The sequence below is a fragment of the Streptomyces sp. RPT161 genome (assembly GCF_027533845.1).
GTDB classification, from domain to species: domain Bacteria; phylum Actinomycetota; class Actinomycetes; order Streptomycetales; family Streptomycetaceae; genus Streptantibioticus_A; species Streptantibioticus_A silvisoli_A.
On record NZ_JAPZVN010000004.1, the window covers coordinates 169,695 to 227,365 of the forward strand.

The 57,671-nt window shown below is 71.2% G+C and carries 47 protein-coding genes and 1 pseudogene (2 of these 48 cut by a window edge); 22 read left to right on the forward strand and 26 right to left on the reverse strand.

The genetic code is table 11. The features are described 5' to 3' along the window. Positions 1-522, forward strand: partial view of a DUF5926 family protein gene (locus O5O46_RS11810; RefSeq protein ID WP_269855303.1) — the 3' portion only. 459 nt of this gene lie to the left of the window's left edge; only the last 522 of its 981 coding nucleotides appear in the window; its start codon lies off the left edge, out of view; it ends in the stop codon at positions 520-522. A gap of 261 nt (positions 523-783) precedes the next feature. On the opposite strand, the gene O5O46_RS11815 is transcribed toward O5O46_RS11810, so the two are convergent. Further along, a complete protein-coding gene (locus O5O46_RS11815; protein WP_269855304.1) occupies positions 784-1,458 on the reverse strand; it encodes a hypothetical protein in 675 nt (224 codons plus the stop codon). A 145-nt stretch (positions 1,459-1,603) separates the two neighbouring features. Further along, positions 1,604-2,314, reverse strand: coding sequence for a bifunctional DNA primase/polymerase (locus O5O46_RS11820; protein WP_269855305.1), 711 nt, complete (start codon positions 2,312-2,314; stop codon positions 1,604-1,606). A 706-nt stretch (positions 2,315-3,020) separates the two neighbouring features. Between O5O46_RS11820 and O5O46_RS11825 the strand changes: the two genes are divergently transcribed. Further along, positions 3,021-4,565 (forward strand): PP2C family protein-serine/threonine phosphatase, encoded by a 1,545-nt coding sequence (locus O5O46_RS11825; protein WP_269855306.1) that lies wholly within the window; start codon positions 3,021-3,023, stop codon positions 4,563-4,565. Between the two features lie 149 nt (positions 4,566-4,714). Beyond that, positions 4,715-6,172, forward strand: a complete 1,458-nt coding sequence (locus O5O46_RS11830) for an aminopeptidase P family protein (RefSeq protein WP_269855307.1) — start codon at positions 4,715-4,717, stop codon at positions 6,170-6,172. 107 nt (positions 6,173-6,279) lie between these two features. Here the strand turns inward: O5O46_RS11830 and O5O46_RS11835 are convergent, their stop codons facing one another. After that, complete coding sequence (locus O5O46_RS11835) at positions 6,280-6,732, reverse strand: ATP-binding protein (protein WP_269855308.1); 453 nt, start codon at positions 6,730-6,732, stop codon at positions 6,280-6,282. 206 nt (positions 6,733-6,938) lie between these two features. On the opposite strand from O5O46_RS11835, the gene O5O46_RS11840 reads away from it, so the two are divergent. The 10 genes from O5O46_RS11840 (at position 6,939) to metG (ending at position 18,486) form a co-directional block, all read left to right on the forward strand. Continuing rightward, positions 6,939-7,724, forward strand: coding sequence for a hypothetical protein (locus tag O5O46_RS11840; RefSeq protein WP_269855309.1), 786 nt, complete (start codon positions 6,939-6,941; stop codon positions 7,722-7,724). Between the two features lie 121 nt (positions 7,725-7,845). Next, positions 7,846-8,559, forward strand: a complete 714-nt coding sequence (locus tag O5O46_RS11845; protein ID WP_269855310.1) for a YcnI family copper-binding membrane protein — start codon at positions 7,846-7,848, stop codon at positions 8,557-8,559. Between the two features lie 73 nt (positions 8,560-8,632). Further along, the gene (locus O5O46_RS11850; RefSeq protein WP_269855311.1) at positions 8,633-9,298 is read left to right on the forward strand and encodes an SCO family protein; all 666 of its coding nucleotides are present in this window, start codon (positions 8,633-8,635) and stop codon (positions 9,296-9,298) included. Beyond that, the gene (locus tag O5O46_RS11855) at positions 9,295-9,783 is read left to right on the forward strand and encodes a copper chaperone PCu(A)C (protein WP_269855312.1); all 489 of its coding nucleotides are present in this window, start codon (positions 9,295-9,297) and stop codon (positions 9,781-9,783) included. Before O5O46_RS11850 ends, O5O46_RS11855 begins: the two co-directional genes overlap by 4 nt. A 7-nt stretch (positions 9,784-9,790) precedes the next feature. Continuing rightward, complete coding sequence (locus tag O5O46_RS11860) at positions 9,791-11,683, forward strand: copper resistance CopC/CopD family protein (RefSeq protein WP_269855313.1); 1,893 nt, start codon at positions 9,791-9,793, stop codon at positions 11,681-11,683. Then, positions 11,683-12,954 (forward strand): iron uptake transporter deferrochelatase/peroxidase subunit, encoded by a 1,272-nt coding sequence (gene efeB / locus O5O46_RS11865; protein ID WP_269855314.1) that lies wholly within the window; start codon positions 11,683-11,685, stop codon positions 12,952-12,954. The genes O5O46_RS11860 and efeB (O5O46_RS11865) overlap by 1 nt, the downstream gene beginning before the upstream one ends. Positions 12,955-13,006: 52 nt before the next feature. Then, the gene (gene pheA / locus O5O46_RS11870) at positions 13,007-13,939 is read left to right on the forward strand and encodes a prephenate dehydratase (RefSeq protein ID WP_269855564.1); all 933 of its coding nucleotides are present in this window, start codon (positions 13,007-13,009) and stop codon (positions 13,937-13,939) included. A gap of 631 nt (positions 13,940-14,570) precedes the next feature. Beyond that, positions 14,571-15,860, forward strand: coding sequence for a serine--tRNA ligase (gene serS / locus O5O46_RS11875; protein ID WP_269855315.1), 1,290 nt, complete (start codon positions 14,571-14,573; stop codon positions 15,858-15,860). Beyond that, a complete protein-coding gene (locus O5O46_RS11880; protein ID WP_269855316.1) occupies positions 15,857-16,660 on the forward strand; it encodes an HAD family hydrolase in 804 nt (267 codons plus the stop codon). Before serS ends, O5O46_RS11880 begins: the two co-directional genes overlap by 4 nt. 92 nt (positions 16,661-16,752) lie before the next feature. Then, a complete protein-coding gene (metG, locus tag O5O46_RS11885; RefSeq protein WP_269855317.1) occupies positions 16,753-18,486 on the forward strand; it encodes a methionine--tRNA ligase in 1,734 nt (577 codons plus the stop codon). A 227-nt stretch (positions 18,487-18,713) separates the two neighbouring features. Here the strand turns inward: metG and efeB (O5O46_RS11890) are convergent, their stop codons facing one another. From efeB (O5O46_RS11890) to aspS, 3 genes are all read right to left on the reverse strand, one after another. Continuing rightward, a complete protein-coding gene (gene efeB / locus O5O46_RS11890) occupies positions 18,714-20,003 on the reverse strand; it encodes an iron uptake transporter deferrochelatase/peroxidase subunit (protein WP_269855318.1) in 1,290 nt (429 codons plus the stop codon). Positions 20,004-20,029: 26 nt separating this feature from the next. Continuing rightward, the gene (gene efeU / locus O5O46_RS11895) at positions 20,030-22,099 is read right to left on the reverse strand and encodes an iron uptake transporter permease EfeU (protein ID WP_269855319.1); all 2,070 of its coding nucleotides are present in this window, start codon (positions 22,097-22,099) and stop codon (positions 20,030-20,032) included. Positions 22,100-22,247: 148 nt separating this feature from the next. Then, the gene (gene aspS, locus O5O46_RS11900) at positions 22,248-24,026 is read right to left on the reverse strand and encodes an aspartate--tRNA ligase (RefSeq protein ID WP_269855320.1); all 1,779 of its coding nucleotides are present in this window, start codon (positions 24,024-24,026) and stop codon (positions 22,248-22,250) included. Between the two features lie 174 nt (positions 24,027-24,200). Here aspS and O5O46_RS11905 point away from each other — a divergent pair. Further along, positions 24,201-25,597, forward strand: a pseudogene (locus tag O5O46_RS11905) (SpoIIE family protein phosphatase); the annotation flags it as partial. On the opposite strand, the gene O5O46_RS11910 reads toward O5O46_RS11905, so the two are convergent. Together O5O46_RS11910 and O5O46_RS11915 are read right to left on the reverse strand one after the other, a co-directional pair. Beyond that, complete coding sequence (locus O5O46_RS11910) at positions 25,567-26,550, reverse strand: pirin family protein (RefSeq protein WP_269855321.1); 984 nt, start codon at positions 26,548-26,550, stop codon at positions 25,567-25,569. The pseudogene O5O46_RS11905 and the gene O5O46_RS11910 sit on opposite strands and share 31 nt — an antisense overlap. A 173-nt stretch (positions 26,551-26,723) precedes the next feature. Further along, positions 26,724-27,173, reverse strand: coding sequence for an SseB family protein (locus O5O46_RS11915; RefSeq protein ID WP_269855322.1), 450 nt, complete (start codon positions 27,171-27,173; stop codon positions 26,724-26,726). A 143-nt stretch (positions 27,174-27,316) separates the two neighbouring features. Here O5O46_RS11915 and O5O46_RS11920 point away from each other — a divergent pair, with 143 nt between their 5' ends. Together O5O46_RS11920 and O5O46_RS11925 are read left to right on the forward strand one after the other, a co-directional pair. After that, on the forward strand, positions 27,317-29,143 hold the full coding sequence (locus tag O5O46_RS11920) for an acyl-CoA dehydrogenase (RefSeq protein WP_269855323.1): 1,827 nt from the start codon (positions 27,317-27,319) through the stop codon (positions 29,141-29,143). A 74-nt stretch (positions 29,144-29,217) separates the two neighbouring features. Continuing rightward, complete coding sequence (locus O5O46_RS11925) at positions 29,218-30,498, forward strand: M18 family aminopeptidase (protein WP_269855324.1); 1,281 nt, start codon at positions 29,218-29,220, stop codon at positions 30,496-30,498. Positions 30,499-30,668: 170 nt separating this feature from the next. Here O5O46_RS11925 and O5O46_RS11930 read toward each other — a convergent pair whose 3' ends face one another. The 3 genes from O5O46_RS11930 to O5O46_RS11940 form a co-directional block, all read right to left on the reverse strand. Next, complete coding sequence (locus O5O46_RS11930; protein WP_269855325.1) at positions 30,669-32,516, reverse strand: NHL domain-containing thioredoxin family protein; 1,848 nt, start codon at positions 32,514-32,516, stop codon at positions 30,669-30,671. A 277-nt stretch (positions 32,517-32,793) separates the two neighbouring features. Next, positions 32,794-33,612 carry an SGNH/GDSL hydrolase family protein gene (locus tag O5O46_RS11935; protein ID WP_269855326.1) on the reverse strand — a complete coding sequence of 273 codons (819 nt, stop codon included), beginning with the start codon at positions 33,610-33,612 and terminating at the stop codon, positions 32,794-32,796. 165 nt (positions 33,613-33,777) lie between these two features. Next, positions 33,778-34,575, reverse strand: a complete 798-nt coding sequence (locus O5O46_RS11940) for a carbon-nitrogen family hydrolase (RefSeq protein ID WP_269855327.1) — start codon at positions 34,573-34,575, stop codon at positions 33,778-33,780. 176 nt (positions 34,576-34,751) lie between these two features. Here O5O46_RS11940 and O5O46_RS11945 point away from each other — a divergent pair, with 176 nt between their 5' ends. After that, on the forward strand, positions 34,752-35,576 hold the full coding sequence (locus tag O5O46_RS11945) for a maleylpyruvate isomerase family mycothiol-dependent enzyme (protein ID WP_269855328.1): 825 nt from the start codon (positions 34,752-34,754) through the stop codon (positions 35,574-35,576). 30 nt (positions 35,577-35,606) lie between these two features. Here the strand turns inward: O5O46_RS11945 and O5O46_RS11950 are convergent, their stop codons facing one another. The 5 genes from O5O46_RS11950 to pdhA (O5O46_RS11970) form a co-directional block, all read right to left on the reverse strand. Further along, positions 35,607-36,932 carry an MFS transporter gene (locus O5O46_RS11950; RefSeq protein WP_269855329.1) on the reverse strand — a complete coding sequence of 442 codons (1,326 nt, stop codon included), beginning with the start codon at positions 36,930-36,932 and terminating at the stop codon, positions 35,607-35,609. Continuing rightward, complete coding sequence (locus O5O46_RS11955; protein ID WP_269855330.1) at positions 36,929-37,582, reverse strand: GntR family transcriptional regulator; 654 nt, start codon at positions 37,580-37,582, stop codon at positions 36,929-36,931. Before O5O46_RS11955 ends, O5O46_RS11950 begins: the two co-directional genes overlap by 4 nt. Before the next feature lie 127 nt (positions 37,583-37,709). Next, complete coding sequence (locus tag O5O46_RS11960; RefSeq protein WP_269855565.1) at positions 37,710-39,068, reverse strand: dihydrolipoamide acetyltransferase family protein; 1,359 nt, start codon at positions 39,066-39,068, stop codon at positions 37,710-37,712. Positions 39,069-39,125: 57 nt separating this feature from the next. Continuing rightward, entirely contained in the window at positions 39,126-40,109 is a 984-nt protein-coding gene (locus O5O46_RS11965) for an alpha-ketoacid dehydrogenase subunit beta (protein ID WP_269855331.1), read from the reverse strand. After that, positions 40,106-41,254, reverse strand: coding sequence for a pyruvate dehydrogenase (acetyl-transferring) E1 component subunit alpha (gene pdhA, locus O5O46_RS11970; RefSeq protein WP_269855332.1), 1,149 nt, complete (start codon positions 41,252-41,254; stop codon positions 40,106-40,108). The genes O5O46_RS11965 and pdhA (O5O46_RS11970) overlap by 4 nt, the downstream gene beginning before the upstream one ends. 308 nt (positions 41,255-41,562) lie before the next feature. Between pdhA (O5O46_RS11970) and O5O46_RS11975 the strand changes: the two genes are divergently transcribed. Continuing rightward, positions 41,563-42,240, forward strand: coding sequence for a response regulator (locus O5O46_RS11975; RefSeq protein WP_269855333.1), 678 nt, complete (start codon positions 41,563-41,565; stop codon positions 42,238-42,240). Positions 42,241-42,405: 165 nt separating this feature from the next. Then, a complete protein-coding gene (locus O5O46_RS11980; RefSeq protein WP_269855334.1) occupies positions 42,406-43,470 on the forward strand; it encodes a phosphotransferase in 1,065 nt (354 codons plus the stop codon). Between the two features lie 20 nt (positions 43,471-43,490). Here the strand turns inward: O5O46_RS11980 and O5O46_RS11985 are convergent, their stop codons facing one another. Next, on the reverse strand, positions 43,491-45,161 hold the full coding sequence (locus O5O46_RS11985) for a protein kinase domain-containing protein (protein WP_269855335.1): 1,671 nt from the start codon (positions 45,159-45,161) through the stop codon (positions 43,491-43,493). A gap of 351 nt (positions 45,162-45,512) precedes the next feature. On the opposite strand from O5O46_RS11985, the gene O5O46_RS11990 reads away from it, so the two are divergent. Then, positions 45,513-47,168, forward strand: a complete 1,656-nt coding sequence (locus O5O46_RS11990; RefSeq protein WP_269855336.1) for a Stk1 family PASTA domain-containing Ser/Thr kinase — start codon at positions 45,513-45,515, stop codon at positions 47,166-47,168. Positions 47,169-47,265: 97 nt separating this feature from the next. Here O5O46_RS11990 and O5O46_RS11995 read toward each other — a convergent pair whose 3' ends face one another. From O5O46_RS11995 to O5O46_RS12005, 3 genes are all read right to left on the reverse strand, one after another. Then, positions 47,266-47,823, reverse strand: a complete 558-nt coding sequence (locus O5O46_RS11995) for a bacterial proteasome activator family protein (protein ID WP_269855337.1) — start codon at positions 47,821-47,823, stop codon at positions 47,266-47,268. Between the two features lie 103 nt (positions 47,824-47,926). Continuing rightward, positions 47,927-48,655, reverse strand: coding sequence for a hypothetical protein (locus tag O5O46_RS12000; RefSeq protein ID WP_269855338.1), 729 nt, complete (start codon positions 48,653-48,655; stop codon positions 47,927-47,929). 130 nt (positions 48,656-48,785) lie between these two features. Further along, entirely contained in the window at positions 48,786-49,763 is a 978-nt protein-coding gene (locus O5O46_RS12005) for an NAD(P)H-quinone oxidoreductase (RefSeq protein WP_269855339.1), read from the reverse strand. 120 nt (positions 49,764-49,883) lie between these two features. On the opposite strand from O5O46_RS12005, the gene O5O46_RS12010 reads away from it, so the two are divergent. Then, a complete protein-coding gene (locus O5O46_RS12010; RefSeq protein ID WP_269855340.1) occupies positions 49,884-50,990 on the forward strand; it encodes a potassium channel family protein in 1,107 nt (368 codons plus the stop codon). Positions 50,991-50,993: 3 nt separating this feature from the next. Here the strand turns inward: O5O46_RS12010 and O5O46_RS12015 are convergent, their stop codons facing one another. The 5 genes from O5O46_RS12015 to pdhA (O5O46_RS12035) form a co-directional block, all read right to left on the reverse strand. Further along, on the reverse strand, positions 50,994-52,283 hold the full coding sequence (locus O5O46_RS12015; RefSeq protein ID WP_269855341.1) for a molybdopterin molybdotransferase MoeA: 1,290 nt from the start codon (positions 52,281-52,283) through the stop codon (positions 50,994-50,996). After that, positions 52,220-53,104: an NTP transferase domain-containing protein gene (locus O5O46_RS12020; RefSeq protein ID WP_269855342.1), complete on the reverse strand. Its 885-nt coding sequence runs from the start codon at positions 53,102-53,104 to the stop codon at positions 52,220-52,222. The genes O5O46_RS12015 and O5O46_RS12020 overlap by 64 nt, the downstream gene beginning before the upstream one ends. A 137-nt stretch (positions 53,105-53,241) precedes the next feature. Then, entirely contained in the window at positions 53,242-54,552 is a 1,311-nt protein-coding gene (locus O5O46_RS12025) for a dihydrolipoamide acetyltransferase family protein (RefSeq protein WP_269855343.1), read from the reverse strand. Then, positions 54,552-55,577: an alpha-ketoacid dehydrogenase subunit beta gene (locus O5O46_RS12030; protein ID WP_269855344.1), complete on the reverse strand. Its 1,026-nt coding sequence runs from the start codon at positions 55,575-55,577 to the stop codon at positions 54,552-54,554. The genes O5O46_RS12025 and O5O46_RS12030 overlap by 1 nt, the downstream gene beginning before the upstream one ends. Further along, complete coding sequence (gene pdhA, locus O5O46_RS12035; RefSeq protein ID WP_269855345.1) at positions 55,574-56,764, reverse strand: pyruvate dehydrogenase (acetyl-transferring) E1 component subunit alpha; 1,191 nt, start codon at positions 56,762-56,764, stop codon at positions 55,574-55,576. Before pdhA (O5O46_RS12035) ends, O5O46_RS12030 begins: the two co-directional genes overlap by 4 nt. Before the next feature lie 196 nt (positions 56,765-56,960). On the opposite strand from pdhA (O5O46_RS12035), the gene O5O46_RS12040 reads away from it, so the two are divergent. Then, positions 56,961-57,452, forward strand: a complete 492-nt coding sequence (locus O5O46_RS12040; protein WP_269855346.1) for an Lrp/AsnC family transcriptional regulator — start codon at positions 56,961-56,963, stop codon at positions 57,450-57,452. Positions 57,453-57,498: 46 nt separating this feature from the next. On the opposite strand, the gene O5O46_RS12045 is transcribed toward O5O46_RS12040, so the two are convergent. Next, a protein-coding gene (locus tag O5O46_RS12045; protein WP_443072467.1) for a TetR/AcrR family transcriptional regulator crosses the window boundary here: on the reverse strand, positions 57,499-57,671 show its 3' end. 436 nt of this gene lie beyond the right edge of the window; 173 of the gene's 609 nt are visible here — the last part of the coding sequence; its start codon lies off the right edge, out of view; it ends in the stop codon at positions 57,499-57,501.

The following is a 57,671-nucleotide window of genomic DNA, read 5'->3' on the forward strand; positions in this document are numbered from 1 at the left end:
GACCCGTCCGCCCCCCGGTTGCAGGACCTGCTCGACCTGACCGAGCCGTTCACCCCGGTCGTGCACACCGGCTTCGAGTTCTGGCTGGGCGGCCCGGAGGAGGCGGCGAAGGCCACGGGTGAGGTCGCCGCGTCCCTGGAGCGGGCGAACGAGGCGGCGCTACCCACCGTACGGCTGACCGGAGTTGAGGCCGCGTACTGGTGCGAGACCCCGGAGAAGAACCATCTGCGCTGGGTGATGCCGCACCCGGAGGAGAAGCTGCTGGACGCGCTGGCCCGGCTGCACGCGGCGGACGCCTCGTCGTTGGGCGAGGGGACGCGGCTGGTGGGCTCGTTCCGCGCGCACGGCCTGGTCGTGCCGGTGTGGGACCTGCCGGTGTCGATGCGGGCGGAGGACGTCGAGCAGCCCGCCGCGGCGTTCGGCGAGCGGCTCGGTGAGGCGCTGGCCTCGGACGCGCCGCTGACCTCGCAGGAGCGCAAGGCGCGCAGCGGCCTGGCGAATCGGCAGATCACGCTGAGCTGAACGGCAGCTGACCGCCATCGGTTCAAACGTTCACCAGTGCGTGATCGGCACGTGATTCCCGCGTGATCCCCGTCACAACTCCCCATAGGGGCTGGTAAATAGGGGTTTTGATCTCGGCACACGAATTTGCGAACGGGCGATCTCTTGTTACCGTTAATTACAGCCCGGTCGCTGGTGCATCCCCCGTCGCCAGCGACCGGGCCTTTCCATGTCCGGATGCCGCCGACGGGTCAGTCGCGCCGATACCGACCGGACCAGCGTCTATTGATCCGGGTCGCCGCCCTCGTTGCTGCCCGCGTGCAGCAACACCCGGTCCCCGTCCGGCGCCGCGAACTCCGCCACCGCCTGGTACGACGGCGCGTCCTGGCCAGTGGTCACGGTGGGGTCGTGCGGCGTCTCGCACACCCGGGGATCGGCCGCGGCGGCAATCGGGCAGTGCACCACCACGGTTCGCTGGTCGGGTCGCATGAGGGTGAGTACCGCGTTGAGCGGGCCGCCGGTCATATTCCGGTAGTAGGTGCGGCCCCAGGTCTCACGGCCGTCGGTGAGAACACAGGTCTGGGCCTCGACGGCGTTCCGCGAAGTGAGTTGCGGGCCGCAGTCGGCAGATGCGGAAGATTGCCCTCCGGCATTGGATCGCATACCGGCGGACGCGCCCCCTGCGGGAATTGACGGAAGGCCCAGCCCTGAGTCGCCCAGCAGACCGGCGGCTTCCGACGGTGATTCCCCCGGCTTGCCGTCGGCGGTTCTCCCGGGCGCGCCACCGGCGGCGCCCCTGGAGGCGTTCCGGGACGCGTCGCCGACCAGCCCGGGCGTCTTCGCCGACGCCTTTCCGTGCTCCGCCGGGCCCGCCGTCGCGGCGGCGAGCGGCAGCGCCACGGCGAGGGCTGCGACGCTTGCCAGGGCGATCATGCGCAGATTCGACGCGCGCTCCATGGGGACCACCTGCGGTGCCGGGGACAGCTTGATGGAGCCGAACATATCGGGCGGAACAGGGCTGTTCCGGTGGCCGCGCGCGGTACAAGCCGCTATGGGCGGCCTCTCACACCCGAAAGAGTGAACAGCCGCGGATGTCAGGCCCTCAGTACGCGAGACGGCTGCCGTCGGGCGCGGACGATCCCGCCTCGACCAGGGTGTCGACGATGACCGAGATCTCCGGCAGCCACGGCGCCCCGCCCCCCGGCCCCGGCTGCGGCGCCCGCTCCCAGCCCACCCGGCCGGCACCGGTGCGCGAGGGCGGCAGCACCACGTAGCCCCCGCGCCCGTGGTACCGCAGCGAGGAGGGCACCCAGTCGTGCTGGTGCAACAGTTCGCCGAGTTCCTCCATGGAGTACGGCGCGACCAGCAGCGCGGTGCGGGTCGGCGTCGCGACCACGGGGCCGAGCCGCACCCCCATCGCGTCGAGCGTGGCCAGCGCCCTGACACCAGCGCTGGCGGGCAGGCTGACCGCCGACACCGTGCGGCCGGTGGCGAGCAGCACGGGGGCGTCCGGGCGTTTGATCCACCACCAGCCGACCATCCGTGCATCCGTCGTCGCGGCGAGCAGGTCGGGGTCGTGCGGATGCGCGCCGGGCACGGCGCAGTCCACCCGCGCGCAGGCGCAGGTCAGCGCCGCATCACCGCGGGACGAACCGCGCCGCTCCTCGGCCGCCAAGCCGGTTCCGACGCCGGGTACCACCGGCCAGCTCCACCGCTCGGCGTAGGTGAGTGCCGCGCCGCGCGGTGTCGACCGCTCCCGCCTGGACCACTTGGACCACATGAACCCGCGTCGCCTTCCGAGGATCTCGCGCATGTGCGCTCGTTCCTTTCCCGTAAACGCTCCAGGATCTGCCCGTTACCAACCGAACGCGTCTCCCCCATGAGGGCAGCACACCGCGTACGAGGCAGCGCATCACGCCGTCGGCCAAGCGTGAAACATGGCGAGGGGTGGCGCTTACATGGCGTTTCGCTTGCTGTCCTGCAAAAGTTCCGACGCCGGTGCCGCTTGCCGACACCCCTCTGCTCGCAACGCCTCTGTTGTCGCAACCCCTTGTACAGGGGTTCGTCAGCCGTCGTCGTGTAGGACGCGCGGGCCGGGTCGCGGGTTCCTGCCGGATCTGGTCGATCGGGCGGCCCTGCCCCTGTCCCATCACGTACGTACCCGCCGACGCGGATATGACGCACTGTTGGACACGCTGGTGATTGGCACTGATTGGCGCCAGTCGATCGTGAATTGACTTAGCCGACGGCTATTTTAAGTCAACCTCTCACCATGAGCCGCTTCTGTGGCCCCTCAGAGACACCCGCGCGGCCACCTGCGCAATCCTGGACATGCCCTCATCCATGCGTGTACAAGGGAGGTATTGATAGCGGCGCAGCATGACATGGGGGTTTGCAATGCTATTGACAGAAAAGGGCAGTTCAGCCGCCGAGACAAACGTCACGCCCGAATACCAGCAAAGCGGTAGAAATCCGGGCAACCTCCACTGCGACCGGATTCACTCCGGAAGCCCCCGACCATGAGTACAGCCCGCATCCCGAAAGTGGCCGGAATCGATCCTCCCACTACCGGCGTCACCGAGAATCCCGCCAGCGTGGCCGACTCACCCCCCGCCGAGACCACCGCCGGCACCCCGTCAGAGCCATCCGCCGAAGCCCCGAGGAAACCGTCCGCGGCCAGCGGAGCCTCTTCGCGCACAGCGCCCTCCGCACCGCGTGGCGATCGCACCACGACCCCCGCGGCCGACGGACTCGCCGAGGCCTTCCGGTCGATCGACCAGCTCGCCGCCCTCCAGGACCGCATGGCCTCCTGGATCTCCGACCTCACCACGCTGCACGAGCTGACCGAGGAACTGGCCCGTACCGCCACCCTCGACGCCACCCTCAAGGAACTGCTGCGCACCGGCGCCGGTCTGGTCGGCGCCCGCCGCGGCCTGGCGGTCCTCGAACCGGCCGACGGCCTGGGCCCGCACACCTCCATCGGCTACGGGCTGCCGCGCGCCGACCTCGGCACCATGGAGACGGTGCCGCGCGGCGAGGCCGCCTTCGGCCGCCTGCTGGACGGCCCGGTGGTCGGCTACGCCGACGGCCTGGTGGAGGTGCTGCACACCGACCTGGCCCGGGAACCCGAGTTGGACCAGCGCCATCGCGAGGTCGCCCGGCAGCTCGGCTTCGGCGCCAGCTACGGACTGCGGCTGTCGACCACCCGCTGCGGCCGGCTCGGCGCCGTGGTCTGGCTCTACGACGAACCGGCCGAACCCACCGAGCGCCAGCGGCATCTGGCCGCCCTGTACGTGCGGTACGCGGCCGAGCTGGTCGCCCGGCAGATCGAGCACACCAGGGCGCACGACACCCTCGCCGTGGTGCGCGAGGAGTTGCTGCCCAGCAGGCTGCCCCGGGTGCCGGGGGTGCGGATGGCGGTGCGGCACCGGACCGGGCCGCGCGGTGGCGGTGACTGGTACGACGCGCTGCCGCTGCCGGAGGCCGCGCTCGGCCTGGCGGTCGGCTCGGTCACCGGCTCGGGTCCCAGCGCGGTGGCCGCGATGGGGCGGCTGCGGGCGTCGCTGCGGGCGTACGCGGTCATGGAGGGCGAGGACCCGGTCGCGGTGCTGTCCGACCTGGAGCTGCTGCTGCGGGTGACGGAACCGGCCCGGTCGGCGACCGCGCTGTTCACCTACGTGGAGCCGGGGAGCCGCAAGCTGCTGCTCGCCGGGGCCGGGCACTGCCCGCCGCTGGTCGTCGGCGAGCGGCGCGCCGAGTACGTGGAGACCTCGCTGTCCGCACCGCTGGGGATGCTCAGCTGCTGGGAGGCGCCCAGCGTGGAGTTCGAGGTGGAGCGCGGCGAGACACTGCTGCTGTACACCGACGGGCTGCTGCACCGGATGGGCCAGCCCGTGGACCGGGCGTTCGCGCTGCTGCACGCGGCGGCGGCGGACGCGCCCCGGGCCGCCCAGGAGGACCCGGAGCTGCTCGCCGACCACATGCTGCGGGTCTGCCTGCCGGACGAGCGGGAGACGCCGGGCGTCGACGACATCGTGCTGCTGGCCACCCGCTTCGACGACTGAACGTCGACCGAGCGGCGCCCGCGGAGAGCCGCTTGACGCGGCCCCGACAGATGTTGTCCACAGGCTGGTGCAAGTGTTGTCCACAGGCCGGTCTGCACGCGCCCGCACGCGCTTACGATGGCATTCGTCCTAGTGCGAGGAGGCATGACGTGGCCGAGGAGCGCGCCCCGGAGAACCCCGAAGGCGATGAGCCGATCAAGCAGCGGAAGAACGGCCTGTACCCGGCCGTCTCCGATGAACTGGCCGAGTTGATGAAGTCCGGCTGGGCCGACACCGAGCTGCGTGACCTGCGGCCGATCGCCCAGGCTCGGTACGCGGCCGAGCGCCGCGCCGCACTTTCCGCGCGTTTCCCCGGCGAGCGGCTGGTGATCCCGGCGGGCAACCTGAAGACCCGCTCCAATGACACCGAGTACTCCTTCCGCGCCTCGTCGGAGTACGTGCACCTGACCGGCGACCAGACCCACGACGCCGTGCTGGTGCTGGAGCCCACGGCGGACGGGCACACCGCGACCGCGTACCTGCTGCCGCGTTCCGACCGGGAGAACGGCGAGTTCTGGCTGGACGGCCAGGGTGAGTTGTGGGTCGGCCGTCGGCACAGTCTGGCCGAGGGCGAGTTGCTGCTGGGGCTGCCCACCCGCGATGTGCGCAGGACCGCCGAGGAGTTGACCGCCGCCGCCCCGGCCCCGACGCGCATCGTCCGCGGCTATGACGCCGGTCTTGAGCAGGCGCTCGCCGAGGTGCTGGACGCCGGGCGGGACGAGGAGCTGAAGGAGTTCCTCAGCGAGCTGCGGCTGGTCAAGGACGAGTGGGAGATCGGCGAGCTGCAGCGTGCGGTGGACTCCACCGTGCGCGGCTTCGAGGACGTGGTGAAGGTCCTCGACAGGGCCGAGGCCACCTCGGAGCGGTACATCGAGGGCACCTTCTTCCTGCGCGCCCGGGTCGAGGGCAACGACGTGGGCTACGGCAGCATCTGCGCCGCCGGTCCGCACGCCACCACCCTGCACTGGGTGCGCAACGACGGCGCGGTGCGCTCCGGCGACCTGCTGCTGCTGGACGCGGGGGTGGAGACCACCACCCTCTACACCGCCGACGTCACCCGCACCCTGCCCATCTCCGGTACCTACACCGAGTTGCAGCGCAAGATCTACGACGCGGTGTACGAGGCCCAGGAGGCGGGCATCGCCGCCGTCCGCCCGGGCGCCAAGTACCGCGACTTCCATGACGCCGCGCAGCGCGTGCTGGCCGAGAAGCTGGTCGAGTGGGGCATCGTCGAGGGCCCGGTGGAGCGCGTACTGGAGCTGGGCCTGCAGCGCCGCTGGACGCTGCACGGCACAGGCCACATGCTCGGCATCGACGTGCACGACTGCGCCCAGGCCCGCACCGAGACCTATGTGGACGGCACGCTGGAGCCGGGCATGGTGCTCACCGTGGAGCCCGGTCTGTACTTCCAGGCCGATGACACGCTGGTGCCGGAGGAGTACCGCGGCATAGGCGTCCGCATCGAGGACGACATCCTGGTCACCGAGGACGGCAACCGCAATCTGTCGGCGGCGCTGCCGCGGCGGGCGGACGAAGTCGAGGCGTGGATGCGGGAGTTGCGCGGCTGAGGCCGACGGCCTGACGATCGCGGTACGGGGTGCGCGCCCCGCACCGCGGTCCGGGCTCACCCGCCGCGAGCAGCGCGGGCCGGTCCGCGGGATGGTGGCGGTCGTGGTCAGGACGCCTTGAGCAACGAGTCCTCGCGCCACTTGAGGACCTTGTCGAAGCTGACGACGGCGCCATGCCCGGGCCTGTTGTGGAAGTGGACGTGGTCCACCAGCGATTCGATCAGGAACAGCCCCCGGCCGTGCTCCGACTGGTGGGACCTGCGGCCCAGCGGGCGCACGGTGCGCCGGATGCGGCCGAGTGGGAAGCCCGGTCCCGAGTCGGTGACCTCGATCCGGCAGCGGTCGCCCTCGATGTGGGCGGTGACCTGGTATCCGCCGCCCGTGCTCGCGCCACCCGCGTGCTCCACGGCGTTCGCGCACGCCTCGGAGAGCGCCACCGACAGGTCGTAGGAGATGTCCGGATCGACGCCCGCGGTCTCCATCGTGCCGAGCAGTAGCCGACGGGCGAGCGGAACGCTCGCAGCTTCGCGCCGCAAATGGAGTGACCACCAGATGCTCATGCTCCAGCCTCCTGGCCGCGGCTCGATGTACGGATACGTATTGCCGCGAAAGTCGACCGGTAAGCGTGGTGTTGACGTGATGCCGCTCATTCGGCGGACGCATAGAACAGACATAGCGGAGTAATGGGGCACCTTTCGCGCACCGCCCCGAGCCGGGCACCCTGCTGTTCGGGTTGCCCGGGGCGGGTGGGATGATGACGGCCGCCATGACTGCCCCCGTGCGCGCCGGCGCCGATCTGAGACTGCTGAGGGCCGCGGTGTTCGCCGCGGTCTGCGTCACGCTGTCCGCGGCCGGGCACTCCATGGCGTCCGGGAGCGGCATCCCGCTGTGGGCACTGCTGGCCGGTTGGGCCGGGGTGCTGGCGGTGGCCGCGCCGCTGGCGGGACGGGAGCGTTCGCTGCCCGGCATCGCGGCGGCCCTGCTGGGCGGCCAGCTGGGCCTGCACGCCCTGTTCAGCGCCGGGCAGTGGTGCGCCGAACCGGTGACCGACGGGCGGTCGAGCCGGATCATGGCGCTCGCCGGGCATCTGCTCTGCAACGACCAGTTGCTGCGGCTGACCCCGGACAGCGCCGAGCGTCTGCTGCGGCAGGCCCATATCGACCCGTCGTCAGCTCCCACCCCCCCTCAGAACATGCCCGGAATGCCGGGAATGGCGGTCGGGCACGGCTGTCTGGCGTACTCGCTGCCGATGCTCTTCGGCCATCTGGCCGCCGCGCTGGTCACCGGATGGCTGCTACGCCGCGGTGAGGCCGCGCTGTGGCGGTTGGTGCAGCTGTCCGGCCACGGTGTGCGGCAGGCCGCCGGACTGCTGCCGCTGCGCGTCGCGCTGATCGCGGTACGGACCCTGGCCCTCGTCGCCGGACTGCTCGCCGAGCGGCTGACCGGGGTACGGCGGGGCCGTGCGGCGTACGGCTGCGCGCATCCGGAGTCGGTGCTCCTTCAGCACTCGGTGATCCGGCGGGGTCCGCCCGCCCTGGCCCTCGCGGCCTGACGCGACCTCCCCTAACACACACGGATCGGCGGAACACGCCCGTCGGCTACTGGGGTCGCGGCCGCATGCGCGTCACCCTGAAGATCGCCTTCCGCATCCGTGGAGTTCCAACATCATGACCATGACCACCTCACGCAAGCGCGCCATCAACCGTCTCGCGGCCGTCGGCGCCGCCGCCGGCGCCTCCGTGCTGCTGCTCGCCGCACCGGCCTTCGCGCATGTCACCGTCACCCCGACCACCGCCGCCAAGGGCAGCTACAGCACGGTGGAGTTCAAGGTCCCCAACGAGGAGGACAACGCCAACACGGTCAAGGTCGAGGTCAACTTCCCCACCGACCACCCGCTCGCCTCGGTACAGACCGAGCCGGTTCCGGGTTGGACCGCCTCCGTCACCAAGACCAAGCTCGCCAAGCCGATCAGCACCGACGACGGCCAGGTCACCGAGGCCGTCACCAAGATCACCTGGTCGGGCGGCCAGATCAAGCCGGGTGAGTTCCAGCGCTTCCCGGTCGCGCTGGGCCCGCTGCCGACCGACACCGGCACGCTCGCCTTCAAGGCGCTCCAGACCTACGACAACAACCAGGTCGTGCGCTGGATCGACACCTCGACGCCGGGCGGCGCTGAGCCCGCGCACCCCGCCCCGACCATCACCTTGACCGACGCCAAGAGCGGCGACGCCACCCAGACCGCCGCGCAGTCCACCGCGGCGAAGTCGTCCGGCGACAGTGACGACACCGCCCGGGTGCTGGGCGTCGTCGGCATCGTGCTCGGCGCCGCGGGTGTCGGCTACGGCGTGTTCGCCGGTCGCCGCCGCGGTGACGGCTCCGCCGCCTGACCTTCTCTCCGTACGGTCGTCCCGGTCCGTCCAGCGCGGGCCGGGGCCCGCACCACCTTTGGGGAATCCCTGAATGCGTACACGTAACCACCGCAGCCGCACGGTCGCGCTCTGCGCGGCTTTCGCGGCGGCCGCCGCGCTCGCCCTGACCGCGTGCGGCAGTTCCACCGACGACAAGCCGGTCGCCTCGGTCTCCGCCTCCGCCGCCAGTGGCAGCGCGCTGCCGCTCACCCCGCCGATGGCCAAGCCGAACCTGGTGCTCACCGACACCCACGGCCAGAAGTTCGACCTCGCCAAGGAGACCGCGGGCAAGCCCGTGCTGCTCTACTTCGGCTACACGCACTGCCCGGACGTCTGCCCGCTGATCATGTCCGACATAGGCAACGCCAAGCGCAAGCTGCCCAAGGCCGAGCAGGACAAGATCCAGGTCATCTTCATCACCACCGACCCCGACCGGGACACCCCGCAGCGCCTTGCCAGCTGGCTGCCCGGCCAGGGCCAGGGCTTCATCGGGCTGACCGGCGACTTCAACACCATCCAGGCGGGCGCCAAGTCGCTCGGCATAACGATCGAGAAGCCGGTCAAGCAGCAGGACGGCAGCTACACCGTCACGCACAGCGCCGAGGTCCTGGCGTTCTCCCCCAAGGACGACAAGGCGCACTACGCGTACACCGACAGCGCGGACTCGGACACGTACCAGCGTGACATCCCCAAGTTGATCAAGGGTGAGGACCTGTGAGACGACTCGCGGCGACCACGGCCGCTCTCGCGATCGGCGCGGTGGCGCTTACCGGATGCGGATCCTCCGGTTCCGGCAACGGAAAGCCCGCGGGCTCCTCCCAACCAGCCAGCGCCAGGCCCGAGTTGAAGGTCAGCGGCGGATACGTGCCGCAGCCCGCGATGGACGACATGGCGGCGGGCTACTTCACGGTGGACAACACCGGCGGCGCCGACGACCAACTGACCGGTGTCACCAGCGACGTGGCCTCCGACGTCACCATGCACCGCACCGAGTCGGACATGATGCAGGAGGTCAAGTCGTTCACTGTGCCCGCGCACGGAAGGCTCGTGCTGAGCACCGGCGGCAACCACCTGATGCTGATGGGGCTGAAGAAGAAGCCGACGGTGGGCGGGAAGGTGTCGTTCACCCTGCGCTTCGCCAAGTCGGCGCCGATCACGGTGACCGTCCCGGTGGAACCGGCGACCTACCGGCCGAAGGGCTGATCCGCCCATGGCCGCCGAACCGCTGACCACCACAGGGGGAAGGACGACCGCGCGGCGACTGCTGCTGGTGCTCGCCGCGCTGCTGACAGCCCTGCTGGCCGGGGCGGCCCCGGCGTCCGCGCACGCCGCGCTGCTGCGTACCGACCCCGGCGAGGGGTCGGTGGTGCCCTCGGCGCCGTCGCGGGTGCTGCTCACCTTCTCCGAGGGCGTGCTGCTGTCCAGCGACTCGGTACGGGTGCTCGACCCGTCCGGCAAGGAGGTCCAGCAGGGCGCCGCCCAGCACGCCAACGGCGCCACGGACACCGCGACCGTGCCGCTGCGCACCGGCCTCGGCAACGGCACGTACACCGTTGCGTGGAAGGCGGTCTCGGCGGACACCCATCCGGTCGCGGGCGCCTGGACGTTCTCCATCGGCGCGCCGTCGAAGACCTCGGCGGCGTTGCCCCGGCAGGACGTCGGCGGTGGCGCCGCCGGGGTGCTGTACGGGATCGGGCGCTATGTGGCGTACGGCGGGTTCGCGCTGCTGGTCGGTTGCTGCGCGTTCCTCGCGGTGTGCTGGCCGCGCGGCGCCCGGCTGCGGGTGATGCGACGGCTGGCGGTCGGCGGCTGGGCGGCGATGGCGGTCTCCACGCTGGCGTTGCTGCTGCTGCGCGGCCCCTACGTCAACGGGACCGGCCTTGGCGGGGTCTTCGACCTCGGTGCGGTGCGGTCGGTGGTCGACACCAAGCCGGGAACGGCGCTGCTGTGCCGGTTGCTGCTGCTCGCCGCGGCGGCGGTGTTCCTGTCGGTGCTGTTCGGTGCCGCGTTCACCCGGGGTGGCTGGGCCGGACGGCGGAACCTGGCGGTCGGGCTGGCGGTCGGCGGCACGGCGATCGCGGCAGGGCTGGCGGCGACCTGGTCGCTGGCCGAGCACGCCTCGGTCGGCATCCAGCCGGGCGTGGCGATGCCGCTCGACATGCTGCACCTGCTGTCGATGGCGGTCTGGCTGGGCGGGCTCGCCGCGCTGCTGACCGCGCTGTACCGGACCGCGGGCATCGAACGGGAGGCGGTGCGCCGCTTCTCGCGGATCGCCTTCGGGTGCGTGTGCGTGCTGGCGGCGACCGGCGGCTACCAGGCGTGGCGGCAGGTCGGCTCCTGGCACGCGCTGCTGACGACCTCGTACGGGCAACTGCTGATCGCCAAGGTCGCGCTGGTCGCGGTGGTGCTCGCCGCCGCGTACGTCTCCCGGCGCTGGACCGGCCGACTGGCCGAGCAGGACGTCCCGCAGGACGAGCCGGAACCGGTACCGGCCGCAGGGCCCGCCGAGACGACGTCCACGAATCCGGCGCGGGCCGCCCAACTCGCCCGGCAGCGGGCCGCGTTGGCCACCGCACGGGCACGCAGGCACCGGGACGCCGATCCGGCGCGCACCGGCCTGCGCCGATCGGTGCTGGCCGAGGCGGCCGTCGCGGTGATCGTGCTGGCGGTCTCCACCGTGCTCAGCGGTACCGAGCCGGGCCGGGCGGTGGAGGAGGCCGCCGCGGCGGGGGCCGCGCCTGGCGCGGTGCCGGTGAGCGGCGGACCGGTGTTCGCCGCCATCCCGTACGACACCGGCGGGGCGAACGGCAAGGGCACCGCCGGCGTGCACATCGACCCGGCCCGTACCGGAAGCAACGAGCTGCACCTGATCCTGACCGACCCGGCGGGCAACCCGGTCGACGTGCCCGAGGTGGACCTCTCGTTCACCTTGAGGTCCCGGGGCATAGGGCCGCTGCCGGTGAAGCTCAGCCACGCCGGTACCGGCGCGTGGACGGCGGAGTCCGTCCAGTTGCCGATGGCCGGGCAGTGGCAACTGTCCCTGACCGTGCGCACCTCCGACATCGACGAGGTCACCGAGACCAAGAATGTGGCGATCGGCTGATGAAGAAAGCTACGGCCAAACCGGCGGCGGAAAAAAGTGAACTGACGGTACGTCAGGAGATAACGAGACGGCGGCTGCTGGGGGCCGCGTCGGCCGCCGGTGCGGCGGGCCTGGTGGTCGGCGGCGCGGGCGGTGCGTACGGGTACGCGGCGACGTCCGATCACGCGCCACTGACGTCGGTGGGCAGTACGGCGGTCCCCTTCCACGGCGACCACCAGGCGGGCATCGTCGACCCGGCGCAGGCCACCGGGCACCTGGTCGCCTTCGACCTGGCACCGGACGCCGGGCGCAAGGGCGCCGCCGCGCTGCTGCGCCGCTGGTCGGCGGCGGCCGAGGCGATGACGGCGGGACGGGCCCCGAACGGCGACAACCAGATCGCCCTGGACGCCGGGCCGTCCTCGCTGACCGTGACCTTCGGCTTCGGTCTCGGCTTCTTCGACAAGACCGGGCTGAAGGACCGGGTGCCGGAGAACCTGGCGCCGATCCCGCCGTTCTCCTCCGACGCGCTCGACCCCAAGCTGAGCGACGGCGACCTGTGGGTGCAGATCGGCGGCGACGACGGGCTGGTCGCCTTCCACGCGCTGCGCGTGCTCCAGAAGGAGGCGGCCGGCACGGCGACGCTGCGCTGGCAGATGAACGGGTTCAACCGCGCCCCCGGAGCCACCGAGCGGCCCAGGACGCCGCGCAACCTGATGGGCCAGATCGACGGCACCAACAACCCCAAGCCGACCGACAAGGACTTCGCCGCCAAGATCTTCGTCTCCGGCCAGACCGGCGCCGCGAGCTGGCTGAACGGCGGCTCCTACGCGGTGGTGCGGCGCATCCGGATGCTGCTGGACTCCTGGGACCACCTGTCGCTGGACCGCCAGGAGCGGGTGATAGGGCGGCGCAAGTCGGACGGCGCTCCGCTGTCGGGCGGAACCGAGACCACGCCGGTGGACCTCAACAAGATCAACCCGGACGGTTCGCTGGCGATCCCCGGGGACGCCCACATCCGCGTCGCCGCACCCGCCTCCAACGGGGGCGCGGCCATGCTGCGGCGGGCGTTCTCGTACCACGACGGATACGACCAGGACGGCACGCCCAACGCCGGACTGCTGTTCGTGGCCTGGCAGTCGGACCCGTTCAACGGCTTCATCAAGGTGCAGCAGAAGCTGGACCGCGCGGACGGGCTGTCCCGCTTCATCCGGCACGAGTCCAGCGCACTGTTCGCGGTGCCGGGCGGCTGCGCACCGGGCGAGTACGTGGGGCAGCGGCTGCTGGAGTCCTAGGTACTGGACGGGCGCCCCCGACGGGCTGCCGTCGCACTAGGGTGGCCCCATGATGTCCTCGTCCGCCGCCAGGTACACGTATCTCGGGCCGGAAGGCACCTTCACCGAGGCCGCGCTCCGTACGCTTCCGGAGGCGGCGACCCGTGAGCTGGTGCCGATGGTCTCGGTGCCCGCCGCGCTGGACGCGGTGCGCAACGGGGAGGCGGGCGGCGCGCTGGTGCCGATCGAGAACTCGGTCGAGGGCGGGGTCACCGCGACGCTGGACGAACTGGCCACCGGCACACCGCTGATGATCTACCGCGAGGTACTGCTGCCGATCGCCTTCGCACTGCTGGTACGGCCGGGCACCACGCTGGCCGACGTGAAGACGGTCACCGGGCATCCGGTGGCCCAGCCGCAGGTCCGCAACTGGCTGAAGGCGAACCTGCCGGAGGCGGTGTGGGAGTCGGCGGCGTCCAACGCGGACGGGGCGCGGCAGGTCCAGGAGGGCCGGTTCGACGGCGCGTTCGCGGGCGCGTTCGCGGCGCGGACGTACGGGCTCGAACCGCTGGTCACCGAGATCCACGACGCACCCAACGCGCAGACCCGGTTCGTCCTGGTCGGGGCCCCCGGGCGGGCGGCGGCGCGGACCGGCGCGGACAAGACGTCGGCGGTGTTCTGGCTGGGTGACGACCACCCCGGGGCGCTGCTCGAACTGCTCCAGGAATTCGCGGTGCGCGGGGTGAACCTGCTGCGCATCGAGTCCCGGCCGACCGGTGGCGGCATCGGGCGCTACTGCTTCTCGGTGGACGCGGAGGGGCACATCACCGACCGGCGGGTCGGCGAGGCGCTGATGGGGTTGAAGCGGATCTGCCCGCAGATCCGCTTCCTCGGCTCGTACCCGCGGGCCGACGAGACGCCGCCGCAGGTGCGGCCGGGCACCACGGACGAGGAGTTCGCGGCGGCGGCCGACTGGCTGACCCGAGCCCTGGACGGCCGGGCGTAGCGCCCGCCTGCCGGTCGGTCGGCGGCGCGACCGCTGCGGGCCGGTTCGGTATCGCCCGCCTCCGACCGTGGCGGCTGCTCGCCGCCGCGGCGGGCGGAGACCTGCGGGCGGACGCGTTATCCACGGAGTTATCCACAGGTGCCGCTCGGGCTGGGGATAAGTCGACAGATCGGCGTTGGGGGTAATGCGGCTTAGTCGACAAATCGGTTCAACAAGAACAACCGGGCGTAGGAGGCAGGCACGCATCATCCGTCAGCTTAATTCCGGCAGGCAACCCTATAGAGGGAGTCAAGCGGAGTGATTCTCACTCGAAAGTGAGTATGGGGCCGGTTTAAACCCGGAATCATTGCCGCCAGCTCGTACCACAAAACGATCAAGACCGTTCTCCACAGACGCCGCGCACACCCTGTGGATAACGAAAAGCATCCCCACTCGCCTGTGGATAACCAGGGCCCCAACTCCCCTGCTCCACAGGGGAGATGCCCCCCAGGGAGGGATGCGGTGAATTCGGTTGACGGATAAGTTTCCCACCCTTATCGACTTTCCCCACCCTTTCCTTAAAACGGGCAAATCGCCACATAACGCACTTAACTTGTCGCGGCCACGGTCGGCGTCCCGGTAGCCTGTAGCCGTGATTGACCTTCGCCTGCTCCGTGAGGACCCCGACCGTGTGCGCGCCTCCCAGCGCGCCCGTGGAGAGGACGTCGGCCTCGTCGACGCACTGCTCTCCGCCGACGAGCGGCGCAGGTCGTCCGGCTCCCGCTTCGACCAGCTGCGCGCCGAGCAGAAGACGCTCGGCAAGCGCATCCCCAAGGCCACCGGCGACGAGAAGGCCGAACTGCTCAAGCAGGCCGCCGAACTGTCCGCCGCCGTCAAGGCCGCCGACGCCGAGCAGGACGAGGCCGCCGAGGAGGCCCAGCGCCTGCTGCTCCAGCTCGGCAACGTCGTCCACCCCGACGTCCCGGTCGGCGGCGAGGAGGACTTCGCGGTCCTTGAGACCGTCGGCACCCCGCGCGACTTCGCGGCCGAGGGCTTCGAGCCCAAGGACCACCTGGAGCTGGGCCAGGCGCTCGGCGCCATCGACGTGGAGCGCGCCGCGAAGGTCTCCGGCTCGCGCTTCTACTACCTCACCGGCGTCGGCGCCCTGCTGGAGCTGGCCCTGGTCAACGCGGCCATCGCGCAGGCCACCGAGGCCGGTTTCACCCCGATGCTCACCCCGGCCCTGGTCCGCCCGCAGGCCATGGAGGGCACCGGCTTCCTGGGCCAGGCGGCGGAGAACGTGTACCACCTGGAGAAGGACGACTACTACCTGGTCGGCACCTCCGAAGTACCGCTCGCCGCCTACCACATGGACGAGATCCTCGACGCCGCGCGGCTGCCGCTGCGCTACGCGGGCTTCTCGCCCTGCTTCCGGCGCGAGGCGGGAACATACGGCAAGGACACCCGGGGCATCTTCCGGGTCCACCAGTTCGACAAGGTGGAGATGTTCTGCTTCGTCGCCCCGGAGGAGGCCGAGGCGGAGCACGCCCGGCTGCTGGCCGGGGAGAAGCAGTGGCTCAGCTCGCTCGGCCTGCCGTTCCAGGTGATCGACGTGGCCACCGGCGACCTCGGCGCCTCGGCGTCCCGCAAGTTCGACTGCGAGGCGTGGATCCCGACCCAGGGCAAGTACCGCGAGCTGACCTCGGCCTCGAACTGCACCGAGTTCCAGGCCCGCCGGCTCTCCGTACGGATGCGCGAGGACCGGGACGGCAAGCAGGTCACCCGGCCGCTCGCCACGCTCAACGGCACGCTGTGCGCGGTGCCCCGCACCATCGTGGCGCTGCTGGAGAACCACCAGCAGGCCGACGGCTCGGTCGTGGTGCCCGAGGTGCTGCGGCCGTACCTCGGTGGCCGTGAGGTGCTGGAGCCCGTCGCCAAGTGACGCCGCCATACCGCCTCATCGCCACCGACCTCGACGGCACCCTGCTGCGCGGCGACGGCACCGTCTCCCGGCGCACCCGTGACGCGCTCGCCGCGGCCGCCGCGGCGGGCGCCGCGCACATCGTGGTGACCGGGCGCCCCGTATCCCGTACGAAGCACATACTGGACGCCCTCGGCTACCAGGGCCTCGCGGTCTGCGGACAGGGTGCGCAGGTCTACCACGCCGGGGAGCACCGGCTGCTGACCTCGGTGACGCTCGACCGGCGGGCGGCGGCGACGGCGCTGGCGAAGATCGAGGCGGAGACCGGCGAGCTGGCCGTCGCCACCGTCCGGGACGGCCTGGACGGCGAGTTCCTGATGGGCGACGGCTACCGGCTGGCGACCGAACTGCCGATCACGCGACTGAGGGAGCGCGCCGAGCTGTGGGCCGCGCCCATCGGCAAGGTGTTCATCCAGCACCCGCGGCTCGGCGACGACGCGCTCGCCGAGATCGCCCGGGGCGCCGCGGGCCACCTGGTCGGCGTGGTCATGGCGGGCGAGGGCATCGTCGAGCTGCTGCCGCTGGGCCTGAGCAAGGCCACCGGCCTGTCGCTGGCCGCCCGTCGGCTCTCACTGACCGCGTCGGACACCATCGCCTTCGGTGACATGCCCAACGACGTGCCGATGTTCGGCTGGGCCGCGTACGGCGTCGCGATGGCGAACGCGCACCAGGAGCTGAAGGCGGTCGCCGACGAGGTGACCGCGAGCAACGAAGAGGACGGAATCGCCCTGGTCGTTGAGCGGCTTCTCGGCGACCGCTGAGGCGGGAGTGACGGGGGATTTTCCGGGGACAGGCGCCCGGAGCCCGCATATACGATGTCTACAGCCGTAGACGAATCCTGGGAGCCCGAGCAATGGCCCGACACCTGATCACCAGCGCCCTGCCGTACATCAATGGCATCAAGCACCTGGGCAACATGGTCGGGTCCATGCTCCCCGCCGACGTGTACGCGCGGTACCTGCGGCAGCGCGGCCATGAGGTGCTCTACATCTGTGCCACCGACGAGCACGGCACCCCCGCCGAACTCGCCGCCAAGGAGGCCGGACTGCCGGTGGACACCTTCTGCGCGCAGCAGCACGAAGCGCAGAAGGCGGTCTACGACGGCTTCGAGCTGTCCTTCGACTACTTCGGCCGCAGCTCCTCCGCGGAGAACCGCGACATCACCCAGCACTTCGCGCGCCGGCTGAAGGAGAACGGCTTCATCGAGGAGCGCGCGATCCGCCAGGTGTACTCGCTGGACGACGAGCGCTTCCTGCCCGACCGCTACATCGTCGGCACCTGCCCGCACTGCGGCTACGACAAGGCGCGCGGCGACCAGTGCGAGAACTGCACCCGGGTGCTGGACCCGACCGACCTGATCGACGCCCGTTCGGCGATCAGCGGCAGCAGCCGTCTGGAGGTCCGGGAGACCAAGCACCTGTTCCTGCTCCAGTCCAAGCTGCAGCCCGAGGTCGAGGGCTGGCTGGACTCCAACGGCAGCAAGGAGTGGCCGACGCTGGCCTCCTCCATCGCCCACAAGTGGCTGACCGAGGGCCTCCAGGACCGTGCGATCACCCGCGACCTGGAGTGGGGCGTGCCCGTACCGGCCGATGCCTGGCCGGAGTTGGCGGCCGAGGGCAAGGTCTTCTACGTCTGGTTCGACGCCCCGATCGAGTACATCGGCGCCACCAAGGAGTGGGCGGACGCCGCGCGAGACACGGACCAGGAGGACCGGGACTGGAAGTCCTGGTGGTACGAGGCCGACCACACCGTCCGGTACACCGAGTTCATGGCGAAGGACAACGTCCCGTTCCACACGGTGATGTTCCCGGCCACCCAGCTCGGCACCCGTGAGCCGTGGAAGAAGGTCGACTACGTCAAGGCCTTCAACTGGCTGAACTACTACGGCGGCAAGTTCTCCACCAGCCAGCGGCGCGGTGTGTTCACCGACGCGGCGCTTGAGCTGCTGCCCGCCGACTACTGGCGCTACTTCCTGATGGCGAACGCGCCGGAGTCCGACGACACCAGCTTCACCTGGGAGTTGTTCGCCTCCTCGGTCAACAAGGACCTGGCCGACACCCTCGGCAACTTCGTGAACCGCGTGCTGTCCTTCTCCCGCAAGCGGTTCGGCGACACCGTCCCGGCGGGCCGCGAAGCGGGCGAGGCGGAGGCCAAGCTGGGCGAGCAGATCGCGGAGCTGCTGGCCGAGTACGAGGAGCACATGGAAGCCCTGCAGTTCCGCAAGGCCGCGCAGGCGCTGCGCGCGCTGTGGAGTGCGGGCAACTCCTACCTGGAGGAGAAGGCTCCCTGGCTGGAGATCAAGACCGACCAGGACGGCGCGGCGCTCACCCTGCGCACCGCCATGAACCTGATCCACCTGTACTCGGTGGTCTCCGAGCCGTTCATCCCGGCCTCCGCGCGGGCTATGCGCTCGTCGTTCGACCTGTCGGACGACGACGCGCGGTGGGTGACCGCGGACCAGGCCCGTTCGCTGGACGCGGTCCCGGCCGGAACGCCGTTCACCGTTCCCCCGGTCCTCTTCGCCAAGATCACGGAGGAGGACCTGGAGTCCTACCGCGAGCGCTTCGGAGGCTCGGAAGCCGCGTAACGCGTTTCGCTGGGCGGATTGGGCGGTTGGTCCGCCGCCGGTCCCGCTTCGTCGTGGTCGCTCACCGTCGCGGCGGCAGGAAACCCGGGGGCAAGCCCCCAGGCCCCCGGCATCCGAGGGGTTTGGGGCTTGCCCTCAGGTCTTTTCCGCCGCGTCGGCAAGAAACCACGAGGGCAGAGCCCGGCGGTGCCGAACGAACCGCAACCCCACTGGTAAGGGCTCGCCGCCTAGGCGGAGAGCAGGCCGCGGCCCAGCCAGTCGTTCTCGTCCCGCACGCCCGGCAGGCAGAAGAAGTAGCCGCCGCCGGTCGGGGAGATGTAGTCGACCAGCGGCTCGTCGATGAGCCGGGTCTGGGTGGCCTCGAACTGCCGCACCACGTCCTGCTGGTAGCAGCAGAAGACCAGTCCCATGTCGAGGTTGCCGACGTTGTCCACGCCGCGGTCGTAGTTGAAGCCCCGGCGCAGGATGCGCGATTCGTCGGACTTGGCGGTGCGCGGGTTGGCCAGCCGGATGTGCGCGTCCAGCGGGATCGCGTTGCCCTGCGGGTCCTTGGCGTAGTCCGGGACGTCGGTCTCGGTGACGCCGTCGAGCGGTGCTCCGGTGTCCTTGCGACGGCCGAACATCTTCTCCTGCTCGGTGAGCGAGACCCGGTCCCAGAACTCGACGAGCATGCGGATGATGCGGATCACCTGATAGCTGCCGCCAACCGCCCACGAGGGCTCACCACTTGAGCCGGTCACCCAGACCAGGTGGTCCATCTCGCGCGGGGACTTCACGTCCGGGTTGGCGATGCCGTCCTTGAAACCGAGCAGGTTGCGCTGGGCGCCGGTCGGACGCGGCGCGCTCTGGAAGCCGTCGATCTTCCACTTGATCTGCATCGCGCCACGGGTGTGCTTGGCGATGTCGCGCAGCGCGTGCAGCACGCTGTCCTGGCTGCCCGCGCAGATCTGCAGCGACAGGTCGCCGTGGCACTCGGCCGGGTTGAGGTTGTCGTTGGGGAAGGTGCGCATCGGGGTCAGCTTGCGCGGCTTGGCCTTGGCGAGCCCGAAGCGGTCGTCGAACAACGAGGAGCCGACGCCGAGCGTGACGGTGAGCGCGTCGGCCGGAACGACCGGCCCCAGGATGCCGTTGTCGGACGGCGGCGCGCCGACGCCGAGGTCGACCGGAGTGCCTCCGGCGGTCAGGAAGCGCGCCCGCTCGGTGATCGTCCTGAACAGGTCGGCGAGTTCCTTGCGGTTCTGCGCGATCACGTTGAACGAGACGAACGTCGCGGCCGTCGGCTGCGGGGTGAGGATGCCCGCCTGGTACTGGCCGTGGAAGTCGACGGCGCCCGCCCGGCTGGTGATCGGCGCGCCATGCTCCGTGGTGCCGTCGGTCTCGGCCGAGGCCCGGCCCGCGCTCAGCGCGACGCCGCCACCGGCGAGCACGGCACCGGCCGCGCCCGCGCCCAGTGCCGTCTTCATGAACGAACGGCGCCCGTGCCCCGCCGGGCAGCCGCCCTGGGCGGCGGCGGACATGGCTTCGTGATTCACAGGACAGGACATCAGGCAGACTTCCGGATCTCGAGGAGGTCGGGGATCGGGGACAGGTCCTCAAGGAGCTGGCCGGTGGCGCCGTTGAGGGTGGCGCGGGTGGTCGCGTCGAGCTTCTCGACCGGCGTCCAGTTGTCGCCGTCGTGCTGTGCGTCGAGGAGCTTGCGGACCCGGGCGATGTCGGCGTCCACGGTGCCGATCAGCCGCGGCGAGCGCTTGGTGATCAACGGCCGCAGCACGTCGAGGAGTTCCCCCGTACCGGTGAGGTTGGCGTTGGCGGTCGCCAGGTTCGTACCGCTGCCCTCGTCGGTGTCGCTGGTCAGCTCGAACTGGAGGGTGTTCTCCAGGATCTCGTGGGTGCGCAGCGGCAGGTCGGAGACGTCGAAGTCCTGGGTGGGGAAGGCCTTCTGCAACCCCTGGACGTCCTTGACGAGTTGGTCGGCGTTGCCCTGCACGTCAGAGGCGGAGGCGCCGTGCCACAGCTGGTACTCGACCTTGTGGAAGCCCGTGAAACCGGGGTCGTTGACGCCCTGCGGCAGACCGTCGGCCCGCCCGTTGATCTTCTTGTCGAAGTCCTGGAAGGTGCCGTAGGCGGCGCCCAGCGAGGAGTACGTCAGATGGGCGGTGAGCCAGTCGCGCCTGGCGGCGTCCAGGTCGTTGTTCCTCACGTCGTCCTGGAGGGTCTGGGTCTGGGTGACCAGGGTGGCCAGGCCCTTGTTGACATAGGACCTGTAGGACGCGAGGGCGGGTTGCAGGTCCTGTTCCGAGACCGGGGCCACCGCGGTGACGTTGCCGCCGCCGCTGACCTGGATCGCCGCGGAGGTGGTGACCTTGCCGCCGGTGGGCACGCAGCGCCAGGCGTACGAGCCGCTTCCGACGGTGGCGACCAGGTCGCGGGTGGTGCCGGGGGCGAGGCCCTCGATCTCCCCGTAGACCGCGTTGGTCGACGGGTCGATCAGGTAGACCTCGGAGGTCTTGTTGCCGGTGTTGTGCATCTGGAAGCTCTGGCGGCCCGGCTTGGGCGCCTTGAACCCCTTGCCGCAGTCGGCCTCCGAGACGGCGATGGTCTGCGACTGGTCGGTCTTGGAACCGGACACCGCGATGACGCCTCCGGCGACCACCACGGGGACCGCGACCACGGCGGCGGGGACGACCCACGCGGGGCGCTTGCGGGGCTGCTTCTGCGCGGGGCGCGGTTCGGCCTCGGCCTGCTTCTCCGGTGCGGGCCGCTGCTGCGGCTCGGCCTTCTCCGGCTTGGCGGCCGGACGGGCCGCCTTGAGGCCGCGTACGAACAGCGTCATCACCACGACGAGGTAGCCGGCGTACGCGATCGTCTGCAGCCAGGTCATCTGCGGGGTGAGGTTGAAGACGCCCTGGAGCAGGGTGCCCCACCACGAACTGGCGTCCACGCTCTGGCTCAGGTGGACGGCGAACGAGGTGGCGCCGGGCAGTACGCCGCCCTCCTGGAGGTCGCGCAGTCCGTAGCCGAACACACCGGCGGCGATGACGATCAGGACGATGCCGGTGCGGGTGAAGAACCTGGTGAGGTTGAGCTTCAACACCCTGCGGTACAGGCCCCAGCAGAGTCCGGCCGCCAGCACCAGACCGATCCCGGCGCCGATCATCGGGCCGGTGGACTCGCCCGCGGCGCGAGCGGTGGTCCACAGGAACAGCGCCGTCTCAAGTCCCTCACGGCCCACCGCGAGGAACGAGGTGACGATCAGCATGCCCGCGCCCATGGAGAGCGCGTTGGTGACCTTCTCGCGGATCTCGCCGGACAGGTTGCGCGCGGAGCGGCGCATCCAGAACACCATCGCGGTGACGAAGGCGACGGCGATGACGCTCAGCGCGCCGCCGAAGGACTCCTGCGCGGTGGCGGAGAGGTTGGCGGCGGTGAAGGTGAGCACCGCGCCGAAGCTCATGGAGAGCGCGACCGCGCCCAGTACACCCGTCCACACCTGCGGCAGCCGGGACTTCTGGTCGGCGCGCACGAGGGTGGCGACGAGGATGGAGACGATCAGACCGGCCTCAAGTCCTTCTCTGAGACCGATCAGAAAGCTGGGAAACGCGTCGTCCCACATGTCGTCGCTTCCTCTCGCGAACCGGCGGCGGCTTAGCTTAGGCGAACCTTAGTAGACAGTTCCAGACGCCGTGGCCATGGCTGCGTGCCGGCATACGCGAAGGCCCCGGAACCATACAGACATTCCGGGGCCTTTGTCGTGCTATGTCCTACTTTTCTCCGCCCGGCTTGGCCGCGGGCTTGCGGATGCTGAGATGCAACTCACGCAGCCGCGCCTCGTCGACCTCGCTCGGGGCGCCCATCAGCAGGTCCTGAGCGGTCTGGTTGAGCGGGAAGGCGATGGTCTCGCGGATGTTGGGCTCGTCGGCGAGCAGCATCACCATGCGGTCCACACCCGGGGCGATGCCACCGTGCGGCGGGGCGCCGTAGTGGAAGGCGCGCAGCATGCCGCCGAACTCCTTCTCCACGCTCTCCCGCGAGTAGCCCGCGATCTCGAACGCCTTGTACATGACGTCCGGTTCGTGGTTCCGGATCGCGCCCGAGGAAAGCTCGACGCCGTTGCAGACGATGTCGTACTGCCAGGCCAGGATGTCCAGCGGGTCCTTGGTCTGCAGCGCTTCAAGGCCGCCCTGCGGCATCGAGAACGGGTTGTGGCTGAACTCGACCTGGCCGGTGTCCTCGTTGCGCTCGAACATCGGGAAGTCCACGATCCAGCAGAAGCGGAAGACGTCCTCGGTGAAGTGGCCGGCCCGCTTGGCGGCCTCGACACGGACCGCGCCCATGATCTTGGAGACCTCGTCGAAGTCGCCCGCGCCGAAGAACACGGCGGTGCCGGGCTTGCCGTCGACGGCCTCGATCAGCGCCTTGGTGTCGTCCTCGGTGAGGAACTTGGCGATCGGGCCGGTGAGTTCGTTGTTCTCGCCGATCCGGATCCACGCCAGGCCCTTGGCGCCCTGCTCGACCGCGAACTCGCCCATCTGGTCGAAGAACTTGCGCGGCTGGCCCGCGGTGTCCGGCACCGCCAGCGCACGGACGTGCTTGCCCGCGAAGGCCTTGAAACCGGAGTCGGCGAACACGCCGGAGACATCGACCAGTTCCAGCTCGGCGCGCAGGTCCGGCTTGTCGGAGCCGTACTTGAGCATCGCCTCGCGGAACGGGATGCGGGGGAACGGAGAGGTGACGTGGCGGCCACCGCCGAACTTCTCGAACAGGTCGGTCATCACCGTCTCGATGACGGAGAAGACGTCCTCCTGCTCCACGAAGCTCATCTCGACGTCGAGCTGGTAGAACTCGCCCGGCGAGCGGTCGGCGCGGCTGTCCTCGTCGCGGAAGCACGGCGCGATCTGGAAGTAGCGGTCGAAGCCCGCGATCATCAGCAGCTGCTTGAACTGCTGCGGGGCCTGCGGCAGCGCGTAGAACTTGCCGGCGTGGACCCGGGACGGGACCAGGAAGTCGCGGGCGCCCTCGGGGGAGGTCGCGGACAGGATCGGGGTCGCCATCTCGGTGAAGCCGAGGTTGGTCATCTCCCTGCGGAGGAAGGCGATGACCTGGGAGCGCAGCATGATGTTGCGGTGCATGCGCTGACGGCGCAGGTCGAGGAAGCGGTTGGTGAGCCGGGCCTCCTCGTTGGCGTTGTCCTCCGGGAAGACCGGGAACGGCAGCGGGTCGGCGGCGCCCAGCACCTCGACCTCGGTGACCTCGACCTCGATCTCACCGGTCGGCAACTCGGGGTTGACGTTCTCCGCGCCACGGGCGAGCACGCGGCCGTCGACCCGGAGCACGGACTCCTTCGTCTGCCGGTCCAGCGCCTCGTACGCGGGGGTGCCCGGGCGGGCTACCAGCTGCACCAGGCCGTAGTGGTCCCGCAGATCGACGAAGAGGATGCCGCCCAGATCGCGCCGGTTGTGCAGCCAACCGGACAGGCGCACCTCTTTGTCGACGTCAGCGGCGCGGAGCTCGCCGCAAGTGTGGGACCGGTACCGATGCATCGTCCATCCAAGTCTGGGATCCGGGACACCCCGGAAATAACACAGCAGGCCCCCCAAGCGTACCGTGACGCCCCGCGTCAACTCTTGGCATATACATGGCGCCCCTCGGGGTCATGGAGCGCGGCCCTCAGAGTGGGCGGGCCGCACGCCTGGAGTCGGGGAGCGTGCCGTAGGCGGACACGGGCCTGTCTCGAGCCCGAGGACTACATCGGCCTGAACGCCGCCGTCTCGCTCGGCCTCGCCGAGAACGCCGTGGCGGACGCCCGGCTGCGGGTCGTCGCGGACGACGGAAACGTACTGCGCAGGCTGCACACCCGGCTGCACTCGGTGCCCGGCACCGACGGCGAGTCCCCCCGTGTGGTGGGCACCCTGTTCGAACTGCCCGAGCACGGCCGCCCCGCCCGGTTCTCCGGCGCCGGACGGCGCTCCCGCGAGGCGTTCCTGCTGGACGCCGGGCGGGCCCTGGCCGAGGCGAACAGCACCGCCGAGGTGCTACGGGTCGCCGCCACGCTGTCGATGCCGGGCTTCTCCCCGGACGGCCTTGCGGTCTTCGCCGTCGACGGCGACCGTCTGACGATCATCGGCCACCACGGCCACCGCAACGGCGATGAGCGCCCCTTTCTGGAGATGCCGCTGGCCACCGACTACCCGGCCGCGGTGGTCGCCCGTCCCGGCCGGCCCGTCTACCTGCCGTCGCCCGAGGCGTACCGGGACCGGTTCCCCGCCATCTGGCCGCTGGTCGAACCGCTGAACCGGTCCTCCTGGGCGTTCCTGCCGCTGGTCGTGGCGGGCCGCACCATCGGGGCGTGGCTGGCCGCGTTCCGCGACCCGGTGGGCTTCACCCCAGACGAGCGCTCCGTGCTCACCACCGTCGCCCGGATGCTCGCCCAGGCGCTGTCCCGCGCCCACCTCCAGGAGTCCGAGCGCGCCCTGTCCGACGGACTGCAGCGCACCATGCTGCCCACCCACAAGCAGGACATCGCCGGAATGGCGCTCGCCGCACGCTACGTGCCGACCGGCGGCGGACTCCAGGTCGGCGGCGACTGGTACGACGTCATCGACCTGCCCTCCGGCCGTACCGCGCTGGTGATCGGCGATGTGCAGGGCCATGACGTGCGCGCCGCCGGGCTGATGGGGCAACTGCGCATCGCGCTGCGGGCGTACGCGTCCGAGGGGCACCGGCCGGACTCGGTGCTCTCCCGGGCCTCCCGCTTCTTCGCCGGGCTCTGCGCGGGCGACGGGGACGACGACCCGTACGGCGCCGGATGCCGCTTCGCCACCTGTCTGTACCTGGAGGTCGACCCGGCGACCGGCACCCTCGGCATCGCCCGCGTCGGCCATCCCGATCCGGCGATCCGCTGGGGCGGCCCGGCTCGCGCAGGCTGCGCATCGAGGTGGCCGACCCCAGCGATGACATGCCGCACCGGCGGACGCCGGGTGAAATGGCGTCGTCCGGGCGGGGGTTGCTGTTGATGGACCAACTCGCCGACGCCTGGGGGGTTTCACCCCGCGGGCGTGGCAAGTCGATCTGGTTCGAACTCTACGAGTCGGACGCGTCCGTCTCCGGCTGAGTCCGCCGGGTGGCCGGGACCGTGCCCAGGCGTCCGGCCTGGAAGTCCTCGAAGGCCTGGGCCAGTTCGGCATGGCTGTTCATCACGAACGGGCCGTAGTGGAACATCGGCTCCCGGATCGGCAGGCCGCCCAGCAGCACCACCTCAAGGTTCGGACTGCGCGCCTCCTGGCTGGCGTCCGCCCGCAGGGTGAGCGTCTCCCCCTGGCCGAACACCACCGTCTGCCCGGTGCGGAACGGCCGTTCCTCCGCTCCCGCCAGGCCCCGGCCGGCCAGCCCGTAGGCCAGCGCGTTGAAGTCCGGCCGCCAGGGCAGCGTGAGTTGGGCGCCCGGGTTCAGCGAGACGTGCAGCATGGTGATCGGGGTGTGGGTGACACCGGGACCGCGGTGGCCCGCGATCTCACCCGCGATCAGCCGCAGCAGCGCACCGCCGTCCGCGGAGGTCAGCAGCGCGACCCGGCCGCCGTCGATGTCCTGGTACCTGGGCGGCATCATCTTGTGCTCGCGCGGCAGGTTGACCCACAACTGGAGGCCGTGGAACAGCCCGCCGCTGATGACGAGTTCCTCCGGCGGCGCCTCGATGTGCAGCAGTCCGCTGCCCGCGGTCATCCACTGGGTGTCGCCGCCGTTGATGACACCGCCGCCACCGTTGGAGTCCTGGTGCACGAAGGTGCCGTCGATCAGGTACGTGACGGTCTCGAAGCCGCGGTGCGGGTGCCAGGGGGTGCCCTTGGCCTCGCCGGGCGCGTACTCCACCTCGCCCATCTGGTCCATCATGATGAACGGGTCGAGGTGCCGGTAGTCGATGCCCGCGAAGGCGCGGCGGACGGGGAAGCCCTCGCCCTCGAATCCACCGGGGGCGGTGGACACCGCGAGCACCGGACGGTTCACGGCCCCGTCGGGCGCCGCTACGCGCGGCAGGGTCAGCGGGTTTTCAACGGTCACGGCGGGCATGGGACCTCCTCGGTCTCACCGTCCAAGTTAGTTGAACAGTGAACAACCCGCAAGGCAGACCTGTTCCCACCCGGATTCCGTGGGACGTTCATGCGCCGCGACAGCGAGCGACCGCCACGGCGCCGCGGCGGTGCCGAACCCGCCGCGACCGCGCGCGGACCCCGCGGGAGGCGTCAGCCGTACATCCGCCGCATGGCGAAGTCGACCATCTGCTCCACGGCCTTCGCGTCGAAGACCATCCGGTGGTCACCCTCCATGTCGAGGACGAACCCGTAGCCGGTCGGCAGCAGGTCCAGCACCTCGGCACCGGTGATCACGAAGTACTTGGAGTCCTTGCCCGCGTAGCGGCGCAGTTCCTTGAGCGAGCTGAACATCGGGATGACCGGCTGCTGGGTGTTGTGCAGCGCCAGGAAACCCGGGTTGTCGCCGCGCGGGCAGTAGACCCGGGCGGTCGCGAAGATGCTCTGGAAGTCCTCCGCCGACATCGAACCGGTGGTGAAGGCGCGCACCGCGTCGGCCAGCGAGGGCGGCGACGGCTCGGGGTAGAGCGGCGGCTGGGGGCCGTAGCCTCCGGCGGGCGGAGCGGCGGCACCCTGGGCAGCGGTCTGGTCGTAGCCGTACACGCGCCCAAGAGTAGCGAGTCACACTTCGGCGGTAGGGGCTTGCTTCTTATTACCGACGGGTAGCATCATCGTGAACTACTAATCAGTAGATGTGCGAGGCATGTCCTCAGGCGTGTCCTCACGAACAGACGGAGCCTTTCGTCATGGGCCACTACAAGTCGAACCTGCGCGACATCGAGTTCAACCTGTTCGAGGTGCTCGGCCGGGACACGGTCTACGGCACCGGTCCGTTCGCCGACATGGACGTGGACACCGCCAAGGACATCCTTGCCGAGATCGCCCGTCTGTCGGAGAACGAGCTCGCCGAGTCCTTCGCGGACGCCGACCGCAACCCGCCGGTCTTCGACCCGGAGACCAACACCGCGCCGGTCCCGGACAGCTTCAAGAAGAGCTTCTCCGCCTACATGGACGCCGAGTGGTGGCGCCTGGGCATCCCGGAGGCCATCGGCGGCACCACCGCGCCGCGCTCGCTGCTGTGGGGCTTCGCCGAGACCATCCTGGGCTCCAACCCGGCCGTGTGGATGTACGCGTCCGGTCCGGCCTTCGCCGGTGTGCTCTACGAGGAGGGCACCGAGGAGCAGCACAAGATCGCGCAGCGGATGACCGACAAGCTGTGGGGCTCCACCATGGTGCTCACCGAGCCGGACGCCGGTTCGGACGTGGGCGCCGGGCGCACCAAGGCCGTGCAGCAGGAGGACGGCTCCTGGCACATCGAGGGCGTGAAGCGCTTCATCACCTCCGGTGAGCACGACATGGCCGAGAACATCATCCACTTCGTGCTGGCCCGCCCCGAGGGCCACGGTCCGGGCACCAAGGGCCTGTCGCTGTTCATCGTGCCGAAGTACGACTTCGACTGGGAGACCGGCGAACTCGGCGAGCGCAACGGCGTCTACGCCACCAACGTCGAGCACAAGATGGGCCTGAAGGCCTCCAACACCTGCGAGATGACGTTCGGCGCCAACCACCCGGCCAAGGGCTGGCTGCTCGGCGAGAAGCACGACGGCATCCGCCAGATGTTCAAGATCATCGAGTTCGCGCGGATGATGGTCGGCACGAAGGCCATCGCCACCCTGTCCACCGGCTACCTCAACGCCCTTGAGTACGCCAAGGAGCGCGTCCAGGGCGCCGACCTGGCGCAGTTCATGGACAAGACCGCGCCGCGCGTCACCATCACCCACCACCCCGACGTGCGCCGCTCGCTGATGACGCAGAAGGCGTACGCCGAGGGCATGCGCGCCCTGGTGCTCTACACCGCCAGCGTGCAGGACGAGATCCTGGTCAAGGAGGCCGCGGGCGAGGACGCCTCCGCCTCGCACCGGCTGAACGACCTGCTGCTGCCGATCGTCAAGGGCTACGGCTCGGAGAAGTCCTACGAGCAGCTGGCGCAGTCGCTGCAGACCCTGGGCGGCTCCGGCTACCTCCAGGAGTACCCGATCGAGCAGTACATCCGGGACTCCAAGATCGACACCCTCTACGAGGGCACCACCGCCATCCAGGGCCAGGACTTCTTCTTCCGGAAGATCGTCCGCGACCAGGGCCAGGCGCTCACCACCGTGTCCGAGGAGATCAAGCGGTTCCTCGGCGCCGAGACCGGCGGTGCCGAGCTGTCCGCCGCCCGTGCGGCGCTGGCCAAGGCCGCGGTGGACCTGGAGGCGATCGTCGGCCAGATGCTCACCGACCTCGCGGGCACCGAGCAGGACGTCAAGTCGATCTACAAGGTCGGCCTGAACACCACCCGCCTGCTGATGGCCTCCGGCGACGTCATCGTCGGCTACCTGCTGCTCAAGGGCGCGGCCGTCGCTGTCGAGAAGCTGGCCACCGCCAACGAGAAGGACAAGGCCTTCTACCTCGGCAAGGTCGCCGCGGCGAAGTTCTTCGCGGAGAACGTGCTGCCGGGCGTGGGCATGCAGCGCCAGCTCGCCGAGTCGGTCACCAACGAGCTGATGGAGCTGCCGGAAGAGGCCTTCTGAGCTGCTCGGCAAGTGATCCGGCGGCCCGCCACCAGCACGGTGGCGGGCCGCCGCCCGCTTCTATGCTGGTGCGCATGACCCCTCATTTTGACCGCGCCCACACCGACGACCTGATCGCGTTCATCGCCGCGAGCCCGTCCCCGTACCACGCGGTGGCCAGCGCGGCCGAGCGGCTGGAGAAGGCCGGGTTCCGGCGGGTCGAGGAGACGGAGGCGTGGGACGGCTCGTCCGGGGGCAAGTACGTGCTGCGCGGCGGCGCCATCGTCGCCTGGTACGTGCCGGAGGGAGCGGGGCCGCAGACCCCGTTCCGGATCGTCGGCGCGCACACCGACTCGCCCAACCTGCGGGTCAAGCCCCGCCCGGACAGCGGGGCGTACGGCTGGCGGCAGGTCGCCGTGGAGATCTACGGCGGCCCCCTGCTCAACTCCTGGCTCGACCGCGACCTCGGGCTCGCGGGCCGCCTGGCGCTGCGGGACGGCACGACCCGGCTGGTGAACGTGGACCGTCCGCTGCTGCGGGTGCCGCAACTGGCCATCCACCTGGACCGGCAGGTCAACGAGGGCATGACGCTGGACCGGCAGAGGCACATGCAGCCGATCTGGGGTCTGGGCGGCACGGACGAGGGCGCGCTGATCGGATTCCTGGCCCAGGAGGCCGGAGTTGACGCCTCCGACGTCGTCGGCTGGGACCTGATGACGCACGACGTACAGCCGCCCAGCTACCTCGGGCGGGACCGCGAACTGCTGGCCGCGCCGCGGATGGACAACCTGCTGTCAGTGCACGCGGCCACCGCGGCGCTGACCGCCGTGGCGGGCGAACCGCTGCCGTACATCCCGGTGTTGGCCGCCTTCGACCACGAGGAGAACGGCAGCCAGGCCGACACCGGCGCCCAGGGCCCGCTGCTCGGCGCGGTGTTGGAGCGCTCGGTCTTCGCCCGCGGCGGCTCCTACGAGGACCGGGCACGCGCCTTCGCCGGAACCGTCTGCCTGTCCTCCGACACCGGCCACGCCGTGCACCCCAACTACCCGGAGCGGCACGACCCCGGCCACCTGCCGCTGCCCAACGGCGGCCCGATCCTGAAGGTCAACGTCAACCAGCGGTACGCCACCGACGGCACCGGCCGCGGCATCTTCGTCGCCGCCTGCGAGCGCGCGGGCGTGCCGTGGCAGTCCTTCGTCTCCAACAACGCGATGCCGTGCGGCACCACCATCGGCCCGATCACCGCGGCCCGGCACGGCATCACCACGGTCGACATCGGCGTGGCGATCCTGTCCATGCACTCGGTCCGCGAACTCTGCGGCGCCCGGGACCCCTACCTGCTCGCCTCCACCCTGAAGGCGTTCCTGGAGGGCTAGCCCTTTACCGCCCGGGCGGTCGCCGAGACAGTCGGCGACCGCCTCACGGCGGTGCGGACGGTCGCGAAGCGAACTCCGCCTCCAGCGCGGCCAGCCGACGCTGCAGCTCCTCGGTCTCGCTCACGGGAGTGGCTCGACCGAATTACCTTGCACGCAGCGGAATCCGATGATCACGCATCGTTCTCGTCCATCCCGGCCAGTACCAGCGGCAGCCTGGTCGCGCCGTCCTGCGTGAGCCTGACCGGAACCCCCCAGTCCTGTTGATGGACATGGCAGGCCGGGTACTCGTTGCCGGGGTCGTCGTCGCAGGAGGCGGCCATGGCGGAGACGTGCAGCACGCCCTCGCCGACGCCCGGGTCGAGGGTGAGGTCGCGGTGCAGGTCGGTGCCCTGGCCCGCACCGGAGGCGATCAACTCCGGCGGGGTGGAGCCGACCAGCAGCCGGGTGGCGGGACCGTACCGCTCGTCGAGCTTCTGGCCGGTGGGCGCGGTGAAGACGACGTCCAACCGGAGCCGCCCGGGCGCCACTTCGGTCGCGGGCCGCTGGGTACGGTGCGCGGCGGCGGCCACCCGTACCGCCTCCTCGGGCAGCCGCAGCCGGGTCAACCGGTGCCGGGCCGACTCGACCACGACCACGTCGCCGTCCACCACGACCGCGTCCGACGGCTCGCGCAGGTCCGTCGCGAGCGTGCTGACCTCGTCGCCCACCGGGTCGTAGCGGCGCAGCGCGTGGTTGTACGTGTCGCTGACCGCCACCGAACCGTCCGGCAGCGCGGTGACGCCCAACGGGTGCTGGAGCAGGGCCTGTTCGGCGGCGCCGTCGCGGTGGCCGAAGTCGAACAGGCCGGTGCCGACCGCGGTCCCGACCGTGTAGCCGTCCCCGTCGCCCCTGGCCACGTACCGCAGCGCCGAAGTCTCGGAGTCGGCGACCCAGAGCCGGTCCTGCGTCGCCGCCAGCCCGGACGGCTGCGCGAACCACGCCTCGTCGGCCGGACCGTCGACCAGCCCCTCGTTGGTGGTACCGGCGGCGACGGACACGGTCCCGGCGGCCGGGTCGTACGCCCACAGCTGGTGCACGCCCGCCATCGCGATCCACACCCGGCCGTCGAACCACGCCACGTCCCACGGCGAGGACAGGTCGACCTCGCGCGCCGGGCCGCTGGTCGGCGACCCCTGCCACCACTGGCGGCCGGTACCGGCCAGGGTGCGCACCGCGCCGCTGGTCAGATCGACCTCGCGCAGCGCGTGGTTGACGGTGTCGGCGACCACGACCGCGGTACCGCCCGGCAGCAGCGCGAGGCCCTGCGGTTCGCTGAACCGGGCCTGCTCGGCCGGGCCGTCGGCGAACCCGCGCTCACCGGACCCGATCCGCCGCACCACGGTCTCGCCGTCGTCCGCCAGCTCGACCAGTGCGTGCCGGGTCGAGTCGGAGACCAGGAGGTTGCCGTTCGGCAGCGAGAGCGCCTTGCCGGGGAAGCGCAGCACGGTCGGCTCCGGCTCCGGAGGGACGTACGGGCCGTCGCCGCGGCGCAGTGTGCCCTTGGCGGCGTGCTCCGCCTCCAGTTCCCCGACCAGCTTCTCGATGGCGTGTGCATGCCCCTCACCGGCGTGCTGCGCGACCACGTACCCCTCGGGGTCGATCACCACCAGCGTCGGCCAGGCCCGTACCGCGAACTGCTTCCAGGTGGCCAGCTCGGGGTCGTCCAGCACCGGGTGGTGCACCCCGTACCGCTCGACCGCGTCGACCACCGCTGCGTGCTCCGCCTCGTGCACGAACTTCGGCGAGTGCACCCCGACGATCACCACCGTGTCGCGGTGCCGCTCCTCCAGCTCGCGCAGCTCGTCCAGGACGTGCAGGCAGTTGATGCAGCAGAACGTCCAGAAGTCCAGGATGACGATGGATCCGCGCAGGTCGGCGAGGGACAGCTGCTTCCCGCCGGTGTTCAGCCAGCCGCCCTTGCCGATCAGCTCGGGGGCACGGACACGGGCACGGCGCGGTGCGGGCGAGGCGTCGGTCATGGGATCAAGGGTGCCATCCGGCTCGCGAGCTTCCAGCCCGGCCCGACTGTGAGCAGCACCACGGGGAGGCCCCACCCGGCGCCACGGGGGCACAGCGCACGGACGGGGGCCGTTCAGCGGTTTCGCGAGTATCCCGCGCAGTCGGGGCGCTCCTCCGTGCGGAACCTACCGGCCGTCTCGCGGGCACGGGCGCGGTGTGGGCGAGGAGGCGTTCATGCCGCCAAAGGTGCCGTCCTCCGGTAACCGCCCGGGACGGACACCCGGCGGTGCCCGGCACTCACTGGCCGGCCGCCGCCAACACCCGTTCAGCCATGGCACGTTCGCCCAGTGCGTTGGGGTGGAAGGGGACGGTCGGACTGGTGGGGATCAGGCCCTCGGTCCAGCGCAGGCCGCTGGGACGGCAGATGTCGTGCTGGGCGCTGACCGGGTGGTTGTCGACGAAGACGGCGCCGTTCGCCCGGGCGGTGCGGCCGAGCATCGCGTTCATCTTCTTCTCGAAGGCGTCCAGGTACGCCAGGTCACCGTTGCCGAACAGCTCACGCGGGCGGCAGCCGTGGTGGTCCAGCGGCGTCAGCCGCAGATAGCCGACGAGCAGCACGCGAGCGTGCGGGGCCAGCCGGTGGACGGTGCGCAGCGCGCCCGCGATCTTCGGTTCCGTGGCGGCGACACGCTCGTCGAGTTCGTCGGTCCCGGTACGGGTGTACGCGGCGCGGCAGTAGGCGCCGTCGGGGTGGAACAGCCCGAGTGCCGTGCATTTCATGACGATTCCGGCGAAGCCGACGTCGTTGGCGCCGATGGTGAGAGTGACCAGGGTGGTCCGGCTGGACAGCGCGCGGAACTGGCCGCCGAGGTCGGCGGTGGTGGCGCCGCTGCACGTGACGTCGGCGAAGCCGGCCGTACGCAGGCGGGCGGCGACCAGGGCGGGGTAGTTGTGGTCGGACCGCGCACAGCGGGCGTCGACCTGGTTGGGGACCCCCGGCGCGGCCGCGGCGGAGTCACCGAGGGCCACGTACCGCACGGCGTGCGGCGCGGTCCTCGCGCCGCACAACGCGAGGACGGCCACTACGACGGCGGTCAGGGCTCTGGCGCGGTACATGGCGACTCCCCGGCTCGGCGTGCACTACTGAGTGCGATGATCCGATCACCTGACGTACGGGCGTGTCAGGCACGCCCACAGGGACGGGCACCGGGACCCGATTGCCGTAGCGTCGGCGAGGAGGGCCGGGGGCCGGACGCGGGAGACATCCGCGGCGCCGGAGCGCTACGGCTTGGGCAAGCCCAGGACCCGGTCGCGCAGGGCGGGGAACTCCGCCCGCGTCTTCTCGACCCGGGACGGGTCGAGGTCGACGGTGAGTACCTCCTCGCCGGTGCCCGCTTCGGCGAGGACCTCGCCCCACGGGTCGACCACCACGCTGCGCCCGGCCTGCTGGACCCCCGCGTGCGTGCCCGCCGTCCCGCAGGCCAGTACGTATGCCTGGGACTCCACCGCGCGGGCGCGCGCCAGCAGTGACCAGTGCGCGCTGCGGCGCTCGGGCCACCCCGCGCAGATCACCAGCAACTGCGCCCCCGCGTCCACCAGCAGCCGGAACTGCTCGGGGAACCGCAGGTCGTAGCAGGTGGCCAGGCCGATGGTGGTCTGCGGCCCGGACAGCCGCGCGGTGACGATCTCGTCGCCCGCGGCCATCATCGCCGCCTCGCCCTGGTCGAAACCGAACCGGTGGATCTTCCGGTAGAAACGGTGCAGTTGACCGTCCGGCGCGAAGAGCAGCGAGGTGTTGTACAGGGGCCCGTCAGCGCCGCTCCGCTCGACGATCGACCCGGCGTGCAACCAGACGCGCGCCGCCCGCGCCGCCGCGCCCAACTCCCGCGCGGTCGGACCGTCCAACGGCTCTGCGTACGTCGCGAAGTCCTGGTACGCGAACGCGCCCACCGGCCACAGCTCGGGCAGAACCACCAGGTCAGCACCTGCCTGTTCACGTACGAGAGCGGCCACCCTGGAGCGCCGGTCCGCGACCTGCTCGTCGGGCCGTACATCGATCTGCAGGAGCGAAGCGCGCACCGTACCACCGCCCAAGAGTTCACCGCGTCAACGCGGGCCTACCATCGTCACACGAAAGCACTGCCATGGTGCCAGCGCACAGCGTAATTTGGGCGCACGTCACCATTAAGCACGCCAGCGCGAAACCATCCAGTACAGAACAAGCCACGACCGCACCGATCCGCTCGAGGGGCACCGTGACCGTCCACAGCAAGCTCCAGCCCTCCATCGACGCCTGGACCCACTCAATAGAGGCGATATCGGAGTTGGTCTCGCCGCTCGCCGAGGGAGAGTGGAACCGGCCCACAGAGTGCCCAGGCTGGTCGGTGAGGGACATCGTCTCGCATGTGATCGGGCTTGAGTGCGAGGCGATGGGCGACCCGCGTCCCATCCACTCGCTGCCGCGCGACCTCTTCCACGTCACCGACGAGTTCAGCCGGTACATGGAGGTGCAGGTGGACGTACGGCGCTGCCACACCGGGCCGGAGATGACCGCGGAGCTGGAGTACACGATCATCCGCCGGTCCCGGCAGCTGCGGAACGAGAACCGCGACCCGGAGACCACGGTGCGCGGCCTGATGGGCGCGGAGCGCACGCTGGAACTGTCCCTGCGCATGCGGGCATTCGATGTGTGGGTGCACGAGCAGGACATCCGCCGGGCGCTCGACAGGCCCGGCAACCTGGACTCGCCGGGCGCCGCGCTCACCCGGGACTTCCTGCTGCCGCAGCTGCCGAAGGTGGTCGCCAAGAAGGCCGCCGCGCCCGCTGGTTCGACGGTGGTGTTCGACGTGCACGGCCCGGTCGAGTTCATGCGCACGGTACGGGTGGACGCCGAGGGCACCGGCACCATCGACGGCAGTGTGTCGCTGGGGCCGACGGTGACGCTGGCGATGGACTGGGAGACGTTCGTGCGGCTGACCTGCGGACGGGTGCGGCCGGCGGGGGTCGCGGACCGGGTCAAGGTCGAGGGCGACCAGGAGCTGGCGGACGCGGTGCTGGCCGCCCTGGCCGTGACGCCCTGAGCCGTGACGACTTGAGCCGTCGTGCCGGGGTCAGGCGGTGGCCTCGGCGGTGTGCACCGCCTCCACCCGGCTCACGGTGATCGTCTCGCGCTCGCGCCGCGCCGCCTGCCCGCGCAGCCGCAGGATCTGGCTGACACCGAGCGCCTGCACGACGAAGACGCTGCTGAGCGCGACGGTGAAGTTGTCACCGGTCGCGTCCAGCAGTACGCCGACCGCCAGCAGCACGATCATCGAGGCGGTGAAGCCACCCATGTTGACGACGCCGGAGGCGGTGCCGAACCGCTCCGGCGGGTTGGCCGGACGGGCGAAGTCGAAGCCGATCATCGAGGCCGGGCCGCTGGCGCCGAGCACCGCGCACAACGTGATCAGCAGCCACAGCGGCGCGTGCGGCGTGGGCCAGGCCAGTACCGCGGCCCAACTGGCCGCGGTCACTGCCACCGTGCCCAGCGCGAGCGGCATCCGCGCGCCGTGGTGGCGGGCGATGATCTGACCGAAGACCATGCCGAACACCATGTTCGACAGCACGACCAGGGTCAGCAGTGAGCCGGCGGCGCCTCGGGACAGCCCCTGGCCCTCGACCAGGAACGGCATGCCCCACAGCAGCAGGAAGACCATCGCGGAGAACTGGGTGGTGAAGTGCACCCACAGGCCCAGCCTGGTGCCGGGTTCCCGCCAGGCGTCGGCGAGTTGACGCCGCACCGCACCGCGCGGGCGCGGACCGGTGGGTAGGGGTTCATACCCCTCGGGGTGGTCCTTCATGAACAGCACGATCAGTACCAGGACGAGGGCGCCGCCGAGCGCCGTACCCACGAAGGTCGGGGTCCAGCCCGCGGAGTGCAGCAGCCGGGCCAGCAGGATGGTGCTGACCAGGTTGCCCGCCATGCCGAAGAGGGCGGCGCCCTGGGCTATCAGCGGCCCGCGCCGGGCGGGGAACCAGCGGGAGCCCAGCCGCAGCACGCTGATGAACGTCATCGCGTCCCCGCAGCCGAGCACCGCGCGGGAGCCCAGCGCCATCGCGTACGAGTGGCTGAGCGCGAAGCCGAGTTGGCCCGCGGTGAGCAGGACGACCCCGACGGTCAGCACCTTCTTGGTCCCGAACCGGTCCACCAGCATGCCGACGGGTATCTGCATCCCGGCGTAGACCAGCACCTGGAGTATGGAGAACGTGGACAGCTCGGAGGCGCTGATGTGGAACCTGGCCGCCGCGTCGATCCCGGCCACGCCGAGGCTGGAGCGGTGCACGACGGCGATGAAGTAGACGAGGACGCCGAGGCCCCAGACCGCGCAGGCGCGCGGCCCGCCGGGTGGATCGCCGGGCAGCCGCAGCCGGCTTCGGCCCGTGTCGAGCGCACTCATGCTTCCCCCCTGACGATGGCCTTGACCCGGCTGACGTGCTGCCGCACCACGGCGGCGGCACGTTCGCCGTCGCCCGCGCGCAACGCGGCGAGTATTTCCGCGTGTTCCTCGATGTTCTTGGCGATCCGGTCCGGTTCGGCGTGCATCACGGCCACGCCCATCCGCAACTGGCGGTCGCGCAACTGGTCGTAGAGCTGGGAGAGGATCTCGTTGCCCGCCGCCCGGACGATCGTGGCGTGGAAGCAGCGGTCGGTGGCCGCGGCGGCGGCCAGGTCACCGGTCTTCCGGTGCTCCTCGTGCTCGTCCAGCAACTCCTCAAGCCGGTTCAGGAGTTGAAGGGGGGCGGGCACGACCTTGCGCACCGCGTGCTCCTCGACCAGCAACCGGGTCTCCACCACATCGGCGATCTCCTGGGCGGAGACCGGCAGCACCAGCGCGCCCTTCTTCGGGTAGAGCTTGATCAGCCCCTCCGCCTCAAGCCGCAGCAGCCCCTCGCGCACCGGAGTGCGCGACACCCCGACCGCCTCGGCGAGATCGCCCTCGGTGAGGAGCGTGCCGCCTTCGTAGGAGCGGTCGAGCACGGCGCGTTTGACGTGTGCGTAGACCCGCTCGGCGGCGGGCGGCTGCTTGGTGGAAGTGGCGGCATTCATGATGCGCACAGCATAGATACAACAGGTATGCACGAGAAACGTGTGTCCGGGATACGGACCGGTCATAAAGCGAACGCGCGGGATTCGAACGCGTCGTGTGCGTTCGGATCCCGCGCGGAAACGGCCGCTACGCCCAGGTGATCAGGCGCTTCGGGTACTCCAGGATGGCCGCGGTGTCGCCGAGCACCTTGGAGCCGAGTTCGCCGTCGACCAGGCGGTGGTCGAAGGAGAGCGCCAGGGTGGTGACCTGACGGGGCTTGACCTTGCCCTTGTGGACCCAGGGCTGGTCCTTGACCGCGCCGAAGGCGAGGATCGCGGACTCACCGGGGTTCAGGATGGGCGTGCCGGTGTCGACGCCGAAGACGCCGACGTTGGTGATGGTGACCGTACCGCCCTGCATGTCGGCGGGGGCGGTCTTGCCCTCGCGGGCGGTGGCCACCAACTCGCCCAGCGCGCGGGCTAGTTCGGGGAGCGTCTTGGCCTGGGCGTCCTTGATGTTGGGGACGATCAGGCCGCGCGGAGTGGCCGCGGCGATGCCGAGGTTCACATACCCCTTGTGCACGATCTCCTGGTTCGCCTCGTCCCACGAGGCGTTGATCTCCGGGTTGCGCTTGATGGCGACCAGCAGCGCCTTCGCCACCAGCAGCAGCGGGCTGACCTTGAGCCCGGCGAACGCCGGATCGGTCTTCAGCTCCTGCACCAGCCGCATGGTGCGGGTGATGTCGAAGGTGACGAACTCGGTGACGTGCGGCGCCGTGAAGGCACTGGCCACCATCGCCTGTGCGGTCGCCTTGCGAACTCCCTTGATCGGCACGCGAGTTTCCCGTGTTTCACGTGAAACGACGGCCGGTTCGGTGGGAGCGACGGGCGCCACCTGCTCGACGGACGCCGCCGCGGGGGCGGCCGCCGCCTGGACGTCGTCGCGGGTGATGGTCCCGTCCGGGCCGGTGGGAACCACCGTGGCCAGGTCGACGCCGAGGTCCTTGGCCAGCTTGCGCACCGGCGGCTTGGCCAGCGGCCGGGGCGTCTCGGCCGTCAGCGGCGGCTCCGGAGCGGCGGCCCCGTGCCCGTTGAGCACTGGCTGCTGGGGCGCCGCCGCGGGGGCGGCCGGGGTGGCGGACGCCTTGCGGGGGCGGCGCTTGGTCGAGGACTCGGCGACCCCGTAGCCCACCAGTACCGCCTGCCGCTTCGGCGGCTCCGGGGCGGCGGGCGCCTCCGGCTCGGCCACCGCGGGGGCGGGCTCGGCCGACTCGGCGGGGGCGCCGGGGTTGGTGTCGACGGTGATGATGGACGTACCCACGTCCACCGTCGCACCCTCGTCGAAGCGGATCGCGGAGACCACCCCGTCGAAGGGGATGGGGAGTTCGACGGCCGCCTTGGCCGTCTCCACCTCACAGACGACCTGCCCGTCGGAGACGGTGTCCCCAACGGCCACGTACCACTTGAGGATTTCGGCCTCGGTGAGTCCCTCGCCCACATCGGGCATCTTGAACTCGCGGAAGCGCTGCGCAGTCTCGGTCACGGTCACTGCTCTCCTCGGCTCTCAGAAGGCCAGTGCGCGGTCGACGGAGTCGAGCACCCGGTCCAGGTTCGGCAGGTAGTCCTCTTCCAGCCTGGCCGGCGGGTACGGGGCGTGGAAACCGCCCACCCGCAGCACCGGCGCTTCGAGGTGGTAGAAGCAGCGCTCGGTGATCCGGGCCGCGATCTCGGCGCCCGTGCCCAGGAAGACCGGGGCCTCGTGCACCACCACCAGCCGCCGGGTCCTCTCCACCGAGGCCTGAAGGCTGTCGAAGTCGATGGGCGACATCGACCGCAGGTCCACCACCTCCAGGCTGCGGCCCTCCTCCTCGGCCACAGCGGCGGCCTCAAGGCAGGTCTTCACCATCGGACCGTAGGCGGCCAGCGTCAGATCGGTGCCCTCGCGGACGACCCGCGCCCGGTGCAGCGGCGCGGGCACCGCGGTGGTGTCGACCTCGCCCTTGTCCCAGTAGCGGCGCTTGGGCTCGAAGAAGATGACCGGGTCGTCGCACTCGATGGCCTGCCGCATCATCCAGTACGCGTCCGACGGGGTCGCCGGCGAGACCACCTTCAGCCCCGGGACGTGCGCGAACAGCGCCTCCGGCGACTCGCTGTGGTGCTCCACCGCGCCGATGCCACCGCCGTACGGAATGCGGATGACGACCGGCAGCTTCACCTTGCCGAGCGCGCGGGCGTGCATCTTCGCCAGCTGGGTGACGATCTGGTCGTACGCGGGGAAGACGAAACCGTCGAACTGGATCTCCGCGACCGGGCGGTAGCCGCGCAGCGCCAGGCCGATCGCGGTGCCGATGATGCCCGACTCGGCGAGCGGGGTGTCGATCACCCGCTCCTCGCCGAAGTCCTTCTGCAGCCCGTCGGTGACCCGGAAGACACCGCCGAGCTTGCCCACGTCCTCGCCCATCACGAGGACCTTGGGGTCGGTCTCCAGGGAGGTGCGCAGCGATTCGTTGATCGCCTTGGCGATCGTCATGGACTTCGGCGACGTCATCGCGCAGCCCCTTCCTCGGAACCCTCGAACGAGGCCTGGTATGCAGCGAATTGTGCGCGCTCCTCGTCCACCAGCGCATGCCCGTCCGCGTAGATGTTGTCGAAGATCGCCATCGGGTCCGGATTGGGCATGGCGCGTACCCCTTCACGCACCCGCTTGGCGAGCGCGTCGCTCTCCGCGTCGACCTCGGCGAAGAACGCGTCATCCGCGATGCCCTCGTTGGCCAGGTAGGTCTTCAGCCGGGCGATCGGGTCCTTGGCCGCCCACTCCGCGGTCTCCTCGTCCAGCCGGTAGCGGGTGGCGTCGTCGGAGGTGGTGTGCGCGCCCATCCGGTAGGTGAACGCCTCGACCAGCATCGGCCCCTCGCCGGAGCGGGCGTGCTCCAGTGCCGCCCGGGTCACCGCGAGCACCGCGAGCACGTCGTTGCCGTCCACCCGCACGCCCGGGAAGCCGAATCCGGCCGACCGCTGGTAGATCGGCACCCGGCTCTGCCGCTCGGTGGGCTCGGAGATCGCCCACTGGTTGTTCTGGCAGAAGAACACCACGGGAGCGTTGTAGACCGCCGCGAAGGTGAACGCCTCGGCCACGTCACCCTGGCTGGAGGCGCCATCGCCGAAGTAGGCGATGACCGCGGAGTCCGCCCCGTCCTTGGCCACGCCCATGGCGTAACCGGTGGCGTGCAGGGCCTGCGAGCCGATGACGATCGTGTACAGGTGGAAGTTGTTCTGGTTCGGGTCCCAGCCGCCGTTGTTGACCCCGCGGAACATGCCGAGCAGGTTCAGCGGGTCGACGCCACGGGTCCAGGCGACACCGTGCTCACGGTAGGTGGGGAAGACGTAGTCGTCCGGGCGGGTGGCCCGACCGGAGCCGATCTGGGCGGCCTCCTGGCCCAGCAGCGAGGCCCACAGGCCCAGCTCGCCCTGGCGTTGCAGCGTGACCGCCTCGCCGTCGAAGCGCCGGGTGAGCACCATGTCGCGGTACAGGCCGCGCAGCTCCTCCGGGGTCAGGTCGATGGAGTACTCGCTGTGTTCGACGCGTTCACCTTCGGGGGTCAGAAGCTGTACGAGTTCGGGCTTGCGCCCGGCTCCCCCTCGACGCTTCGCGCCACCGCGGCTGCTGCGCGCGGCAGTGCTCTTCACGCTCACGTCTGCTCCTCCGTCTGTCCGGCCCCCGGGGTCCGCCGGGAACCAGTGCGGGCTCACCCGACTCGGCGCGGCGCACGGGGTGTGTGCGGCGGGCCGTGCCAGGAGTGACTTCTGTCCCGGCTGACGGCCTGCAAAAAGCACGTTACCCACTACTCCCGCAAATGCGCGAAGGGGCATCTACCTGCGGTTTTGCTTGGATTTCCTAGTAACTGGCGATTCCGGCAGGCCACCGGGACAACGGCACGCTATCTCGCGGATCGAAACTGCGTAAGAGGTCAGCAGATCCAATTGTGTGCGAGGCTGGTTTGGTGCCTTATGAAGGAAAAATCACGGTATTCCTGGTTGACGACCACGAAGTAGTACGCCGTGGTGTCCATGAGTTGCTCTCCGTAGAGGATGACATCGAAGTGGTGGGCGAGGCGGGCACCGCTGCGGACGCGCTCGTCCGCATCCCGGCCACCCGGCCGGACGTCGCGGTGCTCGACGTGCGGCTGCCGGACGGCAGCGGGGTGGAGGTCTGCCGCGAGGTGCGCTCCGCGCATCCGGAGATCAAGTGCCTGATGCTCACCTCTTTCGCGGACGACGAGGCGCTTTTCGACGCGATCATGGCGGGTGCCGCCGGTTACGTCCTCAAGGCGATCCGCGGCACCGACCTGCTCACCGCGGTACGGGACGTGGCGGCCGGCCGGTCGCTGCTGGACCCGGTGGCCACCGCCCGGGTGCTGGAGCGGCTGCGGCGCGGTGACGACAGGGGTGACGCGCGGCTGGAGAACCTCACCGACCGGGAGCGCAGGATCCTCGACCTGATCGGCGAGGGCCTCACCAACCGGCAGATAGGCGAACGGCTGCACCTGGCCGAGAAGACCGTGAAGAACTACGTCTCCTCGCTGCTCGCCAAGCTCGGCATGGAACGCCGCACCCAGGCGGCCGCCTATGTGGCCCGAATGCGGACCGGGGATCGTCAGACCGGACCCGATCCGTCATAACTCAGGTGAGCACGGCTCCGCGCAATTGTATCGTTCGGGGAACGTACGGAAGCGTCGCGGCGACCGCTGCCACCTGCGCTTTGAGCCGTGCGCCCGGCTCCGGCACCGCTCGGGAGCGGTCTCGCGGATACGCCACGTGATCTGCGGTGATCTACCATTCGCCGGGTGCCCCCTCCTAGCCCGGCGACGGCGCCGCCGCCAACCGACCACACGCTGGGAGCACTGCTCCGCCGCTACGACGGTGCCGGGACGCCGCTGTCCTGCGAGCCGGTGGCACAGGGGCTGCTCAACCGGGGCTACCAGCTCGCCACCACCCGCGGCCGGTTCTTCCTCAAGCACTATCTGCACGATCCGGACCGGGGCACCGACCGCGACACCGCCGACCCCGCCACCATCGCCCGCCAGCACCGCGCCACCCTGCGGCTCGGCGCCCTCGGGCTGCCGGTCGCGGCGCCGCTGGCCGACGCCGAGGGCCGCACGGTGGCGGTCATCGGGGGCCGCCCGTACGCGCTGTACCCCTGGGTCGAGGGACGGCACCGGGCGGGCACGGAGCTGACCGAGCGGCAGTGCCGCCACCTCGGCGCGCTGCTGGGCCTGGTGCACACCGCGCTGGCCCGGGTGCTGCCCGACGACGCCGCCCACCCGGCCGCGCACTCGTCCGCGGTGCCCGAGGACACCTACGCGCTCATCGACGAACTACTGCGGCTGGCCCGCGAACGGCGGCCACGCGACTCCTTCGACGAACTGGCCGAGCACCGCCTCCTGGAGCGCCGGGCGCTGCTCGAACGGCACGCCCACCGCCGTCCCGCCGACGCCACCACCCGGGTCACGGGCTGGGTGCACGGCGACTTCCATCCGCTCAACCTGCTCTACCAGGGCGCGGAGCCGGCCGCGATCGTCGACTGGGACCGCCTCGGCGTCCAGCCGCGCGCCGAGGAGGCGGTACGGGCCGCGGTGATCTTCTTCGTCCGGGACTGCGACGGCACCCTCGACCTGGCCAAGGTGCGCGAGTACGCCCACGCCTACCAGGCGGCCGCCGAGGTGCCCGTGGCGGAGCTGGCGGCGGCCGTGCACCGGGTGTGGTGGGAGCGGCTGAACGACTTCTGGATGCTGCGCTGGCGCTACCAGCGGCAGGACTTCCGGGCCGATCCGCTGTTCCCGGCCGCGGCCGGGCTGGCGGTGTGGTGGACCCGCGAGTACGAGGCCGTACTCGCGGCGTTCACCGGTTGAGCGGCGGCACCGGGCGGGGCTCAGCCGATGGTGCCCTGGATGGCGCCCTGGGCGCTGCCCTGGGTACCGCTGGACTGACCGTCCGTTGAGCCCTGCGTGGTGCCGGAGCTGGTGCCGCTGGTCGTGCCGCCCTTGCCGCCGGAGCCACTCGTCGTACCGCTGTTGGTGCCGCCCTGCGAGGTGCCGGCGTTCGCGCCGCCATCGGACGTTCCCGGCGAGGACGGCGGCGGCGAGGAGGGCGGCGGCGAGGACGGAGGCTCCGAGCTGGGCTGACGGCTGTGCGTCGGATAGCTCGGCTCGCCCGTCGTGTTGTCGCCGCCCTGCCCGCTGCTGGTGTCCACGCTGGGCGAGTCGCTCGGCGAAGTGCTGTCGCTGGGCGAGTCGCTCGGGCTGACGCTCTGCGACGTGCTCGGCGCGGGGCTGCGGTCGTTGGTCGTGCCGCCCTTGTTGCCCTGGTGGCTGGCGCTGACCGCGATGAACACGCCCAGGCTGATCGCCAGGATGGCGGCAAGCACCAGCAGCACCGTGTTGCGGCCACGGTGGCCGCCGCCGTTGCGGCCGTCCCGGCCGCCGTTGCCGTGGCCGCCGTAGTCGCCGGTGCCGCCGCCACCGGGCGGGCCCATCAGCAGCGGCGGACCGAGCTCGGCGGTGTGCCCCGCCTGCGCGTGCGGCATCACGGTGGTGGCCGCGGCTCCGGCGGCGGGCGCCGAGGAGGCCGAGTGGTCGACGTAGCCGGTGTCCCAGGCGCCGGTCCAGCCGCCCTGCTCATGGAGCATGCGCAGGGCGTACTGCACCAGCCCGTGCATCTCCTCGGCGCTCTGGAAGCGGTCGTCGGGGTTCTTGGCGAGCGCCCGCAGCACCATGCCGTCCAGCTCGGGCGGCACCCGGTCGTTGACGTCCGAGGGGATCCGCGGGTCGTCCTGGACGTGCTGGTAGACCACCGACAGCGGGGTCTCGCCGGTGAACGGCGGGCGCAGCGTCAGCAGCTCGTAGAGCAGGCAGCCGGTCGCGTACAGGTCCGAGCGGTGGTCGACGGCCTTGCCCAGCGCCTGTTCGGGCGAGAGGTACTGCGGGGTGCCCATGACCATGCCGGTCTGGGTCATGGTGGTGGAGGCGCCGTGCAGCGCCCGGGCGATGCCGAAGTCCATCACCTTGACCGCGCCCGTGTGGGTGATGATCACGTTCGCGGGCTTGATGTCACGGTGCACGATGCCGTGCTGGTGGCTGTAGGCGAGCGCTTCGAGCACCCCGGAGACGATGATCAACGCCTGGTCGACCGGTGGCGCCTCGGAGTTGATCAGCAGGTCGCGGATGGTGCGGCCCTCGCACAGCTCCATGACGATGTACGGGACAACGTTGTTGCCGACCCGGTCCTCGCCGGAGTCGTACACCGCGACGACGGCGTGGTGGTTGAGCCCGGCGACCGACTGTGCCTCCCGGGTGAACCGGGCCTTGGAGACCGGGTCCTCCGCGAGGTCGCTGCGGAGCAGCTTCACCGCCACCGTACGGCCCAGCCGCACGTCCTCGGCCGCGAAGACCTCGGCCATGCCGCCGCGTCCCAGGCGTCGGGTGAGCCGGTACCGGCCGTCACCCATGAACCCGTTCGCGCCCCACAGCTCCGGTGTGTCGTACGCCTCGGCGCCGAGGGCCGAGGACTCCTCGGGGTCGCCCGAGGGCTGCGTCTGGTCCATCAGTCCTCGCCGTCGCTCATCGCCTCGTACAGGTGCTGCATACTCGGGTGGACCTACGTGGTCCGAAGATGAACGCTACCGCCTTCCCGGTGAACCATGGGACGCGTCACTCGGGACAAGCCCGTCCGTACCGCCCTCACCTGCGCAAACCGTATTGCGCACAGTCTGCTCACAGCGGCGGCGAACACGTTGTTCACAGTTCGGGAACGGTTTCCCGGGCATCCGGTGACGGATCGGTCAAGCAGCTTGACGCGTTAACCGACTTCGGCAGACTTGGCGGGCAGGATCAAGCAGGATGAAGATCGGTGTCTTGTGCGTGCGGCTCGCGTGCGCCGAGGGGGAAGCGGTTACATGAGCGGGGACGCACGGGGCGACTTCTCGGGCACTACGGTCGGTGGCGGCCGGTACGAGTTGCGCGGCCTGCTCGGCGAGGGTGGGATGGCGTCCGTCCACTTCGGCTACGACACTGTGCTGGAACGTCCGGTCGCGATCAAGACCCTGCACAGCGAACTCGGCCGTGAGGCGTCCTTCCGCGAGCGCTTCCGCCGGGAGGCGCAGTCCGTCGCCAAGCTCAACCACACCAACATCGTCTCGGTCTTCGACTCCGGTGAGGACGAGATCGACGGCCGCTCCGTCCCGTACATCGTGATGGAGCTGGTGGACGGCAAGCCGCTGCGGCAGATCCTCGACGAGGACATGGCGCAGCACGGCGCGATGCCGACCGACAAGGCGCTCAAGATCACCGGTGATGTACTGGCCGCGCTCGCGGTCAGCCACGAGATGGGCCTGGTGCACCGGGACATCAAGCCGGGCAACGTCATGCTGACCAAACGCGGCGTGGTCAAGGTGATGGACTTCGGCATCGCCCGGGCGCTGCAGTCCGGCGTCACGTCCATGACACAGACCGGCATGGTGGTCGGCACCCCTCAGTACCTCTCTCCTGAACAGGCGCTGGGTCGCGGTGTTGACGCGCGGTCCGACCTGTACTCGGTCGGCTGCATGCTGTTCGAGCTACTGACCGGGCGGCTGCCGTTCGACGGCGACTCCCCGCTGTCGGTGGCCTACCAGCACGTACAGGAGGAGCCGCCCGCCCCCTCGTCGATCAACCAGTCGCTGCCGCCCGCGGTGGACGCGCTGGTGGCGCGGGCGCTGCGGAAGAACCCGGCGGACCGTTTCCCTACCGCCGACGCGATGCAGGACGAGTGCGAGCGGGTCGCCGCGGCCGCCAAGGGCATCGCCACCCCCCTGGTGATCAGCGAGGGACCCAGGGCCCACCAGCCCGCCACCACCCCGCAGCCCGACGCCTTCGCGGTCTTTCCGAACGTCACCGGCGATCCGCACGCCCAGACGCCCTCGCCGTACCAGCAGCAGGCGCCCGCGCCGCAGCTGAACTACGGGCCGTCGACCCCGCCGCCCAACCAGTACCAGCAGCAGCCGTACAGCCCGGCCGGCTACCAGACCCCGCCGCCCGCCACGCGTCCGACGGCGTCCGCGTACCGCACCCCGCCGCCCGCGCCGCGCAAGAGCGGCGGCAACTGGAAGCCGTTGCTGGTCTTCGTCGGGGTCGCGGCGGTGATCGGTGTGGTGCTGGTCTCGGTGATCGCGTCGATGAACAGCAAGAACAAGCAGCAGGGCAACAACACCACCACGGTGTCGCAGCAGAGCGACTCGTCCAGCAGCGAGAGCGGCACCGGTGGCACCGGTGGCAGCGACATCAAGATGGGCGACCCGAGCCGGACCGTCGACGCCAGCACCTGCACCCAGGCGTCCGGTGGGTTCACCGACAGCGGCGGCAAGGTCATCATGCCGGACCTGACCTTCAAGTACATCGACTCGGTCAAGGCCTGCATGGACGCGGCGGGTTGGAAGTACAAGCTCCAGCACGAGGACGAGAACGTCTGGGGCAAGGGCATCGTGATGAGCGAAACCCCGAACAAGTACAGCGAGTTCAACCCGAAGTCGGACGTCATCACGCTGATCGTGTCCACGGGCAAGAGCAGCGGCTGAGGCGCCCGCAGGTCATCGCGCCGGCGTCGCTTGAAGCCGCCCAACGCGAAGGTCCCGGCACACCGAGGTGTGCCGGGACCCTTTCATCCCCGCGGGATCACAGGTACGGGCCGGAGCGGGTGGCGCCCGGGTGGCCGCCCTCCTCGTCCTCGTGGCCCGAGACGAGACCGGGCGGAAGGGCCCGCCGCATCTGCTCCAGCTGCGCCCGTGCCGCCATCTGCTGAGCGAACAGCGTGGTCTGGATGCCGTGGAACAGGCCCTCCAGCCAGCCCACCAACTGCGCCTGGGCGATGCGCAGTTCGGCATCGCTCGGCACGCTCTCCTCGGTGAACGGGAGCGAGAGCCGCTCCAGTTCCTCGACGAGTTCCGGCGCCAGGCCGTCCTCCAGTTCCCTGATCGAGCTGTGGTGGATCTCCTTGAGGCGCTGCCGACTCGCCTCGTCCAGAGGTGCCGCCCGCACTTCCTCCAGCAGTTGCTTGATCATGCTGCCGATACGCATGACCTTCGCGGGCTGCTCGACCATCTCGGTGACCGGAGTCTCGCGGGACTCGGTCTCCTGACCGTTCTGGCCACCGCCCAGGGCCATTCCGTCCGGGCCGACGACCAGCACGTGCGGGGTGTCCTGCTGCGACCGTTCGTTCATCGGCATCTCCATGCCGCCATTGTCTCGCACACCTGGTTCACCCATGGGTGTGCCCCGGCACATCCGTGATCCAACCTGCGCGGACCCGGGACCTTTCCACCCCGGCGCCCGAACTTCAGCCGCGGCGCAGCCGCAGCGCCATGAAACCGAGCCCGAGCCCGGTCAGGGCGAACCCGATGCCCAGCGGCAGGATGTCGAGCACCGGCCCGACCGGGCGGCGGACGCCCGAGGCGGCGATGAGGTCGGCGGTGCCGGTGGGGGAGGCGCTGGGGGTGGCGGGCGCCATGCGGGCCGCCGCCGGGGGCGGGAGGGGCAGGGCGGGCGGGGCCATGGTCCTGGCGACATACGGCCGCGCCTGGTCCGCCTGGGGCGGGTCCTCCTGGTCCGGGCGCTGGTCGTCCAGGCGCTCGTCGAGGTCCTGCCAGGGGTCGGGCGGTGCGGCGTCGACGGCGTCCCGCCGCCGCTCGGCGGGCTGCTGGTGGGCCGGCCGGGATATGCGGTCCGGCCGCGGCTGGCGGGCGGCCACAGGGGCGTGCGACGCGGCGGCGGGACCGCGGCGCGGGGGCTTGACCGGTTGGGGGGAGGGCGGTGTGTGGCGGCCCGGGTGCCCTGCTCCCTGTGCCCTCCGGTTCCCGAGCGGCCTGGCGCCGGGCCTGGGGCGGCCGGTGGGGGGCCGGTGCGCGGCGCGCGGCGCCGTCGGGCGGGCGGTGTGCCGTATGTGGTGCATGCCGTGCGCGGCGGCGGGCGGGGCGTGCAGCACGAACGACGTCAGCAGGGCGGAGGTGGCGACGGCGAGGCCCGCGGCCCTTCGGGGCGCGCACCGGGCTCGGGCTGCTGGCGTCACGGCACGGCACCTCCGCCTTCCACGGCCTGATCATGCGGTGCCTTCAGCGTTACACAGAGCAACAAACCCGGCATCCCGGGCAAGGGCGGTGCGGCGGAGGCCGTTTCGCCTCCGCCGCCACAGGTCCCGCTCAGGCGACCAGTACGACCTTGCCCACGTGTTCGCTCGCCTCGACCACCCGGTGCGCCTCGGCCGCCTCGCGCATGGGGAAGGCGCGGTCCACGATCGGCTTGACCCGGCCGCTCTCGATGAGCGGCCAGACGTGTTCGCGCACCGCCGCGATGATCGACGCCTTCTCGGCCAGCGGGCGCCCGCGCAGCGAGGTGGCCGTCACCGCGGCCCGCTTGGCCAGCAGCTTGCCGAGGTCCAACTCGGCCTTGGCGCCGCCCTGTAGGCCGATGACGGCGAGCCGGCCGTTGACCGCCAGCGCGTCCACGTTGCGGCTCAGGTACTTGGCGCCGATGATGTCGAGGATGACATCCGCGCCCGCACCGTCCGTCGCCGCGCGCACCTCGGACACGAAGTCCTGCTCGCGGTAGTCGATCAGCACGTCCGCGCCCAACTCGGCGCAGCGCTCCAGCTTCCGCCCACCGGAGGCGGTCACCGCGACCCGCGCCCCGACCGCCTTGGCGAGCTGGATCGCCATGGTGCCGATACCGCTCGAACCGCCGTGCGCCAACAGCGTCTCACCCGGCCGCAGATGGGCGATCATGAAGACGTTGGACCACACCGTGGCGGCCACCTCGGGCAGCGCCGCCGCGTGAACCAGGTCAACGCCCTTGGGTACGGGCAGGAGTTGGCCCGCCGGTACGGCCACCCGCTGGGCGTAGCCGCCGCCCGCGAGCAGCGCGCACACCTCGTCGCCCACCGACCAGCCGGAGACGCCCGGGCCCAGCGCCGAGATTCGTCCGGCGCACTCCAGACCCGGATACGGGGGCGCGCCGGGCGGCGGGTCGTAGAAGCCCTGCCGCTGCAGCAGATCGGCACGGTTGACCGCGCTGGCCGCCACATCGACCAGGACCTCGCCCTCGCCGGGTTCGGGATCGGGGACCTCGGCCCACACCAGGGCCTCGGGACCGCCGGGTTCGGGAATCGTGATCGCGTACATGACCGCGAGGCTACTCCGCCCGTCCCGTCGCATCAGCGACCATGGAACACCCGCGAAGTCGCGGCTTTTGCCAGCAAACGACCGATACGTTACGTCCGCTCACCCGCCGAGGTGCCCGAGATGACAGACCATCGACCGAGGACCGGCAGGGCCGCCCGGCTGCGGTCACCGCGGAGCCGTACGGGCAGCGGCACGGATGCCGCCACGGTGCCCGAGCCGGACGGCGGCGGCCATGTGCTGCTGCCCGTCGAGGCCACGGTCGCACCGCTGCGGCAGGTGGCCCGCCGACTGGCGGTCGCCGCGGTGGTCCTGGTCGCGACGGCGTTCATCGTCTACGCGGACCGCGGCGGCTACCACGACAACGCCGGCCACCCGCTCGGACTGCTGGACGCCTTCTACTACGCCACCGTCACCCTCTCCACCACCGGATACGGCGACATCGTCCCGTACAGCGCTGGGGCCCGGCTGGCGAACATCCTGCTGGTGACGCCGCTTCGGGTGCTGTTCCTGATCATCCTGGTCGGCACCACGCTGGAAGTCCTCACCGAACGTACCCGTCGGCAACTGCGAATCCGCCGTTGGAGATCCCGCATGCGCGAGCACACCGTCATCGTCGGCTACGGCTCCAAAGGGCGGCACGCCGCGCGGACCCTGCTCGGCCAGGGCGTACCCAAGGACCTGATCGTCACCGTCGACCCGCAACCGAAGGCGGTGGACGCCGCCAACAGCGACGGCCTGACCGCGGTGCTCGGCGACGCGACCCGCTCCGAGACCCTGCTGCGCGCCGAACTCCCGCGCGCCGCGAGGGTGGTGGTCGCCACCCAGCGCGACGACACCGCGGTACTGGTCACGCTGAGCGCCCGGCAACTGAACAAACGGGCCACCATCGCGGCCGCGGTCCGAGAGGAGGAAAACGTTCCGCTGCTCCGGCAGAGCGGCGCCACCGTGGTGGTGACCAGCTCCAGTTCGGCGGGGCGGCTGCTGGGAATGTCGATGATGAGCCCGCATGTGGGCGCCGTCCTGGAGGATCTGCTCACCCATGGCGAGGGCCTGGAGGTGCGGGAACGCCCCGTGACCAGGTCCGAGTCGGGTCGATCGCCCAGAGCCTGTGCCGATTTGGTGGTGGCGGTGGTGCGCGGCAACCGGCTGCTGGGCTTCAACGACCCGGAGGCGGAGACGCTCCAGCTGACGGACCGGGTCATCACCATCACCCAGACCGGTGGTTAGGCGTTACTCCCAGTCGAGGACCAGCACCTCGCCCTCAGTACCCCGCTCGGCCGTGCCACCGGGAGGGATGACGGCCATCGCGTCCGCCGCCGCCAGGCCGCGCAGCATCGCTGGGCCGTGGAAGCGCAACGGCTCGGCCGTGCGTGCGCGATCGTCGAGCGCGACGGGGACCAGCCGGGTGTCCGTGGGGTGAGCGGGAACACTGTCGGCCAACGCGGCGCGGCCCGCGGCCGGTTCGGGGCGACCGCCGAGGGCGCGCAGTACCGGCGCGACCAGCGTCAGCACGGCGGAGACCGCGGCCAGCGGATTGCCGGGCAACCCCACGAACGGCCGCCCGTCGGGCAGTTGGGCCAGCAGCATCGGATGGCCGGGCCGCACCGCGACACCGTCCACCAGCAGCCGTGCGCCGGTTCGCCGCAGCACGGGGTGCACGAAGTCGACCGGTCCCGACGCCGTGCCCCCGGTGGTGACGATCAGGTCGGCATCGCTGCCGTCAACAGCCCGGAACAACGACTCCGCGTCATCGCCCAGTCTCCGTACCCCGTCCACCGCGGCGCCGAGCCGGCGCAGCCAGGGCGGCAGCAGCGGGCCGAGAGCGTCCCTGACCCGGCCGTCGTGGGGCAGGCCACGCCCCAGCAACTCGTCGCCCAGCACCAGCAGTTCCACCCTGGGCCGGGGCACGACGCGCAGCTCGTCGTATCCAGCCGCCGCCGCTAGGCCCAGCACCGCCGGGGTGACCGCGGCGCCGGTCGGCAGCAGCTGGTCACCGGCCCGGCACTCCTGGCCGCGCGGCCTGACGTCCTGCCCCGGAACCGGCAATTCCGGTACGCCCGGGCGCAGTTGGTCATCGGTGGCGCACCCGTGTTCCCTGCGGATGACGGCGGTCGCCCCCGGCGGGAGCGCTGCTCCGGTGGCGATGCGGACCGCCTGGCCCTCCAGCAGTGCGGGGTGCGGGCACTGTCCGGCCAGCGCCTCGCCGACGACCCGCCACGGGCCGGTTCCGGCGACCGCCCAGCCGTCCATGGCCGAGGTGTCGAACGCGGGCAGGTCGGTCAGCGCCTCCAGCGGTCCGTCCAGCACGCCCCCCAGGGCCTCGTCCAACGGCCGCCGCACCCCCGCCAGGCGTCGCCCCGCGCCGGTCGCGACGCGGCGGGCCTCGGGCCAGGGCAGGGCGGCCGGAGCGGTCTTCCGCGCCCCGGTCGCCGGACGGCTGGATGCGGCGAAGTCGGTCATCGGGCGGACGTTCCCGCTCCGGACCCGCCCGAGCCGCCTTCGGTGTCCTCCTCGGCCCAACGCCGGGCCAGCTCCGCGGCCTTGCGGGCGGCCTCCGCCACCGCCTCGGGACCGCCGCCCGCGCGTCCCGCCGCGTATCCGACCAGGAAGGTGGTCAGCGGCGCGGCCGGGCGGGCCACTCCGTGTGCGGCGTCGCGCGCCAGGTCGAGCAGGGTCGTGGTGTCGACGTCGAGATCGACGCCGAGTTCGGCCTTGGCCGCGGCAATCCATTCCTCCAACACGTGTCCATGCTCCCTGATGCGCGCCCGGGCGGTACTCAGGGCATCCCAGGTGTCGCAGTCGAAGGAGGCCAGGCCGCTGGGGTCGGGCATCCGCCGAAGGTCCAGCCGGGCGGTGAGCAGCCGCAGCGGCAGGCCCGCCAGCGCGCCGCGTTCCCGCTCCAGCAGCTCCAGTTCGCGGCGCAGCGACGCCGTGCGGTACGCGGCGACCAGCGGGTTCTCGACGCCCTCTGGATCGGTCAGGACGACGCCGTCGGCGTCGTCGGACACACCGCCGAGCAGTGCGCAGACCGTGGCAGGGGTGAGGAACGGCAGGTCGGCGGCGAAGACCAGGACCAGCCCGGCCGAAGCGTGCCGCAGCCCGGCCGCCAGCGCGGGCAGCGGGCCGCCGCCGGGCGGGCTCTCCCGGGTCCAGCGGACCGGCCGCGCGGTGGGCCGGGGCGGGCCGACCACGACCATGCCGCCCGCACCGGCGCAGGCGTCGAGCACCCGGTCCAGCAACGTCGTGCCGCCCACCCGCAACGCGGCCTTGTCCACCCCGCCGAGCCGCCGCGCGGCCCCTCCGGCGAGCACGACGGCGTCGAATGCGCTCTCGGTCCCCATGCCCGCGAGTATGCCCCCGCTCAGGGCCGCGGGCCGTGACTCGTCCCGGAGAGATCCCACCGCGAGGGCGAGCGACCCCCACGGCGCAGTCCGGCGGTGCCGGAAGAACCGCCACCCGCCCCCAGGGCCCGCGCGGGCTAAAGCCCGCGCAGCAGCACCGCGGGCTGCTCGACGCAGTCCGCCACGTACCGCAGGAAGCCCCCGGACGTCCCTCCGTCGCACACCCGGTGATCGAAGGTGAACGACAGCTGGACCACCTGCCGCACCGCCAACTCGCCTTGGAACACCCATGGTTTGGGCGCTATACGACCGACGCCGAGCATCGCCGCCTCGGGGTGGTTGATGATCGGCGTGGAGCCGTCGACCCCGAACACCCCGTAGTTGTTGAGCGTGAAGGTGCCGCCGGTGAGTTCGGCCGGGCTGAGTGTGCCCGCCCGGGCCGCCTCGGTGAGGCGGGCGATCTCCGCCGCCAGTTCCTCGGTGTTGCGGGTGTGGGCGTTGCGTATCACCGGTACCACCAGGCCGCGTTCGGTCTGCGCGGCGAACCCGAGGTGCACGGCGGGCAGCCGGACCACCTCGTTGCGCTCGGTGTCCACCGTGGCGTTCAGCTCGGGGTAGCGGGCCAGCGCCGCGGTGCAGATGCGGGCCAGCAGCGCCAGCACCGATACCTTCGGCGCACCGCTCGCGGCGTTCATCGCGGCCCGCACCGCCAGCAGTTCGGTGGCGTCGGCATCCACCCAGGTGGTGGCGTCCGGGATCTCCCGGCGGCTGCGGGACAGCTTCTCGGCGACCACCCCGCGCAGTCCACGCAGCGGAACCCGGGTCTCCGCGCCGCTGGACTGCGGCGCGTCGGCCCGTACCGCGAAGCCGTTGGCCAAAGCGGCGGGTACCGGCTGTGTCTCGGCGATGGCGCGTTCCACGTCCGCCCGCAGTATCAGGCCGTCCTTGCCGCTGCCCCGCAACGTCCGCAGATCCAGGCCGTGTTCCCGCGCCAGTCGGCGGACCAGCGGGGAGACCACGGGCACCGGTCCTTCGACGACCGGCCGCTCCACGACGGTGCTCGGCTCCGCGCCGGGCCGGACCCGGCGGCGGCGCGGCACCGCACCGCCCGTCCCGTATCCGACGAGCACGCTCCCGGAACCCTGTTCGGCGCCACCGGACTCGGCGCCGGGCCGCGCAACGGAACCGGCAGCCGCCTCCTGACCGCCCACCGCGACCGTCACCAGCGGCTGGCCGACCGGCACTTCGTCGCCCGGCTCCCCGAAGCGCGCGGTGACCACGCCACCGTACGGACACGGCACCTCGACCATGGCCTTCGCCGTCTCGACCTCGACCACCGGCTGGTCGACGGCGACCACGTCGCCGACCTCGACCAGCCACCGTACGATCTCGGCCTCGGTCAGCCCCTCCCCCAGGTCGGGCAGGGTGAACTCCAGCACCTGGGCCATCAGTTCACCTCCCACTGCAGACGCGCCACCGCGTCCAGCACACGGTCGACACCGGGCAGGTGGTACCGCTCCAGCATCGGCGGCGGGTACGGGATGTCGAAGCCCGCGACGCGCAGCACCGGGGCCTCCAGGTGGTGGAAGCAGCGCTCGGTGATCCGGGCCGCTATCTCCGCGCCCGCCCCGCCGAACCCGCTGGACTCGTGGACCACCACCGCCCGGCCCGTCCTGCGGACCGAGGCGCACACCGTCTCGTCGTCGAACGGCACCAGGCTGCGCAGATCGACGACCTCCAGATCCCAGCCCTCCTGCCGTCCCGCCTCGGCCGCCTCAAGGCACACCGGCACCGAGGGGCCGTAGGTGATGAGCGTCGCCGAGCGCCCGTCGCGGCGCACCGCGGCGCGGCCCAGCGGGGGCACGCTCTGCGGCGCGTCGGCCGACCAGTCGGCCTTGGACCAGTAGAGCCGCTTGGGCTCCAGGAAGACCACCGGGTCGTCGGAGGCGATCGAGGCGCGCAGCAGCCCGTAGGCGTCGGCGACGGTCGCCGGAGTGACCACGTGCAGGCCCGGCGTGTGCAGGTAGTACGCCTCCGAGGAGTCGCTGTGGTGCTCCACGCCGCCGATCCCGCCGCCGTACGGGACGCGGATGGTGATCGGCAGCGGCATCGCGCCGCGGGTGCGGTTGCGCATCCGGGCGACATGGCTGATCAGTTGCTCAAGCGCCGGATAGGCGAAGGCGTCGAACTGCATCTCCACGACCGGCCGCAGCCCGTACATCGCCATCCCGACGGCGGTGCCCAGGATCCCCGCCTCGGCCAGCGGGGTGTCGGTGACCCGGTCGGGGCCGAACTCCTTGGTGAGGCCGTCGGTGATGCGGAAGACCCCGCCCAGGGTGCCAACGTCCTCGCCCAGCACATGGACGCGGGGATCGTCCGCCAGGGCGTCGTGCAGCGCCTGGCGCAACGCCTGGGCCATGGTGGCCGGTTTGCGCGCGGCGGGCGCGGCCGCCGGGGCGGTGGCGGTGCTCATCGGTCCTCCTCGGCGTCCAGCTCGGCACGCAACTGAGCGGCCTGTTCACGGAGTTGGGCGGTCTGATCGGCGTAGACGTGGTCGAACAGCTCCATCGGGTCCAGCACCGGGTCAGCGTTCATCTCCTCGCGCAGCCGGGCCGCCAACTCCTCGGCGCCGTCCGCCACAGCCTTGGTCCGCGCGTCGTCGATCAGGTTCCGGTCGCGCAACTCGCGCTCCAGCAGGTCGATGGGGTCGTGGGCGCGCCATGCCTCGACCTCGGCGGCCTCGCGGTACCGGGTGGCGTCGTCGGCGTTGGTGTGCGCGTCGATCCGGTAGGTGACCGCCTCGACCAGCGTGGGGCCGCCGCCGGTCCTGGCCCGCTCGATCGCCTCGGTGAGCACCTGGTGCACCGCCGGGGCGTCGTTGCCGTCCACCAGGCGTCCGGGCATCCCGTAGCCGACCGCCTTGTGGGCGAGCGACGGCGCGGCGGTCTGCTTCTCCAGCGGTACAGAGATGGCGAACCCGTTGTTCTGTATCAGGAAGACGACCGGTGCCCGCCATACGGCGGCGAAGTTCAGCGCCTCGTGGAAGTCGCCCTCGCTGGTGCCGCCGTCGCCGACCATGGCCAGCGCCACCGTGTCGTCCCCGGCCAGCCGGGCGGCGTGGGCGAGGCCGACCGCGTGCGGCAGCTGGGTGGCCAGCGGGGTGCACAGCGGCGCGACATGCCGGGCCCGCGGGTCGTAGCCGGTGTGCCAGTCACCGCGCAGCAGGGTCAGCGCCTCCACCGGGTCGACGCCGCGGGCGACGACCGCGAGGGTGTCCCGGTAGCTGGGGAACAGCCAGTCCTGCGGGCGCAGCGCCAGCGCCGCGGCGACCTGGCAGGCCTCCTGCCCGGTGCTCGACGGGTACACCGCCAGCCGGCCCTGCTGGGTCAGCGCGGTGGCCTGCCGGTTGTAGCGGCGGCCGCGCACCAGTTCCTCGTACAACCGGCACAGCAGCGCGGGGTCGAGGTCCCGGGCCGCGGGGGTACCGAGCAGCCGGTACGGCTCGGGCTCGGGCAGCAGCGGTGCCGGGTCGATCCGGGCGTGCCAGCCGGGCGGCGGTGTGTGGCCGGAACCGCTGCTCTCCGGCGGCTTCGCGGCGGGCCGCGCGGAGCGCTTCGCGGGACCGGCGGCGGCCGGCGACGGTGGGGACAGGTGGGCCATTGCGCACCTCCTCATGGGCGGTGTCCGCGCACCCGCCGAAGGGCGAGTGCCACGCAGGGCGAGTGGGGTTCCACTCGCCTACCGATTGTTCGGTCGTCGGCGGCATTTTGGCCACAGTCGCGTTCAGCCTGTGGACAAACGGTTCTCCACACCCTCTGATGGAGGCATTACGTCCATGGTAGGGAGGCCCGGGGGGATGGCGACTGAACAGATGGCCGAGTTCCAGCGGCCCGCGCGTTCTCTGGACGCCATAGACCGGGCGATCCTGCGCCTGCTCCAGGAGGACGGGCGGGCGTCGGTACGCTCCGTGGCCGACCGGGTGCACGTCTCCCGCGCCAACGCGTACGCGCGCATCAACCGGCTGATGGAGGACGGGATCATCCGCGGTTTCGCGGCCCGCGTGGACCATGAGCGGGCGGGCCAGGGCGCGTCCGCGTACATCACGCTCAAGATCGTGCAGAACTCGTGGCGCACCGTGCGCGAACAGCTACTGACACTGCCGGGCGTCGCGCACATCGCCCTGGTCAGCGGGGACTTCGACGTGCTGATGCTGGTGCACACCGCCGACAACCGCACCCTGCGGGAACTGGTCCTGACCAAGATCCAGGCGGTGCCGGAGGTGTTGAGCAGCCGGACGCTGCTGGTCTTCGAGGAGACCGACCTGGTGGTGGACGACCACTCACGGTAGAGCCCCCGGTGCCCCGGGGACTCCGACGGGACCGCGCGGGGGCCGCCTACGTCCGCAGGCCGTCGAAGGCGAGCCGCACCACGGTGTCCGACACCTGGGGGCTGACCGCCGGGCCGCCGGCCGCCGGCCGGTACCACTCCACGATCGAGTTGATCATGCCGAACAGCAGCCGGGTGGCGAGCCGCACGTCGAGGTCCGCCCGTAGGTCGCCCTCGGCGA

Coding starts and splice junctions, on each gene's coding strand:
- O5O46_RS12025 (WP_269855343.1), bottom strand. CDS start 54,552: ATGGCCCAGGTGCTGGAGTTCACCCTGCCCGACCTGGGGGAGGGGCTG.
- O5O46_RS11820 (WP_269855305.1), bottom strand. CDS start 2,314: ATGCGCGAGATCCTCGGAAGGCGACGCGGGTTCATGTGGTCCAAGTGG.
- O5O46_RS11920 (WP_269855323.1), top strand. CDS start 27,317: ATGGGCCACTACAAGTCGAACCTGCGCGACATCGAGTTCAACCTGTTC.
- O5O46_RS11950 (WP_269855329.1), bottom strand. CDS start 36,932: ATGAGTGCGCTCGACACGGGCCGAAGCCGGCTGCGGCTGCCCGGCGAT.
- O5O46_RS11825 (WP_269855306.1), top strand. CDS start 3,021: ATGAGTACAGCCCGCATCCCGAAAGTGGCCGGAATCGATCCTCCCACT.
- O5O46_RS11935 (WP_269855326.1), bottom strand. CDS start 33,612: ATGTACCGCGCCAGAGCCCTGACCGCCGTCGTAGTGGCCGTCCTCGCG.
- O5O46_RS11845 (WP_269855310.1), top strand. CDS start 7,846: ATGACCACCTCACGCAAGCGCGCCATCAACCGTCTCGCGGCCGTCGGC.
- O5O46_RS11815 (WP_269855304.1), bottom strand. CDS start 1,458: ATGGAGCGCGCGTCGAATCTGCGCATGATCGCCCTGGCAAGCGTCGCA.
- O5O46_RS11965 (WP_269855331.1), bottom strand. CDS start 40,109: ATGACGTCGCCGAAGTCCATGACGATCGCCAAGGCGATCAACGAATCG.
- pdhA (WP_269855345.1), bottom strand. CDS start 56,764: ATGGCCCACCTGTCCCCACCGTCGCCGGCCGCCGCCGGTCCCGCGAAG.
- O5O46_RS11990 (WP_269855336.1), top strand. CDS start 45,513: ATGAGCGGGGACGCACGGGGCGACTTCTCGGGCACTACGGTCGGTGGC.
- O5O46_RS11835 (WP_269855308.1), bottom strand. CDS start 6,732: ATGAGCATCTGGTGGTCACTCCATTTGCGGCGCGAAGCTGCGAGCGTT.
- pheA (WP_269855564.1), top strand. CDS start 13,007: ATGTCCTCGTCCGCCGCCAGGTACACGTATCTCGGGCCGGAAGGCACC.
- O5O46_RS12010 (WP_269855340.1), top strand. CDS start 49,884: ATGACAGACCATCGACCGAGGACCGGCAGGGCCGCCCGGCTGCGGTCA.
- metG (WP_269855317.1), top strand. CDS start 16,753: ATGGCCCGACACCTGATCACCAGCGCCCTGCCGTACATCAATGGCATC.
- O5O46_RS11930 (WP_269855325.1), bottom strand. CDS start 32,516: ATGACCGACGCCTCGCCCGCACCGCGCCGTGCCCGTGTCCGTGCCCCC.
- O5O46_RS12040 (WP_269855346.1), top strand. CDS start 56,961: ATGGCGACTGAACAGATGGCCGAGTTCCAGCGGCCCGCGCGTTCTCTG.
- O5O46_RS11955 (WP_269855330.1), bottom strand. CDS start 37,582: ATGAATGCCGCCACTTCCACCAAGCAGCCGCCCGCCGCCGAGCGGGTC.
- efeB (WP_269855314.1), top strand. CDS start 11,683: ATGAAGAAAGCTACGGCCAAACCGGCGGCGGAAAAAAGTGAACTGACG.
- O5O46_RS11840 (WP_269855309.1), top strand. CDS start 6,939: ATGACTGCCCCCGTGCGCGCCGGCGCCGATCTGAGACTGCTGAGGGCC.
- O5O46_RS11860 (WP_269855313.1), top strand. CDS start 9,791: ATGGCCGCCGAACCGCTGACCACCACAGGGGGAAGGACGACCGCGCGG.
- efeU (WP_269855319.1), bottom strand. CDS start 22,099: ATGTGGGACGACGCGTTTCCCAGCTTTCTGATCGGTCTCAGAGAAGGA.
- O5O46_RS12020 (WP_269855342.1), bottom strand. CDS start 53,104: ATGGGGACCGAGAGCGCATTCGACGCCGTCGTGCTCGCCGGAGGGGCC.
- aspS (WP_269855320.1), bottom strand. CDS start 24,026: ATGCATCGGTACCGGTCCCACACTTGCGGCGAGCTCCGCGCCGCTGAC.
- O5O46_RS12005 (WP_269855339.1), bottom strand. CDS start 49,763: ATGTACGCGATCACGATTCCCGAACCCGGCGGTCCCGAGGCCCTGGTG.
- O5O46_RS11925 (WP_269855324.1), top strand. CDS start 29,218: ATGACCCCTCATTTTGACCGCGCCCACACCGACGACCTGATCGCGTTC.
- O5O46_RS11995 (WP_269855337.1), bottom strand. CDS start 47,823: ATGGAGATGCCGATGAACGAACGGTCGCAGCAGGACACCCCGCACGTG.
- O5O46_RS11985 (WP_269855335.1), bottom strand. CDS start 45,161: ATGGACCAGACGCAGCCCTCGGGCGACCCCGAGGAGTCCTCGGCCCTC.
- efeB (WP_269855318.1), bottom strand. CDS start 20,003: ATGTCCGCCGCCGCCCAGGGCGGCTGCCCGGCGGGGCACGGGCGCCGT.
- O5O46_RS11910 (WP_269855321.1), bottom strand. CDS start 26,550: ATGCCCGCCGTGACCGTTGAAAACCCGCTGACCCTGCCGCGCGTAGCG.
- O5O46_RS11960 (WP_269855565.1), bottom strand. CDS start 39,068: ATGCCCGATGTGGGCGAGGGACTCACCGAGGCCGAAATCCTCAAGTGG.
- O5O46_RS12030 (WP_269855344.1), bottom strand. CDS start 55,577: ATGAGCACCGCCACCGCCCCGGCGGCCGCGCCCGCCGCGCGCAAACCG.
- O5O46_RS11850 (WP_269855311.1), top strand. CDS start 8,633: ATGCGTACACGTAACCACCGCAGCCGCACGGTCGCGCTCTGCGCGGCT.